This is a genomic window from Sphingobium sp., assembly GCA_023266575.1.
In the GTDB taxonomy this organism is placed as follows: Bacteria; Pseudomonadota; Alphaproteobacteria; order Sphingomonadales; family Sphingomonadaceae; genus Sphingobium.
The window spans coordinates 114183-171022 of sequence record JAHFPV010000004.1 but is presented as its reverse complement, the minus strand read 5'-3'; the positions used below and the strand labels follow the sequence as shown (position 1 = coordinate 171022).

Annotated in this window: 52 protein-coding genes (1 of these 52 only partly in view); 19 read left to right on the top strand and 33 right to left on the bottom strand. The window is 63.5% G+C overall.

The features are described 5' to 3' along the window. A protein-coding gene (locus Q0D44_RS06810; RefSeq protein ID WP_294134406.1) for an acyl-CoA dehydrogenase family protein crosses the window boundary here: on the bottom strand, window positions 1-448 show its 5' end (the start). Its footprint begins 719 nt before the window's first position; the window shows 448 of its 1167 coding nt (coding positions 1-448); it begins with the start codon at window positions 446-448; its stop codon lies off the left edge, out of view. 183 nt (window positions 449-631) lie between these two features. Between Q0D44_RS06810 and Q0D44_RS06805 the strand changes: the two genes are divergently transcribed. Further along, window positions 632-1792, top strand: coding sequence for a CoA transferase (locus Q0D44_RS06805; RefSeq protein ID WP_294134403.1), 1161 nt, complete (start codon window positions 632-634; stop codon window positions 1790-1792). Between the two features lie 114 nt (window positions 1793-1906). Beyond that, a complete protein-coding gene (locus Q0D44_RS06800) occupies window positions 1907-3304 on the top strand; it encodes an aromatic ring-hydroxylating dioxygenase subunit alpha (RefSeq protein WP_294134401.1) in 1398 nt (465 codons plus the stop codon). 149 nt (window positions 3305-3453) lie between these two features. Here Q0D44_RS06800 and Q0D44_RS06795 read toward each other — a convergent pair whose 3' ends face one another. Next, window positions 3454-4368, bottom strand: a complete 915-nt coding sequence (locus tag Q0D44_RS06795) for an acyl-CoA dehydrogenase family protein (RefSeq protein ID WP_294134399.1) — start codon at window positions 4366-4368, stop codon at window positions 3454-3456. Further along, a complete protein-coding gene (locus Q0D44_RS06790) occupies window positions 4368-5513 on the bottom strand; it encodes an acyl-CoA dehydrogenase family protein (protein WP_294134396.1) in 1146 nt (381 codons plus the stop codon). The genes Q0D44_RS06795 and Q0D44_RS06790 overlap by 1 nt, the downstream gene beginning before the upstream one ends. Window positions 5514-5629: 116 nt before the next feature. Here Q0D44_RS06790 and Q0D44_RS06785 point away from each other — a divergent pair, with 116 nt between their 5' ends. The 3 genes from Q0D44_RS06785 to Q0D44_RS06775 all read left to right on the top strand — a co-directional run bounded on the left by Q0D44_RS06785 (window position 5630) and on the right by Q0D44_RS06775 (window position 8180). After that, entirely contained in the window at window positions 5630-5950 is a 321-nt protein-coding gene (locus Q0D44_RS06785) for a non-heme iron oxygenase ferredoxin subunit (protein WP_294134476.1), read from the top strand. 92 nt (window positions 5951-6042) lie between these two features. Beyond that, on the top strand, window positions 6043-7236 hold the full coding sequence (locus Q0D44_RS06780) for an acyl-CoA dehydrogenase family protein (RefSeq protein WP_294134394.1): 1194 nt from the start codon (window positions 6043-6045) through the stop codon (window positions 7234-7236). After that, window positions 7233-8180, top strand: a complete 948-nt coding sequence (locus tag Q0D44_RS06775; RefSeq protein ID WP_294134392.1) for an acyl-CoA dehydrogenase family protein — start codon at window positions 7233-7235, stop codon at window positions 8178-8180. Before Q0D44_RS06780 ends, Q0D44_RS06775 begins: the two co-directional genes overlap by 4 nt. Before the next feature lie 4 nt (window positions 8181-8184). On the opposite strand, the gene Q0D44_RS06770 is transcribed toward Q0D44_RS06775, so the two are convergent. Continuing rightward, window positions 8185-9198, bottom strand: coding sequence for an aldo/keto reductase (locus Q0D44_RS06770; RefSeq protein ID WP_294134390.1), 1014 nt, complete (start codon window positions 9196-9198; stop codon window positions 8185-8187). 138 nt (window positions 9199-9336) lie between these two features. On the opposite strand from Q0D44_RS06770, the gene Q0D44_RS06765 reads away from it, so the two are divergent. After that, the gene (locus Q0D44_RS06765; RefSeq protein WP_294134388.1) at window positions 9337-10239 is read left to right on the top strand and encodes a dienelactone hydrolase family protein; all 903 of its coding nucleotides are present in this window, start codon (window positions 9337-9339) and stop codon (window positions 10237-10239) included. Window positions 10240-10283: 44 nt separating this feature from the next. Here the strand turns inward: Q0D44_RS06765 and Q0D44_RS06760 are convergent, their stop codons facing one another. Both Q0D44_RS06760 and Q0D44_RS06755 read right to left on the bottom strand, forming a co-directional pair. Next, window positions 10284-11270 (bottom strand): transketolase C-terminal domain-containing protein, encoded by a 987-nt coding sequence (locus Q0D44_RS06760; RefSeq protein WP_294134385.1) that lies wholly within the window; start codon window positions 11268-11270, stop codon window positions 10284-10286. Beyond that, complete coding sequence (locus Q0D44_RS06755) at window positions 11267-12262, bottom strand: thiamine pyrophosphate-dependent dehydrogenase E1 component subunit alpha (RefSeq protein ID WP_294134382.1); 996 nt, start codon at window positions 12260-12262, stop codon at window positions 11267-11269. The genes Q0D44_RS06760 and Q0D44_RS06755 overlap by 4 nt, the downstream gene beginning before the upstream one ends. A gap of 140 nt (window positions 12263-12402) precedes the next feature. On the opposite strand from Q0D44_RS06755, the gene Q0D44_RS06750 reads away from it, so the two are divergent. Next, window positions 12403-12675: a hypothetical protein gene (locus tag Q0D44_RS06750; RefSeq protein ID WP_294134378.1), complete on the top strand. Its 273-nt coding sequence runs from the start codon at window positions 12403-12405 to the stop codon at window positions 12673-12675. On the opposite strand, the gene Q0D44_RS06745 is transcribed toward Q0D44_RS06750, so the two are convergent. The 4 genes from Q0D44_RS06745 to Q0D44_RS06730 are packed head-to-tail and all read right to left on the bottom strand — an operon-like array spanning window position 12672 to window position 16239. After that, window positions 12672-13409: a DUF2889 domain-containing protein gene (locus tag Q0D44_RS06745; RefSeq protein ID WP_294134375.1), complete on the bottom strand. Its 738-nt coding sequence runs from the start codon at window positions 13407-13409 to the stop codon at window positions 12672-12674. The two genes, Q0D44_RS06750 and Q0D44_RS06745, sit on opposite strands and share 4 nt — an antisense overlap. A gap of 2 nt (window positions 13410-13411) precedes the next feature. After that, window positions 13412-14581, bottom strand: coding sequence for a thiolase family protein (locus tag Q0D44_RS06740; RefSeq protein WP_366009134.1), 1170 nt, complete (start codon window positions 14579-14581; stop codon window positions 13412-13414). Further along, complete coding sequence (locus tag Q0D44_RS06735; protein ID WP_294134371.1) at window positions 14578-14982, bottom strand: OB-fold domain-containing protein; 405 nt, start codon at window positions 14980-14982, stop codon at window positions 14578-14580. The genes Q0D44_RS06740 and Q0D44_RS06735 overlap by 4 nt, the downstream gene beginning before the upstream one ends. A gap of 3 nt (window positions 14983-14985) precedes the next feature. Continuing rightward, complete coding sequence (locus Q0D44_RS06730) at window positions 14986-16239, bottom strand: cytochrome P450 (protein ID WP_294134368.1); 1254 nt, start codon at window positions 16237-16239, stop codon at window positions 14986-14988. A 216-nt stretch (window positions 16240-16455) separates the two neighbouring features. On the opposite strand from Q0D44_RS06730, the gene Q0D44_RS06725 reads away from it, so the two are divergent. From Q0D44_RS06725 to Q0D44_RS06710, 4 genes are read left to right on the top strand one after another with little or no spacing between them, the layout of a single operon-like run. Further along, window positions 16456-16686, top strand: coding sequence for a ferredoxin (locus Q0D44_RS06725; RefSeq protein ID WP_294134366.1), 231 nt, complete (start codon window positions 16456-16458; stop codon window positions 16684-16686). Window positions 16687-16709: 23 nt separating this feature from the next. Next, window positions 16710-17537, top strand: a complete 828-nt coding sequence (locus Q0D44_RS06720; protein ID WP_294134363.1) for a coniferyl-alcohol dehydrogenase — start codon at window positions 16710-16712, stop codon at window positions 17535-17537. 18 nt (window positions 17538-17555) lie between these two features. Continuing rightward, window positions 17556-19766, top strand: coding sequence for an acyl-CoA dehydrogenase (locus tag Q0D44_RS06715; RefSeq protein WP_294134361.1), 2211 nt, complete (start codon window positions 17556-17558; stop codon window positions 19764-19766). Window positions 19767-19776: 10 nt separating this feature from the next. After that, complete coding sequence (locus tag Q0D44_RS06710) at window positions 19777-20577, top strand: enoyl-CoA hydratase/isomerase family protein (protein ID WP_294134359.1); 801 nt, start codon at window positions 19777-19779, stop codon at window positions 20575-20577. On the opposite strand, the gene Q0D44_RS06705 is transcribed toward Q0D44_RS06710, so the two are convergent. From Q0D44_RS06705 to Q0D44_RS06645, 13 genes are all read right to left on the bottom strand, one after another. Continuing rightward, entirely contained in the window at window positions 20574-21311 is a 738-nt protein-coding gene (locus Q0D44_RS06705; protein WP_294134357.1) for a TetR/AcrR family transcriptional regulator, read from the bottom strand. The genes Q0D44_RS06710 and Q0D44_RS06705 overlap by 4 nt on opposite strands. 22 nt (window positions 21312-21333) lie before the next feature. Next, window positions 21334-22800 (bottom strand): aldehyde dehydrogenase family protein, encoded by a 1467-nt coding sequence (locus tag Q0D44_RS06700; RefSeq protein ID WP_294134355.1) that lies wholly within the window; start codon window positions 22798-22800, stop codon window positions 21334-21336. A 37-nt stretch (window positions 22801-22837) separates the two neighbouring features. After that, window positions 22838-23575, bottom strand: a complete 738-nt coding sequence (locus Q0D44_RS06695; protein WP_294134351.1) for an SDR family oxidoreductase — start codon at window positions 23573-23575, stop codon at window positions 22838-22840. A gap of 99 nt (window positions 23576-23674) precedes the next feature. Continuing rightward, window positions 23675-24457: a hypothetical protein gene (locus tag Q0D44_RS06690; RefSeq protein ID WP_294134349.1), complete on the bottom strand. Its 783-nt coding sequence runs from the start codon at window positions 24455-24457 to the stop codon at window positions 23675-23677. Window positions 24458-24576: 119 nt separating this feature from the next. Beyond that, window positions 24577-25338, bottom strand: coding sequence for an SDR family oxidoreductase (locus Q0D44_RS06685; protein ID WP_294134346.1), 762 nt, complete (start codon window positions 25336-25338; stop codon window positions 24577-24579). Between the two features lie 22 nt (window positions 25339-25360). Then, complete coding sequence (locus tag Q0D44_RS06680) at window positions 25361-25774, bottom strand: nuclear transport factor 2 family protein (protein WP_294134343.1); 414 nt, start codon at window positions 25772-25774, stop codon at window positions 25361-25363. Then, window positions 25774-27456, bottom strand: a complete 1683-nt coding sequence (locus tag Q0D44_RS06675) for a class I adenylate-forming enzyme family protein (protein ID WP_294134340.1) — start codon at window positions 27454-27456, stop codon at window positions 25774-25776. Before Q0D44_RS06675 ends, Q0D44_RS06680 begins: the two co-directional genes overlap by 1 nt. A 22-nt stretch (window positions 27457-27478) precedes the next feature. Beyond that, window positions 27479-28462: an MDR family oxidoreductase gene (locus Q0D44_RS06670; protein ID WP_294134338.1), complete on the bottom strand. Its 984-nt coding sequence runs from the start codon at window positions 28460-28462 to the stop codon at window positions 27479-27481. Window positions 28463-28465: 3 nt separating this feature from the next. After that, window positions 28466-29158 (bottom strand): TetR/AcrR family transcriptional regulator, encoded by a 693-nt coding sequence (locus Q0D44_RS06665; protein WP_294134335.1) that lies wholly within the window; start codon window positions 29156-29158, stop codon window positions 28466-28468. A gap of 322 nt (window positions 29159-29480) precedes the next feature. Next, window positions 29481-31904 carry a TonB-dependent receptor gene (locus tag Q0D44_RS06660; RefSeq protein ID WP_294134333.1) on the bottom strand — a complete coding sequence of 808 codons (2424 nt, stop codon included), beginning with the start codon at window positions 31902-31904 and terminating at the stop codon, window positions 29481-29483. 183 nt (window positions 31905-32087) lie between these two features. After that, window positions 32088-32468 carry a VOC family protein gene (locus Q0D44_RS06655; RefSeq protein ID WP_294134330.1) on the bottom strand — a complete coding sequence of 127 codons (381 nt, stop codon included), beginning with the start codon at window positions 32466-32468 and terminating at the stop codon, window positions 32088-32090. Continuing rightward, window positions 32465-32938 (bottom strand): VOC family protein, encoded by a 474-nt coding sequence (locus tag Q0D44_RS06650; RefSeq protein WP_294134328.1) that lies wholly within the window; start codon window positions 32936-32938, stop codon window positions 32465-32467. The genes Q0D44_RS06655 and Q0D44_RS06650 overlap by 4 nt, the downstream gene beginning before the upstream one ends. Before the next feature lie 110 nt (window positions 32939-33048). Next, window positions 33049-33924, bottom strand: a complete 876-nt coding sequence (locus Q0D44_RS06645; RefSeq protein ID WP_294134325.1) for a helix-turn-helix transcriptional regulator — start codon at window positions 33922-33924, stop codon at window positions 33049-33051. A 153-nt stretch (window positions 33925-34077) separates the two neighbouring features. On the opposite strand from Q0D44_RS06645, the gene Q0D44_RS06640 reads away from it, so the two are divergent. From Q0D44_RS06640 to Q0D44_RS06625, 4 genes are read left to right on the top strand one after another with little or no spacing between them, the layout of a single operon-like run. Continuing rightward, window positions 34078-34896 carry an SDR family oxidoreductase gene (locus Q0D44_RS06640; RefSeq protein ID WP_294134323.1) on the top strand — a complete coding sequence of 273 codons (819 nt, stop codon included), beginning with the start codon at window positions 34078-34080 and terminating at the stop codon, window positions 34894-34896. Between the two features lie 14 nt (window positions 34897-34910). After that, entirely contained in the window at window positions 34911-35921 is a 1011-nt protein-coding gene (locus tag Q0D44_RS06635; protein WP_294134321.1) for an alcohol dehydrogenase catalytic domain-containing protein, read from the top strand. Beyond that, window positions 35918-37180, top strand: a complete 1263-nt coding sequence (locus tag Q0D44_RS06630; protein WP_294134319.1) for an MBL fold metallo-hydrolase — start codon at window positions 35918-35920, stop codon at window positions 37178-37180. Before Q0D44_RS06635 ends, Q0D44_RS06630 begins: the two co-directional genes overlap by 4 nt. After that, the gene (locus Q0D44_RS06625) at window positions 37180-38343 is read left to right on the top strand and encodes a sulfotransferase (protein WP_366009132.1); all 1164 of its coding nucleotides are present in this window, start codon (window positions 37180-37182) and stop codon (window positions 38341-38343) included. Before Q0D44_RS06630 ends, Q0D44_RS06625 begins: the two co-directional genes overlap by 1 nt. Window positions 38344-38374: 31 nt before the next feature. On the opposite strand, the gene Q0D44_RS06620 is transcribed toward Q0D44_RS06625, so the two are convergent. The 3 genes from Q0D44_RS06620 to Q0D44_RS06610 form a co-directional block, all read right to left on the bottom strand. Then, complete coding sequence (locus tag Q0D44_RS06620; RefSeq protein WP_294134313.1) at window positions 38375-39286, bottom strand: SDR family NAD(P)-dependent oxidoreductase; 912 nt, start codon at window positions 39284-39286, stop codon at window positions 38375-38377. A gap of 115 nt (window positions 39287-39401) precedes the next feature. Then, entirely contained in the window at window positions 39402-40550 is a 1149-nt protein-coding gene (locus Q0D44_RS06615; protein ID WP_294134311.1) for a MaoC family dehydratase N-terminal domain-containing protein, read from the bottom strand. 17 nt (window positions 40551-40567) lie between these two features. Beyond that, window positions 40568-42133 carry an AMP-binding protein gene (locus Q0D44_RS06610; RefSeq protein WP_294134308.1) on the bottom strand — a complete coding sequence of 522 codons (1566 nt, stop codon included), beginning with the start codon at window positions 42131-42133 and terminating at the stop codon, window positions 40568-40570. A gap of 147 nt (window positions 42134-42280) precedes the next feature. On the opposite strand from Q0D44_RS06610, the gene Q0D44_RS06605 reads away from it, so the two are divergent. After that, on the top strand, window positions 42281-43102 hold the full coding sequence (locus Q0D44_RS06605; RefSeq protein ID WP_294134306.1) for an IclR family transcriptional regulator: 822 nt from the start codon (window positions 42281-42283) through the stop codon (window positions 43100-43102). Window positions 43103-43218: 116 nt separating this feature from the next. Here the strand turns inward: Q0D44_RS06605 and Q0D44_RS06600 are convergent, their stop codons facing one another. The 5 genes from Q0D44_RS06600 to Q0D44_RS06580 all read right to left on the bottom strand — a co-directional run bounded on the left by Q0D44_RS06600 (window position 43219) and on the right by Q0D44_RS06580 (window position 51421). After that, window positions 43219-44808 carry an SMP-30/gluconolactonase/LRE family protein gene (locus tag Q0D44_RS06600; protein WP_294134304.1) on the bottom strand — a complete coding sequence of 530 codons (1590 nt, stop codon included), beginning with the start codon at window positions 44806-44808 and terminating at the stop codon, window positions 43219-43221. A gap of 1 nt (window position 44809) precedes the next feature. Continuing rightward, a complete protein-coding gene (locus tag Q0D44_RS06595) occupies window positions 44810-46225 on the bottom strand; it encodes an aldehyde dehydrogenase family protein (protein WP_294134301.1) in 1416 nt (471 codons plus the stop codon). A 105-nt stretch (window positions 46226-46330) separates the two neighbouring features. Next, the gene (locus Q0D44_RS06590) at window positions 46331-48118 is read right to left on the bottom strand and encodes a thiamine pyrophosphate-binding protein (RefSeq protein WP_294134298.1); all 1788 of its coding nucleotides are present in this window, start codon (window positions 48116-48118) and stop codon (window positions 46331-46333) included. Further along, the gene (locus tag Q0D44_RS06585; RefSeq protein WP_294134295.1) at window positions 48115-49491 is read right to left on the bottom strand and encodes an aromatic ring-hydroxylating dioxygenase subunit alpha; all 1377 of its coding nucleotides are present in this window, start codon (window positions 49489-49491) and stop codon (window positions 48115-48117) included. Before Q0D44_RS06585 ends, Q0D44_RS06590 begins: the two co-directional genes overlap by 4 nt. Window positions 49492-49591: 100 nt before the next feature. Continuing rightward, entirely contained in the window at window positions 49592-51421 is a 1830-nt protein-coding gene (locus Q0D44_RS06580) for an NAD(P)/FAD-dependent oxidoreductase (protein WP_294134292.1), read from the bottom strand. 166 nt (window positions 51422-51587) lie between these two features. On the opposite strand from Q0D44_RS06580, the gene Q0D44_RS06575 reads away from it, so the two are divergent. Next, window positions 51588-52433 (top strand): SDR family oxidoreductase, encoded by an 846-nt coding sequence (locus Q0D44_RS06575; RefSeq protein WP_294134288.1) that lies wholly within the window; start codon window positions 51588-51590, stop codon window positions 52431-52433. A gap of 10 nt (window positions 52434-52443) precedes the next feature. Next, a complete protein-coding gene (locus tag Q0D44_RS06570; RefSeq protein WP_294134286.1) occupies window positions 52444-53289 on the top strand; it encodes an alpha/beta hydrolase in 846 nt (281 codons plus the stop codon). A gap of 3 nt (window positions 53290-53292) precedes the next feature. On the opposite strand, the gene Q0D44_RS06565 is transcribed toward Q0D44_RS06570, so the two are convergent. Both Q0D44_RS06565 and Q0D44_RS06560 read right to left on the bottom strand, forming a co-directional pair. After that, on the bottom strand, window positions 53293-53964 hold the full coding sequence (locus tag Q0D44_RS06565; protein ID WP_294134278.1) for an SDR family NAD(P)-dependent oxidoreductase: 672 nt from the start codon (window positions 53962-53964) through the stop codon (window positions 53293-53295). A 24-nt stretch (window positions 53965-53988) separates the two neighbouring features. Next, window positions 53989-55437, bottom strand: coding sequence for an NAD-dependent succinate-semialdehyde dehydrogenase (locus Q0D44_RS06560; protein WP_294134275.1), 1449 nt, complete (start codon window positions 55435-55437; stop codon window positions 53989-53991). Window positions 55438-55659: 222 nt separating this feature from the next. Between Q0D44_RS06560 and Q0D44_RS06555 the strand changes: the two genes are divergently transcribed. Then, the gene (locus Q0D44_RS06555; RefSeq protein WP_294134272.1) at window positions 55660-56682 is read left to right on the top strand and encodes a hypothetical protein; all 1023 of its coding nucleotides are present in this window, start codon (window positions 55660-55662) and stop codon (window positions 56680-56682) included. Window positions 56683-56840 lie beyond the last annotated feature (158 nt).

The window sequence follows — 56840 nt, the reverse complement described above, 5'->3', positions numbered from 1 at the left end:
GGTAACCGCCCGCCTCCCGCACGGCGCGGGTCTTGAGCTTGGTCGTGTCGAGACCGGTATTGGGTTCGGTGACGGCAAAGCACATCTTTTCTTCGCCCGACAGGATCGGCGGGATCATCCGCTGCTTCTGTTCCTCTGTGCCGAACAGGTCGATCGGCTCCAGGCTGAATACCGGGCCGTGGATGGTGGACGCGGCGGTCATGCCGCCACCCGCTTCGGCCACCGCCTGCATCATGATCGCCGCTTCGGTGATGCCAAGGCCAGCGCCGCCAACCGATTCCGGCATGGCGACGCCCAGCCAGCCAGCCTGCGCCATCGCGCGGTAGAAATCGACGGGGAATTGGGCGTCATGATCGCGTGCCAGCCAATAATCATCGCTGAACGCGCTGCATTGGGCCAGCACGGCGTCGCGAATATTCTGCTGATCGTCGGTAAAGGCAAAATCCACGTTTCTGGCCCTGCTTGCCGCGCCGTTGCGGCGCCTGTTTTCCTATGTTCGGGCTATCAGTGGCGGGTCGGACGCACAATCGAACAGCTGTTCAACATTTTACATATCGGTGGGGCGAAGTGGTTGCCCATGGCGTCGGCCCGCACCTTGTTTTAGCGCGAGGGCATGAAACAGGAGAGTGACATGGGCGATCCGAAGGCACATGGCGGGCCGCTGACGGGGGTGCGGGTGGTCGATCTGACCGCGATGGTCTTTGGCCCCTACGCGACGCAGATCATGGCCGACATGGGCGCGGACGTCATCAAGGTGGAGCAGCCGGGGGGTGACCAGACCCGGTTCATCAACAGCGGCAACGCGCCAGACCTGGGCGGGGTGTTCACCAACGTCAATCGCGGCAAGCGCAGCATCGTGCTGGACCTGTCCCAGGAGGCGGACAAGGATGTGCTGCGGGCGCTGATTGCCACCGCCGACATCTTCATCCATTCGATGCGCGGCAAGGCGATCGCCCGGCTGGGGTTCGATTATGCCGCGGTCAAGGCGATCAGGCCCGACATCGTCTATACCAATTGCTATGGTTACAGCCGCCGCGGGCCGGACTGCGACAAGCCCGCCTATGACGATACGATCCAGGCGGAATGTGGCATCCCGCATTTGCAGGGATTGATGACCGGCAAGCCCGATTTCATGGCGACGATCATCGCCGACAAGGTGGCGGGGTTGACCGGACTTTATGCCACGATGATGGCGCTGTTCCACCGCGAGCGCACTGGCGAGGGGCAGGAGGTGGAAGTCGGCATGTTCGAGACGATGGCGTCCTTCATGCTGACCGAACATGCCAGCGGGATGCTGTTCGATCCGCCGATGGGACCGGCCCATTATCACCGCGTGGTGGCGCGCAACCGCAAACCCTATGCGACCAAGGACGGGCATATCGCCGCGCTCGTCTACAATGACAAGCATTGGAATGCCTTTATGGGCGCGGTGCAGCCGGAATGGGCAAGCGAGGATTTTGACAGCCTGCCCAAGCGCGCCAAGCAGATCGACCGGGTCTATGCGTTGCTGGGCGGCACTTTTGCGCAGCGGACGACGCAGGAATGGCTGGATTTGCTGGAATCCCTGCATATTCCCGCGGCGCCCTTGCGCACCACGGACGAACTGTTCGAGAATGAACATTTGAACGCGATCGGTTTTTTCGAGACAATCGAGACGGAGCATGGCGCAGTGCGCTTTCCGGGGGTGCCGACATGGTTTTCCGCGACGCCGGGGAAGGTCGCGGGCGGTGCGCCGGGAATAGGCGCGCATGGGGATGCGATCAGGGCGGCGATCGGCAGGCCTCCCTTATAGGACGAGACATTTCCACCGCCACGGCGATGAAGCGGGGGGGGTGCCCGATCCGTCTTGAACGGCCCTCTCCAGTCTTTACCCTTCGCCCTTAAAGCTAATAGCGGACAGGGTGATATGGCAGAGGTTATGGCAGCGACGACATCGGTTCCGTTCGAGATTACCGATCCCGAACGCATCCCCACGCCGCGCTATTATGATGAGGGCTTTTACAAGCGCGAGTGCGAGGAACTGTGGCCGCATGTCTGGCAGATGGCCTGCCGCGTCGAGCAGGTGCCGGAAGTCGGCGACTGGATCGAATATAGTAACCTCGGCCAATCAGTCATCATCGTGCGGACCAAGGATGGTATCAAGGCGTTCCATAATGCCTGCCGCCATCGCGGCGTGCCGCTGACTGAAGGGTCGCACGGCAATTGCAAGGGCAAGGGCTTCATCTGCCCCTTCCATGGTTGGCGCTGGAACATCGAGGGGAAAAATACCTTCGTCTATGGCCGCCATATGTTCAGCGAGGGGCAGCTAGACGAGGGCGATCTGGCGCTGCGGCCGTGCCGGTCGGAAATCGAGATGGGCTGCGTGTTCATCAATTTCGATGATGACGCGCCGGGCTTCCGGCAGCAGCTGGGGCCGCTGGCAGCGGGGCTGGACGCCTATCATGCCGACAGAATGCGCGCGGAATGGCAATTCGCCACGGTGCTGCCCGCCAACTGGAAGATCGCGATGGAAGCCTTCATGGAGGGCTATCATGTCATGCGGACGCACCCCCAGCTCCAGCAAAAGGTGCCGATCCTCTACAATATGATGTATGGCATGGACACGGGCGGGATCGGCGTGCCGATCAATCCCAACCGGTCGATGAAAGAGAATATCGTCGATCAGGTCGAGCATATGCAGTTGCTGAGCGATGGCATGGCGGGGATGTGCCATGCCAAGGATGTCGCGGTGGCGCGCACGCTGATCGACGTGGAATTGCCCGACGATCCAGGCCAGGCGATCATGCAGTGGTTCGGCATGGTCAATCATTGCGTGACGCAAGCCGCGCAGGCGCGGGGGGAACCAGCGGCGGACCTTAATCACATTGCGGTCAACACGCCGGTCAAGGCTGTGGAATATATCTTCCCCAACTATTTCCTGCTGCCGTTCCTCTCCAGCATGGCGGCATACCGCATCCGCCCGCTTGGCCCCGAAAGCTGCCTGTTCGAGCTATGGTCGCTGACGAATTTTCCGGTGGGGCAGGAACCCCCGCCAGTCATGGAGGCGGTGATGCTGCCCTATGACAGCGATCAGTTCCCGATGATCCCGCGTCAGGACTATGGCAATATCCCGCTCCAGCAGAAGGGGCTGCACGCCAAGGGTTTCGATTTCATGCGGCTGTCGAAGGATATTGAAGGGCTGATTTCCAACTATCAGCGGATCATCGACGGCTATCTGAAGGGCGTGGAGCCGGAGAAGCTGAGCGCGGCGACGCAGAAGCTGGCCGGGAATTTCGACGGGCCGATACTGGATTTGGGGTTTTAGGCTGCACTATACTCCGTTCGTGCTGAGTAGGGACTGAGCGAAGCCGAAGGCCCGTATCGAAGTATCATGTGCTGCGCCTGATCCTTCGATACGCCATTTCGACTTCGCTCAATGGCTACTCAGGACGAACGGGGTGAGTGGGTTACAGTTCAGCCCCACAGCGCCTCTGCCGCCGCGAGCGCCTGCCCGCCGCGGCCGCGCAGATCGCCGATCAGCGCCTTGAGGCGGTAGGTCCACAGGTGGAGCGGATGTTCCAGCGTCACGCCCATCGCGCCGAAGAATTGGTGGAAATCATAGACGGTGGCGCGGGCGGATTCCTGGGCGTGCAGCGCGGCGAGCGCGGCATCTCCGGGGCCTAGCGTGGCTGCGGCTTTGAGCGCCAGCCAGCGCACGCCATTGGCGCGCACCTGCGCTTCGGCAAGGCGGTGGCGTAGCGCCTGGAAGGTGGCGAGGGGGCGGCCAAATTGCTGGCGGTCAGTCACATGAGCGACCGTGCTGTCTAGGGCTGCGGCGAGCAGGCCGGCAGCTTCGGCAGCAAGGGCGATGCGCCAGCGGGTCAGGACTTCATCGGCGGGGATAGCGTGCGGGGTGCGATCGGTTGGCACATCGAGCAACGTGGCCATAGGATAGCCGTAGAGCGCTTCTGGTTCGGCACGGACCTGCGCGGCGGTGGCGGTAAAGGCCGAGACGCTGGACGGGCCGACGATCAGTACGGTCGCGCCTTCGCGCAGGAAGCGGACGGGGCGCGTGGTGCGGCCTTCCTCCACCAGGCAGAGCGGGCGGGGCAGATCGTCGCCAAGCAGCGGGCGGATCAGCGCGCTGGCGGCGGCTTCGACCGTTTGCGGCAGGCGAGCGAGGCGTTCGACCACCAGCGCAGCGGAGACTGCGCCAAGATCGGGATCGAACCCGATGTCGAGGAAGCCGCCTTCGGCAAGATCACGGTCAAGCTGCGCGTCAGGAAGAGAGAAGCCTGCTTCGTGCAGCGATGCGCCCGCATAGGGGCGGGTCAGCGTGTCGATCGCGTCGAGGATTGCGACCTGATCGTCGGTTAGGGCCAAGTCCATCAGCGCGGCTCCCGTGGCAATTTGAGGACATCGGTGGCGATGATGTTGAGCTGAATTTCGGCCGCCCCCGCCGCGATGCCCGCAACGATGCCGCGCTGGTGGTGCATCTTGAGATAGGGATGCGCGTCGGCCAGCGCTTCGGGCAGATATTCGACGATGAATTCACACACGCGCCGTTCGGCCATGACGGTGGCGAAGCGGGCGGAGCTGGATTCCGCGCCGATCGCTTCACCCTTGGCGCGGCGGTCGACGATGGCGTAGCTGGCCATGCGGGCGGCTTCTGTGAGGGCGGCGGCATGGGCGGCTTCGATTTTCACCGCTTCGCCGTCAAATTCGCCCTGTTCTTTCAGCACCGCAACGGCGCGGTCGAGCGCGGCGCGGGCTAGCGCATAACGTGGGATGCCGAGCCGTTCGTTGGTCAGCGAATAGCCGATAATCTCCCACGCCTGTCCTTCGTCGCCAAGGCGGGCGGTGACGGGGACGGTGACGTCGTCGAAAAACACTTCGTGAATATCGCCTTCGCCGATCAGCGAGGGGATTTGCCGGACGGTGATGCCGGGCGTGTCCATCGGCACGAGCAGGATGGAGATGCCGCGCTTGCGATCGTCACTGGTGCGGCAGACGAGGAAGCAGGTGTCGGCAAGGCCAGCATAGCTGGTCCAGATTTTCTGGCCATTGACGCGATATGTGTCACCGTCTCGTTCTGCGCGGGTGCGCAGCGAGGCGAGGTCGGAGCCGGAGCCGGGTTCGGAAAAGCCCTGGCACCAGAGCGCCTTGCCTTCCGCAATCGGGGGCAGGTAGCGCGCCTGCTGGTCGGGGGAGCCGTAGCGGATCAGCGTCGGGCCGATCCAGTTGACGTTCATATACTGGCCGCCCCGCGGTTCGCCCGCGATCCACATTTCTTCGGCCAGGATCGTCTGGTGCCATGGGTCCAGCCCCTGCCCGCCCAGTTCGACCGGCCAGTGGGGAATCAACAGCCCCTGCTCGGCCAGCGTGCCGCAGAAGCTTTCGGCATATTTGGTGAGCGCGGGCGAAGCCGGGCCGTGCTGCGAGAAACGCTCCCAGTCGTCCGGCAGCGTATCGGCCAGCAGCGCGCGCAGCCGATCGCGGAAGGCGGTTTCCTGTTCTGTCCATGCAAAGTCCATGCATGGTGATTAAGGGATGCCGCGGGGCGAGAATAGACGCGCGCGCAAGAGAACGCCCCGGTGATATGGCGCATGAAGGCTTGGACAAGCGCGGCGCGGCGGTAAAAATGGACGACATGGATATAGAAGATGCCCGCTTCACCCCCCTGCTGCCGCTGGACGATGTGCCGGACGGCAAAGCCATAGCCGTGGAGGCAGGCGGGCGCGCGATCATGCTCTGCCATTTTGAGGGGCGCATCCATGCGCTCGATAATCTCTGTTCGCACGCTCAGGAGCCGTTGGCGTGCGGGCGGATGCGACTGGGCTGGATTGCCTGCCCCGCGCATGGCGCGCGGTTCGATCTGGAGACCGGCGAAGCGCTGACCGGGCCAGCACGCGACCCGATCGCTACCTATGCCGTGCGGGTGGTGGACGGGATGATCGAGGTGGCATTGTAGGCCATCGCCTTGGGGATATTGCGGCTGCGCCCCTTGCGCGAGAGGGCCGAACTGCTGCCTAGCTGATCCATAATGACTGGAGGCACGGGACTTTGAGCGACGCACTGGACAGTTTGCGGCAGGAGGTGCGCGACTGGCTTGCCGTTCATGCGCCAAAGGACTGGCGCGCGCGCAGCACGAGCGAGGCGGCCTTTCTGGAATTGCAGCGCAGTTGGTTCGCGACGCTGGCGAAGGGCGGTTATGCCGTGCCGCACTGGCCGGAAGACTGGCCGGGCGGCGGGCGATCACTGGCCGAGCAGAAGGTGATTTACGAGGAGTTTGCGCGGGCCGATACGCCGCGCCTGCTCCTGTCCTTCATGTCCACCTATCATGCCGCCTCCACCCTGTTCGAATGGGGCAGCGCGGAACAGCAGCAACGCTATATTCCGCGCATATTGGAAGGCGAAATCTGGTGTCAGGGCTTTTCGGAGCCAGGCGCGGGGTCTGACCTGGCAGCGCTGCGCACGCGGGCGGAGCGGAAAGGCGACGTCTATCTCGTCAATGGCCAAAAGCTCTGGTCGACCATGGGGCAATTTGCCGACCAGTGCCTGTTGCTGGTGCGGACCAGCAGCGAAGGCGTAAAGCAGGCGGGGCTGACATATTTGCTGCTGGACCTGAAGGCACCGGGCGTCACCGCGCGGCCGATCCACCAGATTCATGGTGACGAGGAATTTGCCGAAATCTTCCTCGACAATGTCGAGATACCGGTCGCCAACCGGCTGGGCGAGGAAGGCCAAGGCTGGGCCGTGGCGCAATCGACCCTGTCGTCCGAGCGCGGACTGACCCTGCTGGAGCTGAGCGCGCGGATGCGCGGAGCGCTGTGGCGGATCGGCGACCTCATTCGCGCGAACGGGCGCGGCGAGGATGCGGGCGTGCTGCGCGATTTCGGGCGGCTGGCGAGCAAGGTCGATGCGACCTGCGCGGTGGCCGACCAGTTTCTGGCCAGTCGGATCGCTGGTGAAGAACGGGTCGGTGACGCTTCGATCGTGAAGCTCGCCTATTCGCGCACGCTGCGCGATTTCACGTCGCTGGGGCTGCGGATCGGCGGACTGGAGGCGCAATATCATGCGCCGATCACCTTTGGCGGGGGGATGGAGACGGGCAACTGGATGGCCGATTTCATGAACAGCTATGCCTGGACGATCGCGGGCGGCAGTGACGAGGTGCAGCGCAATATTATCGCCGAACGGCTGCTGGGGATGCCCCGCGAACCCAAAAACTGGGTCGTGAAGGAGGGCGCGGCATGAGCATGACGAGAGCCGAATTGCAGGATGCCGCCGCCAAGGCGTTTGGCGGCGACCTGACCCCCGATGCGGCGCATAGCTGGAACCTGATCGCGGAGATGGGATGGCTGATGATGGCCGTGCCGGAGGATCAGGGCGGACTGGGCCTGGGACGAGAAGCAGTGGGCGTGATCCATCAGGCGCTGGGGCGGACTTTGGTGGCGGGTCCCGCGATTGCGCAGATGCTGGTGATCGAGGCGCTGAGCGCGGCTGGCGGGCAGGATGAACTGCTGGGCCGGGCGATGGCGGGCGAGATGATGTCGGCATCGCTGACCGAGGGGCTGAGCGCGGTGCCGGACGCGGACCGGGCGAGCCATGTGTTGCGGATCGAGGCGGGGCGCATATCGCTTCTGCCGGTCGAAGGGCTTGTGCTGACGGCGCGGGCGACCTGGGACAAGACGCGGCGGTTGTTCGATGTCGATGTGGGCGATGCTGTTGGTGTCGTGCTGGCGCAGGGGGATGCCGCAACGGCGCTGGCCGATCGGCTGTCGGCGCTGCGCAGCGTGGCGCTGGCAGGCGATTGTCTGGGCGGGGCCGATGCGGCGCTAGCGATGACTATAGACTATCTGGAGACGCGGCGGCAGTTCGACCGGCCTTTGGCGCTGTTTCAGGCATTGAAGCATCGCGTCGCCGACATGAAAACCGCGCTGGTCGCAGCCGAGGCGCTGTTCTGGGCGCGGGCGGGTGATGAGGCAACGGACGCGGTAGCAATGGGAACTATGAAGGCCCATGCCGCCAGCGTCTATCGGCTGATCGCCGAGGAAGCGATCCAGCTGCATGGCGGCATTGGCCTGACGATGGAGCATCCCTGCCACCTGTTCCTGAAACGCGCGACGCTGAATGCGGTGCTGGGCGGCGACGCGGACCAGTGGGAAGAGGCAGCAGGGCGACGGGCGCTTAACGCCTGATCATTTACTCCAGCGGTTCGCCGTCCCAGGTTTCTGTGTCGATTTGCGCCTGCGCCGCGCGGTGATAGCGCGGGCCGGACACAGCACCGAAGCTGAACAGCGCATCGACCGCCACCAGCGTATCGGCGGGCAGGTCGATCGTCAGCGTTGCCATATCCTCGTCCAGATGGGCGATGCTGGTGGTGCCGGGGATGGCGACGACATAGGGGCGACGCGACAAGACCCAGCCAAGCGAGAGTTGCGCCATGGTGCAGCCTGCGTCCGCCGCGATTTGGCCGAACGCGGCAGCAAGTTGAAGGTTATGCGCCAGATGGGGGGCGTGGAAGCGCGGCATGGAGGCGCGAACGTCGTCCGGCTGGACGCCTTCCGGCCCCACTCCGCCCGCCAGCACGCCGCGCGCCACCGGCGAGAAGGCGACAAAGCCGACACCCAGTTCGCCGCAGGCGTCCAGCACCGCGACTTCGGCATTGCGGCTCCAGGGCGAATATTCGGTCTGCATCGCGGCGATCGGGTGAACCGCATGGGCGCGGCGCAGCGTGGCGGCGGACATTTCCGACAGGCCGATCGCGCCGATCTTGCCCGCCTCCACCGCACGAGCGAGCGCGCCGACGGACTCCTCGATCGGAACATGGGGGTCGAGCCGGTGGAGATAATAAAGGTCGATATGATCGACGTTCAGGCGCTGGAGCGAATCCTCCAGCGTGGCGGTGATGGCTTGGGGCGAGCCGTCAATGCCGCGCTTGCCGTCTTTGCCGCCCAGCACGCACTTGCTGGCGAGGGTGAAGTCGCCGCGCCGATGCATCAGCGTGCGGCCCAATAGTTCCTCATTGGCGCCAAAGCCGTAGAGGGCGGCGGTATCGAAAAAGTCGACCCCGATGTCCAGCGCGTGGCGCAGCAGCCGTTCGGCCTGGTCCGGTTCAGGGCGGGGCAGATAAGCATGGCTCAAATTCATGCAGCCAAGGCCGATGGCCTTGACCGTGAAGGGACCGATGGTGCGGGGCGACAGCGGGGCGCTCATGTCGGGGGCAATATCCTGTGTCTATGGGGTCGGCTCCCCATAGCGAGGCTTTGCGGTCTGCTGCTATGAGTTTTTCTTGGCTTGGGTGCGAAAGGCGGCAATAAACTGCGGCAGCGGGCAGGATGGAAGGACAGCGACATGACGCAAGATACGGACGGGAAGGGAGCCGCCGCCTATCCGCGCGCAGTGCTGGATTTGTTCGATGCCTATGTGCATGGCGCGATCGACCGGCGCGGCTTTGTGACCCAATGCGCTGTCCATGTCGGGAGCGCGGCGGCGGCAACCACAATGCTGGCGGCGCTCAGCCCGGATTTCGCGCGGGGGCAGGTGATCAAGCCCGACGACAAGCGGATCGCGATCAGCCATGTCGATATAGCCTCACCCGCGGGCAATGGCACGGTGCGCGCCTATGTCGCGCGGCCAGCGGCCAAGAAGGCCGCAAAGCTGCCGGTCGTCATCGTCGCACATGAAAATCGCGGGCTTAACCCGCATATCGAGGACATAACAAGGCGACTGGCGGTCGATGGCTATATGGCGGTCGCGCCAGACGCGCTGACGACGATCGGCGGTTATCCGGGCGATGAGGACAAGGCGCGGACCGCCTTTGCCACGCTGGACCGGGCCAAGATTGGCGAGGATTTCGTCGCGGCGGCGACCTATGCGCGGACGATGGTCGGGAGCAATGGCAAGATCGGCGCGGTCGGCTTTTGCTTTGGCGGGTGGATTGCCAATCTGCTGGCGACCCGGCTACCCGACCTGCGCGCCGCGGTGCCCTTTTATGGCAGCCCGCCGACGCTGGCCGACGTGCCCAAGATCAAGGCGCAGTTGCTGATCCACTATGGCGGCAACGACGCGCGGACCAATGCGGCCTGGCCCGATTATGAGGCGGCGCTGAAGCAGGCCGGGATACGCTACAAAGCCTATATCTATGATGGCGCAGAGCATGGCTTCAACAACGACACCACGCCGCGCTTCGACAAGGCGGCGGCGGACCTGGCCTGGGCGCGGACTTTGGCGTTGTTCCGGCAGACGATTGGCTGACCCAGGGCTGTCCCGCCCGATAAGGCGGGACAGCCGTTTACGTGTCAGGCCATCAGTGCCTTGACCGTTTCGACCACCTGATCGGGCGAGACGATATAGGCGTCCTCCAGCACCTTGGCGAAAGGCACAGGCGAGTAAGGCGCGCCGAGGCGACGGACCGGTGCCTTCAACTGGCCGAACAATTCTTCGCTGATAGTCGATGCGATTTCGCCGCCGGGGCCGAAATGGCGCACCGCTTCATGGGCGATGACGGCGCGGCCCGTCTTGGTGACCGAGGCCAGCACGGCTTCCTTGTCCCAGGGCGACACCGTGCGCAGGTCGATCAGTTCGACCGAGATGCCCGCTTCCGCCAGCGGAGCCAGCGCCTGCTGGCAGCGAATGACCTGCGAGGACCAGGAGATGATGGTGACGTCACTGCCTTCCTGCACCACCCGCGCCTTGCCCAAGGGGATGGGGGCGAGATCGTCTGGGACGTCGGCCGGGATGAACAGTGAGCCTGCGGATTCGATGAAGATACAGGGGTCCGGGTCCTGAATGCAGGACAGCAGAAGCCCCTTATAATCCACCGGATTGGAGGGCGCGACCACCTTGATCCCCGCCGTGTGCGCGAACCAGCCTTCCAGATGGTCGGCATGTTGGCCCGCCGTCTGCCAGCCTGCGCCGGTAAGGGTGCGGATGGTGATCGGCACGGTGCTTTGCCCGCCCGACATGAAGCGCAGCTTGGCGGCATGGTTGAAGATCATGTCCATGGCCACAGCCGTGAAGTTCATCAGCATGATTTCGGCGACCGGCTTGTAACCCGCCAGCGCCGCGCCGATGGCCGCACCGATGATCGCCTGTTCCGAAATCGGGGTCGATTTGACCCGGTCATCGCCGAATTTGGTCGACAGGCCAGCCGTCGCGCCGGTGACGCCGCCGCCTTCGCGATCGGCGATATCCTCACCCAGCACGATCACCTTGTCATCTTCAGCCATCGCCTGATGCAGCGCCGCATTGACGGCCTGAAGGCTGTTCATCTTCTTCGCGCTCATGCCGGGATCTCCTGCGCAAAAACATCGCGGCGGAGTTCGTCCACCGATGGCAAGGGGCTGGCGAGACCGAATTCTTGTGCGTCCTCAATCTCGGCTTCGATGGTGGCCTGCATCGCGGCGAGCGACTCCTCGGTTGCGTGGCCCTGTTCGACCAGCCAGGTCTTGAAGGCGGGCAGCGGATCCTTGGCGATCGCCGCCGCTTTCTCTTCCTTGGTCATATATTTGTCGTCGTCGCCCAGCACATGGCCATGGAAGCGGAAGGTCTTGCACTCCAGCAGCGTCGGCCCCTCGCCTTCACGGGCGCGGGTGATCGCTTCATGTGCGGCGGCGAACATCGCCAGCGGGTCATTGCCGTCCACGGTGTGGCCCGGCATCCCGTAGCCGATCGCGCGCTTGGCGATGAAGTCGACCGATGTGCCATTTTCGTAGCGCGTATGTTCGGCAAAACCATTATTCTGGCACACGAAAATCACCGGCAGCTTCCACACCGACGCCAGATTGAGCGATTCATGGAAGGCACCGATATTGGATGCGCCATCGCCGAAATAGGCGATGGTGACGCGCTTGGAGCCATCCAGCTTGGCCGCCCAGGCCAGACCGTTGGCGATCGGCATGGAGGAGCCGACAATGCCGGTCGTGACCATCACGCCGCTTTCGGGGTGGGTAAGGTGCATCGGTCCGCCCTTCCCCTTGCATGTGCCATCGACCCGGCCCGCAATTTCCGCCCAGAGCGGGCGCAGCGGCATGTCTTTCGCCACCATGTCGTGGATGCCGCGATAGATGGTGCAGATCTTGTCATCGTCGGTCATCAGCGATGACAGGGTGGCGGGGATCACTTCCTGCCCACGCGCCGAATAATAAGGCATGACCAGCCGCCCAAGGCGAATGGTCTTGCGGATGGCGTCGTCGTTGCGCTCGATACGGATCATGCGCCGGTAGATATCTACCAGCTGGTCCGGGGTAGGCGCCGGGGCGTTGCTCAGCTCTGCCATGATGTCCTCAAGATGGCCAATGGGATGCCTCCTTGAATTGGCGCTCAGGGGCAATTGGTCAACTCGCCGGGGCGATATGTGGGCGGTGCCTTGCAATGGCCGGGTGGCTGCCCAAACTGGGATGATGGAGAAGGACGCGCATGACCGACAAAAGTGATAGCATCAGGCAGGCAACCGAGCGGGTGTTGCAACTGGAAGGCGAGCTGGAGGCCGAGGGCGCGGCATCAACGCAGGGCGACGAACTGGCCCATGCCCGCGCCATGCTGCACCAGTGGGTCGACAGCGTGGTCGCGGTCGTCTCCTCGCCCGGCGTTGGCCGCGTGTCGTTGATCCACGACGATGGAACCGAATCGCGGATATCTTCACCCGGCCTGCCGTTTCGCCTGTCCCGTCCGGCGCGATTCGACAGCTAGCGGGAGGAGAAACTGGCCCCGTCAAAATGATCGAGCGGGGTCAGTGGCGCGGCGGTGAAGTCGATCACCTTGCCGACGCACACGGCCTTGGCCGCATTGTCGGGCTGGAAGGTAAAGCAGTTGGGTGGCACCCGGCTGGCGGTGGATTGCCGCTCCATCGGAATCAGCCGACCATTGGCCAGGATCGCGCCCCATTGCAGCAATTTGGCGGCTTCGCGTTGCCGGCCATCCAGCCCCTCGATCCAGTCGCGCAGCTTCATGATCGACAGGCCAGGAATGGCGGCAGGGGCTTCCATCACATGGTTGCGATGGGCGACCTGTAGCGAGGCCACGCCGTTGCGGCGGATTTCGGCAATCGCCATCCCATCGACGGGATCGCAGGTGACGATGTCATAGAGGGTGGGGTGGGTATCGGTTATATGGGCCGCCGCCAGCACGGTCAGGTCGTGGAGATGGGTGCAGTTGGCTTTCTTTTCGCCGCGTGCGGCGACATCGGCCAATGCGACGCCGTTGAAGGTTGCCGCCAGCACTGCGGGCGCGCCGGGACAGGTGGTCCATGGCACGCGCTCCATGACGGATTCGACGCCGGTAATGACCGCGCCGTCATGGCGCAGGGTAACCGCCATGCAGTGATAATCATCCTCCAGCGCCGCAATCACCTGTCCCGGCGAGGGCGTGACGCGCAGGCGCCGCCGGAAGCCGGGCAGCGCGTCGAGCGTCGCGCTGTCCATCATGCTCAGTCCTTGGCCAGCAGCAAAGCCGCCGCCATGGGACCGCCGCCTGATGTCGCGATGGCGACGCGGGGATCACCGCCAATCTGGCGTGCGCCGCCCTGCCCGCGCAACTGGACGACGGCTTCATAGGCGAAGCCAAAACCATGGAGACGACCCCAGCCAAGCTGACCGCCGCCGGTGTTCATCGGCAATGCGCCGTCGCGGGCGATGCGGGTGCCGCCTTCCAGAAACTGGCCGCCCTCGCCCACGTCGCAAAAGCCCAGCCCTTCGAGCCAGGTGATCGGCTGGAAGGCGAAACCATCATAGAGCTGGACGGTATCGACGTCCTTGACCGTATAATCGGTGTGGCGCCACAGGTCTCGGCCGGTGGGATAGGCACCCGCCCATTCGGCCTGGTCCCAGCTATAGCGTTCGACCGATCCGGCGCTGGCGGCGATGCGGATGGGCGTGGCTTTCACATCCCCCAACGCCTCGCCCGCCGACACGATCACGACAGTCGAGGCATCGGTAAAGCGGTCGCAATCATAGAGGCAGAAGGGCGTGCTGATCATCCGCGCGAACATGTAATCGTCCATCGTCAGGGGCTTCTTGACCAGCGCGCGCGGGTTGATGGCCGCATTGGCATGGTCGTTGAGCGCCACTTGCGCCAGTTGTTCGCGGGTCAGGCCGTAGCGCTTCATGTGGCGCATCGCGAATTGCGCGGTCCAGTTCGCGGCCGAGAAAGCGCCGAAAGGCGACACCCATTGGGAGTTGCCCGACACATCCTTGCGCCGTTCCATCGGCGGGAATTCTTCCGGGCGGGCCAGGGCTGCCGCTTCATAGACGGTACGGAAGCAGATAACATGGCGGACCAGCCCCGCTTTCACCGCATTGGCGGCTTCGATAATCGCGCCCAATTGCGCAGTCGATTCCGCTGCGCCGATATGCCAGCGGGTTTTCAGGCCGAGCACCTCGATCAGATCGTCCGAACTGACGGGGGAAAAGCCCAGAAAACTCGGCATCTTGCCGGGATAAGTGGCGACGCCGTCAATCTGGTCGAGGGTCAGGCCAGCGTCGGCAATGGCTTCGCGCACCGCATCGACCGTCAGCAACAGGGGCGAACGGGTCAGGCGGACGCCGACGTCGGACATGCCGATGCCGGTGATATAGGCTTCGGGTTGCGCCATGATCAGGCGACCTTTTCAAACAAGGGGAACCAGATTCCGTCCTGTTCCTCGAACAGCACCTCCACCCGATCGCCTATGTCCACCGCATCGACCGGACTGCCAATGATATTGGTGGTCAGATAGACGCCCGGCGCATCGTCCAGCTTCACCCGCGCGATGACGAAGGGGACGTCCATATCCTTGGCCCAGGCTTGATGATTGACGGTGTAGGTGTCGATCGTGCCGGTCCCCGTCACGGCATGGGGGGCGACATTTTCAGACTGGCAATGGCGGCATATCTCGCGCGGCGGATGGGTATATTGGCCGCAATCGCCGCAGCGGGTGATATGCAATTTCCCGTCCGCGCCACCCGTCCAGAAAGCGCGGTTTTCCCGGTCGAGGCGCGGACGGGAGCGTTGCCAGGCCATGGGTCAGACGTCCCAGACCAGATGCAGGCTTTCAATGCCGATGACATGACCGCCATGGAACACCGTCGGCTGATCGGGATCGAGCCGGAATTCGGGCATCCGCGCCAGCATCTCCTCATAGAGTACCTGCAATTCCACGCGGGCAAGGTGCGACCCAAGGCAGCGATGCGGGCCGACGCCAAAGGCGATATGGACGTTATTTTCGCGATCGAGGTCATAGACGTCGGGCTGCGGAAATTCCTTCGCATCCAGATCGGCAGCGGGCAGGAAGAGTTTGAGCCAGTCGCCCGGCATCAATGTCGCACCGGCAAGCTGCGCTTCCTTCTTCACGATCCGCATCGGCACGGTGAAGGTGTAGCGCCGCAGCATCTCTTCGGCGGCTTCGGCGATCAGCTTTGGATTTTCGCGCAGCTTGTGTTGCAGCGGCAGGTCGGTGGCCAGGCCGCGCATGGCCAGCCCCATGCCGTTCATCACCGTGTCCAGCCCAGCGATGAACAGCAGCACCCCGTAATTTTCCATGTCGGCCAGCGTGGTCGATTGACCGTCAATTTCCAGCTTCCACAGCATCGAGAGGATGTCATCGCGCGGATTGTCGCGCCGGTCCAGCACAGTGTCGCGCATGGCCGCCGCGATCTTTTGCAAGCGGCGCATCGAGCCTTCGCGATCACTGTCGATCGCCTCCATATGCTCCTTCACGATGGCGCGATATTCGGGCAGCCGGTCGAGCGGCAGGCCGAGCATTTTGAGGAACACCTGCACCGGCAGCGGTTCGGCGACGGCGGTCATATATTCGCAGCGGCCAACGGGCTTCATCTCTTCGATCAGGGCAGCGGCCAGCTCACGGATGCTGTCGCGCAACGCGGCGATCGTCTTGGGCGAAAACACCTTTTGCAGCGGCTGGCGATATTTAGTGTGTTCGGGCGGATCGAGCGTGATCGGAATCGGCTGCGGGATGTGCGGCGCGCCGGGCGGCAGCGAGGCGAGCAGTGCCTTCATCCTGTCCTGCGGCACAAATTCGCTGGAATAGGTTTCGGTGTCGCGCGAGGCTTCATGATTGGCCGCATGGGTCAGCGCAACCCAGCCGCCGCCATTACGCGGGGTCCAGAATACCGGCGGCGCGCTGTGCAGCAGGTCGAGAATGCGGGCGTGCGGATCGGCCAGCAGGCCGGGATCAGCATGGATATCGAAATCAAAGACCAGCGCGTCCGGCACATGGACGGGCTTGGGGGCGGCGGGGCTTAGGGCGGCGTGGACCATGTGAATCTCCGGCAATCCTGCATCTTGTTACAACCGGTGTCGCGCGCAGCGCCGCCAAAGGCAAATGTCGGTCTCGCATCGACCCATGATACCGCACCGACGATAGACGCGCTCGCAGTGCCGCCGCCGTATCGTGGCGGCGATTGAGCGGATGGCCATGTTGATCGACACATCTTTCTCCTTTCTAAGGACAGCAAGCTTTGCGGGAGAGACCCCATGAAAATTCGTATCGAAAGGGCCGGTTGCGTGGGCAATGCCCGCTGCGCCGCTGTGTCGGAAACCCTCTATCCGCTCGATGACGATGGCTACATCGACACCGAAGGTTTCGACGTGCCGGAGGGCGAGGAGCGCGCCGCAAAAAATGGCGCGCGGGCCTGCCCGGAGCGGATCATCTTTGTCGAGGAAGATGATGGCAGCATCAGCTGGCCCCCAGCGGCCAAAGCCTGACAACAGAGACTGGAGAGCCGAAAATGAGCGACCTATTGGGCTATAAGGGCAAGCGCGTCATCGTGAGCGGCTGCTTTTCCGGTATGGGGGAGGCAACGGCAAAGCTGTTGCTGGAGCTGGGCGCAGAGGTGCATGGGCTGGATTATAAGGACAGCGCATTGCCGCTTGCCTCCTTCCACAATGTCGACCTGCGCGATCCCGCCTCCATCGACGCGGCGGTCGCGGGCATCGGCGGCAAGGTGGACGCGCTGTTCAACTGCGCGGGCCTGCCGCAATCCTTCCCCGCGATGGACGTGATGAAGGTCAATTTCATCGGCCTGCGACATCTGACGCAGCAGGTGCTGCCGCTGATGGGGCCGGGCGGGGCGATCGCCAGCATTGCATCCACGGGCGGATTGGGCTGGAGCCGCCGGATTCCCACCAATATGGAATTTGTGACGACCAAGGGCTTTGACGAAGCGGTAGCCTGGTGCGACGCCAACATGGACACAGTCAAGGAAGGCTACAGCTTCTCCAAGGAGAATGTGATCGTGTGGACCCAGTATATGGGCGCGCACCTGATCAAGCAGGGCATCCGCATCAACTGCACCCTGCCCTCCCCGACCCAGACGCCGATGATGGCCGCATTCGAGGCGACGTCGGGCAAGGAGGTCGTCGCAGCGGCGGCTGAACCGATGGGTCGCTATTCGACGCCGGAGGAACAGGCCGCCGGGCTGGTGCTGATCAACAGTGATCTGGCCAGCATCGTCAATGGCGTGGTGTTCCCGGTCGATGGCGGCTTCATGGGCGGGGTCGCCACCGGACAGGTCGACCTGAGCGTCATGATGCGCCGTTCCGCGCCAGCGCAATAACCCCCGGAGCCTAGCCCCATGAATTTCGACCTGACCGACGACCAGGAAATGATGCGCGACATGTTCGCGCGTTTTCTGGATGAACATAGCAGCATGGCCCGCGTGCGTGAGGCCGCGCCGTCGGGGTTCGACCCTGCGCTGTGGTCGGGGCTGGCCGAACTGGGGGCGCTGTCGATCCGCGTGCCGGAGGAAGCGGGCGGGCTGGGCCTTGGCCTGTTCGATGCTGCGATCCTGATGGAGGAAGCTGGCCGGACGCTGGCGTCGGGGCCGATGGCCGAGACTTTGGTGACCGCGCGCCTGCTGGCACAACTGGGCGGTGACGTCGGTGCAACGCTGTTGGCACAGGTCGTTAGCGGCGAGGCGGTTGCCAGTCTGGCGTTCCACGATGTGGCGGTCGAACCGGTCCAATGGATCGGCGGCGGACAAGTGGTGCAGGCCGTGATCGCGCGCATGGGCGAGGAGATCGTCCTGATCAGTGTGCCTGATACGGGGCGGATCGCGGAGGATAATCTGGCCTCCACGCCGATAGCGGAGATCGACCTGCTGGCGCACCCGCGCGTGACGCTGGCGTCGGGTGCAGAAGCGCTGGCAACCTTTGCCGCCGGGGTCGAGGAATGGAAGCTGCTGATCGCCGCGGGCCTCGCCGGGATCGGGCGCGAAGCGTTGAAACTCGCGGCAGCCTATGCCTGCGAGCGCAAGCAGTTCGACCAGTATATCGGCCAGTTTCAGGCCATTTCTCATCCGCTCGCCGATCTGCTCTGCGATGTCGATGGCGGCAAGTTTCTGGTGTGGAAGGCGATCCGCGATCTGGCCGATGGTGCGCCGCAAGCGGGCGCTGCAATCAGCATCGCGGCATGGTGGAACAGCGATGCGGCAAGCCGCGCGGTGGGCCAAGCGCTGCACACGTTCGGCGGCTATGGCCTGACCACCGAATATGATATTTTCCTGTTCAACCTGCGGGCCAAGGCTTGGCCGCTGGTGCTGGGCGATCCGCAAGCTTTGATCGCCGAGGCCGGTAGACGCCTTTACGGCGGAGAAGCCGCCGCCCTGCCCGACGCGGGCGCGATGCCGGTCGATTTCGATCTGGGCGAGGATGCACGGGCGATCACGCAGGAGATCGAGGCCTTTTTCGCAGCGAACGTCACGCCGGACATGCGCGAGACATTCCACTATAGCTGGGAGGGCTATAGCCCCGAACTCAACCGCAAGCTGGCAGAGCAGAATCTCCTCTATCTGGGCCTGCTCAAGGATGTCGGCGGGCGTGGCCTGTCCGCCTATGAAAAGACCGCCGCGATGGATGCGTTCGAGGTGCAGGGCTATAACAACCCTGCCGCGGGTGTGACTCAGATGGTGGCGCTGATCATCCACCGGTTCGGCAGCGAGGAACTGAAAGCGGCGGTCCTGCCGGAAATCATGCGCGGCGAGGTGATCTGTTCGCTGGGCTATTCCGAGCCGGGTTCCGGGTCCGACGTGTTCGCAGCGCAATGCCGCGCCACCCAGGAGCCCGACGGCAGCTGGCGGATCGACGGCACCAAGATGTTCACCAGCGGGGCGAACCTGTCCACCTATGTGCTGATGCTGTGCCGGACGAATACGGAAGTCGCCAAGCATAAAGGGCTGACCATGTTCATCGTGCCGTTGAAGGCCGATGGCGTGACGATCCAGCCGGTCTACACATTTCAGGACGAGCGCACCAACATCACCTTCTATGACGGGGTGCGCATCCCCGACAGTTGGCGGCTGGGCGAGATTGATGGCGGCGTGCGCACGATGAGCGCGAGCCTTGAACTGGAGCATGGCGGCGGCTTTGCCAAATATCAGCGCGCCATGCTGCACGCGGCCGAAACGCTGTGCCGGGAGATACGCCACAAGGGCAGGCCACTGATCGAGGATGAGGGCGCGCAGGCGCGGCTGGCGCGCACCGCCGCCAATCTGTGGGTGTCGGAACTGATCGCCTTCCGCGCCAATTGGGCGAGCATGGAGAAGAAGCCAAACCTGGCCTATGGTCCGATGGCCAAGATGTTCAGCTCCGAAAAATTCCAGAGCGATGCCCGCGACCTGCTGGACCTGACGGCGCCGCTGTCGCTGTCCAAGCGCAAGGGCGCGGCGGCGGAGATCAACATGTTCTACCGCCATGCCCAGGGCACGACCATTTATGGCGGGACAAGCGAGGTCCATCGTTCCATGATCGCCGAGCGTGCGCTAGGCCTGCCGCGCACCCGCGCCTGAGGATGATGATATGAGCGACGCCCCGCATCTGTTGAGCGAGGATCAGGACGGCATCCTGATCGTGACGCTGAACCGGCCCGACAAGCTGAATGCGCTGTCGGCGCAGACGATGGCGCTGTTCGAGCAGGCGCTGTTGCGGTTCCGCGATACGCCGGAACTGCGGGTCATGCTGATCCGGGCGACCGGGCGCTATTTCTGTTCGGGCGCAGACCTCAAAAGCGGGGACGCGCCCGCCTATCCGCGCACGCCATCGGGCATTCGCGAGAACCACCGGCTCAACCTCAACGGGATGCAGCGCATCTATGACGAGATGGAGCATATCGAAAAGCCGATCGTCAGCGCCATTCATGCGACCTGTGTGGGCGGCGGGCTGGAAATGGCGCTGTCATGCGATTTCCGGCTGGCGGCGAAGAGCGCGGCGTTCTCCTTCCCCGAAGGCCTGTTCGGCGTGCTGCCCGCGTCCAATGGCGTCAGTCGCCTGACGCGCATCTGCGGGCCGCATTGGGCGCGCTGGCTGATCATGGGCAACCAGCGCGCTGACGCCGACCGTGCGCTCATCATGGGGCTGGTGCATGACGTGCTGCCCGACGAGGGGTTTGACGAGGCAGCACTGAATTTCTGTCGTCACCTGACCAAGCAGAATGCCGAACAGATGGGCGCGGCCAAGATCGCGATCGAGCTGGCGGCGGAAGTCGGACCGTCCATGGGCCGCCATGTCGAGCGGATGGCCAATAGCGCGCTGATGCTGAACCCGGCCTATCTGGAAGGGATGGAGCGCTATCTGAAGGGTGTTGGCGGCAGGAAGGATTAGGACGACGCGGCGAGCGTCCGGTAGTCGCGAATACCCAGTTCCAGCAGCCGCGCTTCGGCGCGCAGCAAATGGGTGCGGCCGAGCGGGTTGGGCGCGTGCAACGTGTTTTGCAGGGCAACGTCGGTCGTCACCGTGACGATACGTTCCAGCCCCGTCATCAGCGCGGTCGCCATGCTGAATACCGGCGATTGCGGCTGCGCCAGTTCGCCGTCCATCTGTTCGACCATCAGCCGCATGACCGGCTGGGCCGCGCGGACACGATGCATCATCATCCGCTCATTCTGCGCGTCGGCCATGCGGTTACGCAAATGGAGCAGGCGCGAATGTTTGACCCAGAAGCCATGATAGGCGGTGACGAACGCCAATGTCCGCTCACCCAGATCTGCGTCGTCCCAGCGGGTGCGCAGCAGGCCGACATATTCATCCTCAGCCGTCGCCATCACCGGTTCCAGCACCGCGAGCAGCAATTCGGTCAGATCGTTGAAATAATTATAGAGCGACGTCATGCCGAGCGAGGTCTGGCGCGCGACCGCGCTCAGTGAAATCTCGACGTCGGGGGGACCGGCCAGCAGTTCGTTGGTCGCGGCCAGGATACGGTCGCGCGTGTCGCGCCCCTTGCGTCCCAGCCGCTGGCCATTCAGATTATGGCTGAGCGCCTTGGTCGCAGCGGGCGCGCGCGTGCGGGACGGTCTGGTTGCCCCCTGCTCCACCGCCGCTTCCGCCTTTGCGCTCACATTGCCGTCCTTTACTTGTCTGTCAGGCGCGCCATGCGATCAGCTTGGTTTCGAGAAATTCCTCGATTCCCTCCAGACCCCATTCGCGACCGATGCCACTGGCCTTGTATCCGCCAAAAGGCAAGTCTCCCGCGATGCACATGCCGCCGTTAACGCTGACCGATCCGGTGCGTATCCGCTTGGCCACCGCCATGGCGCGGTCCAAATCGGCGGAAAAGACGCCGCCGCACAGGCCATAGGCGCTTTCATTGGCGATACGGACGGCGTCGTCATCATCCTCGAACGGGATGACCACCAGGACGGGGCCGAAAATCTCTTCCTGGGCGATGCGCATATCATTGGTCACATCCGCAAAGCAGGTCGGTTCGATGAAATAGCCTGTCCCCTTGTCGGGCCGCGCCTTGCCGCCTGCCAGCAAGGTTGCACCTTCGGCGACACCGATGTCGACATAGGACAGCACCCGCTCCATCTGCCGCTTCGACACGACCGGACCCATGATGTGCGCGGGATTGTCATAGTCGCCCCAATTGTCGCCGAAGCTGGCATAGGCGTGCTTGAGGACCGCCTTGGCTTCCTCATAGCGGCTGCGCGGCACCAGCAGGCGCGAATGGACGGCGCAGCCCTGCCCCGCGTGGAACACCAGCATCGACTGGGCAACATCCATGGCGAAATTGGCGCTGTCCTCCAGCACGATCTTGGCCGACTTGCCGCCAAGCTCCAGAAATACGCGCTTGAGGGTCGCGGCCCCCTGTTCCATGATCCGCTTGCCAACGCCGGTGGAGCCGGTGAAGGAGATGAGATCGACGCGGGGATCAGTGACCAGCATTTCGCCGGCCAGTGCCGGATCGCTGCCGAAGATGACGTTGAGGACGCCGGCGGGGAAGCCTGCTTCGCGCGCCAGTTCGCCGAAGATCGCGCCCATGCCAGGCGTGTTGGGCGCGGGCTTGAGAATTACGGTGCAGCCCGCCAGCAAGGCTGCAACGACCTTGCCCACATTCACATAGAGCGGCACGTTCCATGGCGTGATCGCGCCAACGACGCCGACGGGTTCATAGACCGCCTTTCGCTGGGTTTCGAAGCCATAGCCGGTGCGGCCGCCATAATCCTTGTCCCACTTCAATTGCGGGAAGAGGCGCAGATAATCGTCCCAGCCATCGAGCGCCATATCGACATGAGCGCGCCCGACCGCGCCGATCGCCGCGCCAGCTTCATTCCGGGCCAGGTCCGAGAGCCGTTCGCGATTTTCCTCGAACAGGGCGCGGAGCTTCGTCACCAGTTCGACGCGCTTTTCGACATTGGTGGACCAGTCGGTCGTGTCGAAGGCGCGGCGGGCAGCGGCTATCGCCTCTTCGACATCGGCGGCCGACGCATCGGCGGCCTTGCCGACCGGCTCACCGGTCCAGGGGCTGATGACGTCGAAGGTCGCGCCGCCCTGTGCGTCGCGCAACGCGCCGTCGATGAAAAGTTTGGCGTCGGGAAGAATGGCCATGGCGTGTTCCTGTCGAAAGGCTTGGGGATAAGGGGGGTCAGCGCTTGCGCGCGTTGAGGGCGACGATGCCCATGTGCAGGTCGGCGGGCATGTCGAGGATGGCGCGAAAAGCGTCCGTCACGCTGTTATAATGGCTGATGCCACGTTCGCGCAGGTTGATGCCGACCTTGGCATTTTCCTGGCCAAAGCGCATCGACACGTCGATCGGCCAGCTGCTGCCGGTCTTGGTTTCATCCATCATCATGCCTGCCTGGACGGTGGTGACGCGGATGCCGTCGGCCTCCAGTTCGCGCGACCACATGTCCGATACCAACTCCAGCGCCGCCTTGCCGCCGGCATACATCCACAGCATCGGCATTTTGAGCGCGACGGATTCGCTGCTGACATTGATGATATGCCCGCCGCCGCGCAGCAGCGGCAGCGCCTCGCGGGCGCAATGGATCGGCCCGGCGACGTTGGTCATCAGCGACGTGACAATCTGGTCGTCGCACACTTCGGCAAGGGTGAAGGGTTCATAGACGGCGGCGTTGTTGATGAGGACGTCGATGCGCCCATGCTGCGCGGCGATTGCCGCGAATGCGGTGCGCACCGAGTTAGGATCACCGACATCGCATTGCAGGGCGAGATGCGGCGCGCCCAGTTCCGCCGCGACCGCTTCGACCTTCGACAAGGTGCGGCCAAGCAGGATGACGGTTTCGCCATCGCGCGCAAATCGGCGGGCGAGCGCGCGGCCAAGGCCATCGCCGGCGCCTGTGATCACGATCGTCTTGGCCATATCCTGCTCCGCTTGTCCTGATTGTCGCTTCATTCCTTCCCGCACCGGCGCGCGCGCGGCAAGGGGGCTGGCCATCGCGCGCGCGATAGCTGCTTGGCGCTAGCCCGCAGGGCGCGCAAAGTCGGCGGGATAGACGGACAGGTCGCCATCATAGGCGATGCCGCCGGGCCAGAAATGCGTGCCGCTGACCTTGGCGAAATAATGGACGGTGCGCGCGACCGAACCGGAGGCGGAGCGCGGCGCGAAGGCGACGCCGCTGGGGCTGACGCCGCGGGCGCGGGCGCTGAAATCCTTGACGGTGAAGAGCAGGTCGTCGGTTTGCTGCGCGCACAATATCAGGTCGCTGCCGGGGCAATAGCGTTTGGGTTCCAGCTGCACCGGCGACAGGCGACCGCGCTTCATGCCGACCTTGCCGGGCACGCGGGTGACTTCGGGGGAATGGACCGTGTCATACCAGTGATGATATTCCGCTTCCCGCCCGGCGACGAAATTGGCCAGAATGATGCTGACCCCGGAGAAGGGCTGGTCGGGGCGATGATTGGGACTGAACGCCCAGTCGGCATACATGGCGTAGCTGTGAATGCGCTCGCTTTCGTCGCTGTCGTCGATCAGGCCTGCGTCGCGCGCCTGCGCCAGCAAGGGGGCAAGCGCAGGCAGGTCTATTTCCGGGGTCGCCGTGTCATGTTCATAGACGCTCATATAGCGCCAGGGCTGGGGAATGTCGGGCATGATCTGCTGCGGCGTGACCTCGTAGCGGTCAGCCGAGCGGAAACCGCGCAAACGGGCAAGGTCGTCGCGATGCGGGCCGTCGAACCAGGCGGCATAGTCAGCCTCTCGCCCGGCGGGGACGTTGTGCAGGTGGATAGTGGTATGCTGGTTCATGGCCTCTGCCCTCTGACGACGCGCGCTATGGCGCTTGTTTGGCGCCAATCCAGCATGGACCGGGACGGCGCGCCAGAGGCTTGGAGGCACACGGCCGATTGATCGCCGGGGCAATGCGATCAGAAACGAAAGCCGCGCATCTGGTTGCCGCCGTCGCACAGGATGACCTGATTATTGACGAAACTGCCTTCGTCGGAGGCGAGGAACAGGGCGAGGTTGGAGATGTCCTGTGCCGTCCCCTGCCGCTTGACCGACTGCATGGCTTTCAGCCGCTCCCAATTGGCAGGGGCGACCCCTTGCAAGGCAGCTTCGGTTTCCATCAGGCCCGGCGCGATGCCGACGCAGCGTATCTCATCCGCACCGAATTGCTGCGCCATGGCGTGGGTGAAAACATTGAGCGACGCTTTGGTGATGCCATAGGCGGTCGCGGGATTATAGCTGGCCATCGAGCATTTGTTGATGATGACGCCCTTGGCGCGGGCCAGCGCGGGGCGCAGCGCTTCGGCCAGCAGCATTGGGCCGAACGTGTTGACCGCGAAAAAATGCTGCCATTTCGCCATGCCAAGGCCGAAGAAGCCGCGCGCAATCTCGCCCGCATGAAGGCCTGCATTGTTGATGAGCACGTCGAGCCGGTCATGCGCGGCCAGCACGGTGGTGGCAAAGGCCGTGATGTCAGCTTCCTGCCCCATGTCGACACGGTGGACCGACGCGGTGCTGCCCAGCGCCTCGACCAGCGCCTTGCTCTCCGCCAGTCCTGCTTCGTTGATGTCGGCAAGGATGAGATGTGCGCCCTCCCCCGCGAACGCCAGCGCATGGGCGCGGCCCAGCCCGCCTGCGGAGCCGGTGATCAGCACGGTCTTGCCGCTGAAACGATCGGCCATGATCCTCTTGTCCTTTTTTTGATTATTGCAGACGGGTGAAGGTCACCCGCTCGATCCGCCAGCCCGTTGGGGTCAGGCGGAAAATGTCGCTATAGCGGCCCACGACGCTGTCGATCGCGCCGGTCGCGCGCCGCTTCATATGGCCCAGCACGGTCCAGTCGCCGGTCGCGCGGTCGCCGTCGATTGCGATGCGGGGCGAATGGAGCATATGGATCATCCACAGACTGTTCGCGCTGATCGCGGTGCAGAGGAAATCGGTGATCGCCTGTCCGCCATGGAGCAGGCCAGCACCGTAGTCACCGACGAAATTGTCCGCGAATATATCGGCAAGCAAGCGGCGCGCCTGATCCGGGTTGCTGGCCGACAGGTCGGCCGCGGCGCAATAACGGGCCTTCAGATTGGCGATCGCCAGCGCCTGATCCGCCTGATCGCCCATCAGGCGGCTTCGTCGGCCAGTTGTTTTATGACCAGCGCTTTCAGGTCCGCCGTCTTGATCTTGGCGCTGCCGGTCAACGACAGATCATCCTCGCTGAAGAAGAGGACGCGGCGCGGCACTTTGTAGCTGGCGAGTTGCGCCTTGGCGAAGCTGCGGATCGCTTCCTCATCCAGTGGCGCGTCGAGATGGGGGACGATGCAGGTGACCACCAGTTCGCCCAGCGTTTCGTGCGGCACGCCCACGGTCTGGGTCACCTTCACGCCGGGACAGCTTTTGATGACGGTGTCGATCTCGATCGGGGAGACGTTCGCGCCGCCGGTCTTGATGATGTCGTTGAGGCGGCCTTCCCAGTGGAGACGCCCCTCAGCGTCGAACCAGCCGCCATCGCCAGTGTGGAAGAAGCCGTCGGCATCGACGCTCTCATCCAGCGGCACGCCGATATAGCCCAGCATCAAGGTCGGTCCCTTAACCGCTATCTCGCCGCGCTCACCAAGCGGCACGACCTGGCCGGTCAGCGGATCAAATATCTTGAAAATATTGCCGGGCAGCGGAATGCCGTGGGTGTCGGCGATCCGTTCTACCGGTGTGCCGGAATCGAAGATGGTGCTGATCGTGAAGGTTTCGGTATTGCCATAGGCGCTCATCGGTTCCTGCCAATCAGTGCTGACCGTCGGATGGCGACCGAGCGGGTTGGCGGGATTGACATAGTATAAGGACGACAGATCGACATCGTTCCAGTTGGCCGCCGCCTCCAATTGCGTCCATTGATGCGGCCAGGCGAAGGCCATGGTCGCCCGCTCCCGCTCCATCAGGGTCAGCGCCTCCTCCGGCTGGAAGGTCGCTTGCAGGATCAGGATGCCGCCCGATGACAGGGCGCCGCCAATGGCCATGGCGAAATTGCCCGACCAGAAGAAGCCATTGGCCGACCAGGCGCGCGCATCCTCCTTCGCGGCGAGAAAGCGTTTCCAACGCCACAGTTGCAGCGTGACGCCGCGATGCATCGACAGGATGCCCTTGGGCTTGGCGGTGGAGCCGGACGAGAAGAAGAGGACGCCAGGATCGGCGGGGGTCACAGTCGCGGCGGTCGCATCGACCAGCGCCTGATCGACCACATCGCCGCGCGAGAGGAAATCGTCCCAAGGCTCGATCATGCCATCGCCGCCGCCAACGCAGGCGATGTGGCGCAGGAAGGGGAAATGCGGTGCGGTGAGTGCGCCGGGGGCAGCCATCGCTATGGCCGGTTCCAGATCGATAAGGATCGCGGTAAAATCCTTCTTGAGGACTTTACGCTCCATCAGCAGGACGTGGCAGGCCGACGAGGTGAGCAGGTGGTCCAATTCGGCGGGCGTCGAAAAGGTGCTGAACGTCGCGGCAACCCCGCCCGCCAGCGCGATCCCGAACACCGCCGAGAGAAATTCCGGGCGATTGGTCATCAACACACCGACGCGGGTCCCCTTCCCCACGCCACAGGCGATGAGCGCGCGGGCGACCTGGTTCGCCCGCGCCCACAGATCGTCATAGGTCCAGCGGGTGACGCTGTCCCCTTCATGCATCACCAGCGCTTCGGCTGGGCCGGAGCGGGCCGTGACTTCGCGCAACCAGCCGCTCAATGTCAGCGTCCCCAGCCCCGGTTCCTCACTGAGCGGGGGACCGGCGACGATCGAAAGCGGCTGGTCGGTCATGATGCGGTCTCGCTTTTGTCGCTTAGCGGTTCACATTGACGATGATGCGCCCGCGCACCTTGCCGTCGATCAGGTCGGCGGCAGCGGCAGGCGCTTCCGACAGGGGGATTTCATGGGCGATGACGCCCAGCAGCGCGGGGTCGAGATCGCGGGCCAGTCGTTCCCAGGCGGCCAGACGCGGTGGCTTGGGCGCCATCACACTGTCGATGCCGAGCAGGCGTACGCCGCGCAGGATGAAGGGCATGACGGTGACGGGGAAGTCCGCGCCCTGGGCCAGACCGCAGGCCGCGACCGCGCCGCCATAGCGGGTCTGGGCGCAGGCATTGGCGAGCGTGAAGCTGCCGACCGAGTCGACGACACCGGCCCAGCGTTCCTTCTGGAGCGGCTTGCCCTTTTCGGAGAGTTCTGCGCGGTCGATGACGCCCGCTGCGCCCAACTGGGTCAGATAGTCAGCCTCCGACGCCTTGCCGGTCGAACCGATGACTGTGTAGCCCGCCTTGCTCAGCAGGGCGACCGCGACGCTGCCTACGCCACCGGTTGCGCCGGTGACCAGGATTTCGCCCTGGTCGGGGGTCACGCCCGCCTTGACCAGCGCCTCGACACAGAGAGCCGCTGTATAGCCGGCCGTGCCGATCGCCATCGCCTGCGCGCCAGTGAAGGCGGCGGGCAGCGGCACCAGCCAGTCGCCCTTGAGCCGCGCGACCTGGGCCAGACCGCCCCAATGGCCTTCACCCACGCCCCAGCCGTTCAGGACCACCTTGTCACCCGGTTTCCAGTCGGCATGATCGGATGTGCGCACGGTGCCGACCAGGTCGATGCCAGGCACCATCGGGAATTTGCGGACGACGGGCGACTTGCCGGTGATGGCCAGGCCATCCTTGTAATTGAGGGTCGAATAATCGACGTCGATGGTCACATCGCCTTCGGGCAGCTGCGCTTCGTCAATTTGGCTGAGCGATACGCTCTGCTTGTCGTCACTCTTGTCGATCACGATGGCTGAAAACATGGGTTAGTCCTTTTCCGAAAGGGAAGGTGATGAATCGGCAGCCGCCACGCCCTGACGGAGGCGTTCGGCAACTTCGGGGAAAGATTCGGCGCGCAGCGATCCGTACATGCACAGGCGCAGCGCCTCCTGTGCCATGCGACGCGCCAGATGGCGGCGCTCGCCATCATCGCGCGCGTGAGAGCGCGCCCATACCGGCCATAGGAAAGAGCCAGCCAACATCATTACCGACAGCACTTCGACATCGATCCCAGGCTGCGCCAGGTCAGTGTCGGCGAAGCGTTGCAGCGACCCTTCATATTCGCGCCAGAAGGGATCGGCCATCGGATCGGGCGAGGCCAGCAATTGCAGCAGCCAGATGCGGCAGAGTTCAGGGTTGTCCATCGCGAAAATGGCGAGGCGATCGGTGGTATCGGCAATATCGACCTGCTCGACGCGCCGTTCGCCGATAGTTTCAGGATCGCCGAACACCGCACGAAACATGCTGTCGGATACGCCGTCGGCGGTGGCGGCGATCAGCTTGTCGCGCGTTTCGAAATGCTGATAGGCGGTGCCGCGGTTGACCCCGGCCAGTGTCGCCACTTCCGCCAGGCTGATCCCTTCAGGGCCATGTTTGGCCAGCAGTGCCTGCGCCGCCTCCAATATCGCTTCTCGCGTTGCCGCGGGGTCGCGAGGGCGTCTTTTGCGAATGTCCGTCATAGGTTGTGCCTCAATTGTCCTTCAGGCTCCCCAGGTCCGACACGAAATGTATCGGGCGGGGACGCCACCGATGTAACAGCATAAATCAACGTCCATGTTGTCCATCAGGTGAGGGCACGTCGTCACCATCTTTTTGTCGCCCCCTCATCCCTGCCTGCGTCCGGGTGAGAGTCAAGCAACCGGGCGTGTGTGTGGCGGATACCAGGCCGATCATCGCTCCAGCGAAGAACGACACCAATTCTTCAAGGCCATGAAAGCAATCGGCCGGACAACCCAAGGGCTGCCCGGCCGATCCCAAAGCCCTAAATCGACCGTTCCGCGATCAACGCGAGCCGAACGCGAAGCGCACGTTGACGCCGAATTCGCGCGGCGGCGTGACCGTACCACCGGTATAGGGGCTGTTGACGGTGGTTGCCGCCGTCGTCGCACCGGTGGCGGTGAAGCCGGTAATCTGCTGGTAGCTGGTAAAGAGCTGCGCGGTCCGCGACAGAACTTTGGTTGTATCAAACAGGTTCTTGGCGAACAGAGCGATTTCCCAGCCGCCATCGGGCGAGCGGATACCGGCATAGAGGTTGGCGAGCGCATAGGCGCCGACCTGATCGAAACTGTTGCCCGGATCACCCTGCGACTTGCCATTATAGTTGACCAGGCCGCGAACAAAGCCGTCCACCTTGCCCGAAAGCGCGGTTTGATATTCGCTCTGCAACGTCACCGTGACCGGCGGCATGAACGACGCACGCTGCGACACGTTGCACGACGCCAGATTGTTCGCACCGACCGCGGCCTGCAGTTGCGCCAGTGTCGGTGCGGAATTCGACGCGTCGGGTATGCCATCGCCGTTCAGGTCGTTGCAAGGGATGTTGCCGCCCTTGATCTTGCCCAGCGAGTAGCTGGCGCTCAGGCCGACATTGAAGCCGCGGGCGACATCGAAGCTCAACTCGCTTTCGATACCGTTCACTTCCACCGGCACTGCGCCGACGAAGTTGAAGGCAGCAACCTGCTGCGCCGTCCCCGTAACCGCGCCTGTGGCGTTACGGACGGCGACGGTGTTGACGTAATAGACGCCATTATTGGGGACGCGGAACGGGAAATTCTTGTAGGTCTGGTGATAGGCCGACACGTTAAAGCGCGCGCGTCCGCCCATCAGCGTGCTCTTGAAGCCCAGATCATAGGATTTGGACGTTTCGGGCGGCAGGTTGAGGAAGCTGTTTTCCAGCGCCGACTTCACGATGTTGAAGTCACCTACCACGTTCAGGCCCGGCCGCATCGAGCTGCCCGTTGCGGCATAAACCAGGAAGTCGGGCGAGAAATTATGCTTCACCGACGCGCTGTAAATCAGCCTCTTAATATCCTGCGTGTCGTTGGCGATGGTGTTGCCGTTGACCGCCAACTGGCTGAGCGAGTCATATTTGATCTGGCGCAGACCACCCGACAATTCGGTCTTTTCACCAAGATGGGCGGTCAGGTTGCCGAAGACGGACTGTTCGTGCGTCCGATTGCCACGGGCAACATTGGTGGTCACAATCGACGCAATCCCGCCGCCAAAGGCTACGGGCAGCCGCACGACCGTCAGCTGGCTCAGCGCTGTCGGTGATTTGAGCTTGCTGTCGAAGAAGCCGACCACATAATCGAACATACCAAACACGCGCTCTTCATTCTGGAGCCGGATTTCGTGCGAGGTGCCCTTGGCGACGGTCTGGGTGATCTGGTTGATATCGCGTCCGACAAACACATTGGCATCGTCCGAATTGTCGGTCGAATAAAATTGCTGCTTACTGTGCTGACCCTGATAGATCAGCCGCTGGCCCCACTGCGCCAGTTCAGCGCGCCAGTTGTAGATGTCGAACGTCTGGTTGACGATGCGCGGCGTTTCCTGGATCGACAGGCGATCCTTGGCGGTCAGCAGCACCGGGCTGACAGGCGCCGCCGGATTGACTTCACTGAAGGAAATTGCCTGATCATAGGTCCGTGCTTCACGGTCCATATATTGATAGGTGCCTTCCAGCTTGATCCAGTCAGCAGGCTCGATGGCGCCGACGACGCGGTAGCTCTTGGTGCGCGAATGGGGATCGGGCGCGCCCGCAGTGCGGACCAGCGGACGAACACGATCGGCTTCATTTTCGTCCCACACGCCAGAGACGCGGATGCCTGCAATGCCTTCGATGATGGGCACGTTGAGCGCGCCCTTGAAATTGAGCGTGCCGATGTCATTGCCGGTCCAGTCGGCATAGCCGCCAAACTGGTTGAGGTCAGGCTTGCGCGTGCTGATGGTGATCGAGCCGGATGGCGAAGCGCGCCCGCGCAGCGTGCCCTGGGGCCCGCGCTGCACTTCGATCTGGCCGATGTCGTACATCTGCTGGAGTACAGCACCCGCCGAAATCGGCGCATCGTTGAAATAGAATTCGACCGTGCCGTTATTGCCGCTGGCATTGGCGTCAAAATTGACACCGCGCAGGCGCGCATTGCCGCCGATGCCGTTGGCGTTGGTGGTCAGTTCCAGACCCGGCGCGAGCGATTTGACTTCGGTAAATTCACGGAAGTTGAGGTTGGCGATCGACTGGGCGGTCACCGCATTGATGACGGCCGGCACGTCCTGCACATCTTCTTCGCGGCGGCGGGCCTGGACGATGATCGTGGGCGCGTCGAACGAGGAGTCCTGCGGTGCCTCCTGCGCCATGGCCTGCATCGGCAGCGTAAGGGCCGCCATGCCGGCACCCATCAGATAATAGGCTGTCATGCGCTTCATAGAAATGTCCTCCCCAAATAAGCGCCGCGCCGAATCATGCTGTCCGGCTGGGCGCGATCATCATTGTGCTTTTGTGGGGGTTGTTATGCCCGATAATCTCGGCTTGCGGAGTCGCTAATGAACAGGGGTGTTTATATATCGCCGTCGCGATTCTGACGCGATTTATGGCCTGTTTTCTAGTGGCTAGTCGGGAGGGCCGAAGCGGAAGATGACCAGCTTGTTGCCATCCAGGTCGCGGAAGTAAGCGCCGTAGAAGCCGTTGGGATCATCGCCCCGGATGCCGGGCTTGCCTTCGCACTGGCCGCCAAGGTCAATCGCCTTGGCGTGGACGGCATCGACCAGCGCGCGGCTGTCGGCCTGGATGCCGATCTGGTTGCCGTTGCCGGGCGAGGCGTCGCCAGCGAAGGGCTTGCCGATCAGCAACATGCCGCCGTCGGCCGCCTTGTAGGCCACGACGTCGGGCCGGTCGAACGCGCGGACCGCGCCCAATAGCGCGGCCAGTTCGTCATAGAAGCTTTTGGCGCGATCAAGGTCGTTTGTGCCGAAGCGGGCCAAAGTGATCATGCGGGTCGTCCTCCCATTGCGGCCCAGCGATCAGGGACCATCCATACATATTCGGTATAATGGCCAAGCCATGGCCGGGTATCGAGATAGAGAAATTCCAGCATCCCCGGCGTGCCGCCTTTCAGGACGACGGGAAAGGGTTGCCGATCGACCCGCGCGAGGAAAGCGTCCCAATCATCCACCAATTGGCAGACATGATGGAATGTCAGGCTGTCATCGGCGTGCAGCGCGTCGCGATAGAGCGACAGGACATCGCCTTCGATCGGCTGGATCAGTTCACACTGCAGGTCGCCGACCCAGACGAAGGCGAGTTTCTGCACGCCGACGCCTTCGCCCTGCGGGGTCCACAGATTGACCGAGACTTGCGTTTCCAAAAGGGTGCGGATGTCGGCGCGTTGCTTGAATTCCGCAACAGCCTTGTCGACGTTTCGGGTCACATAGGCGTTTTGATAATGGCGTCCGACGATCATCGTCCTGCCCTCCCCTGATCTGTCATTTTGTTATCCTGACAGTGAGTTGGACAATGTTAGGCGGTTTTTCCAAGACCGGTTTATGTCGGTATCCAGACATACTATCTTGGTCAGGCCACAGGTCGGAGCTGGCGCTGGCGGAATTGGCGCGGGGTGGAGCCGGTGGCGCGGCGGAAGGCGAAGGCGAAGCTGGAGGGGGAGGCAAATCCCAGTGCAAAGGCGATTTCCTTGACGCTTTCGCTGGTCGCCAGATGCCGCTTGGCCATGTCGATGCGAGTCTGGGCGATATGGTCGCCGATCGAATGGCCGCGCGAGGCGCGAAACCCGCGGGTCAGCTGGCGCGGGGACATGTTGCACAGGGTCGCCAGCTCCTCCAGTGCGGGGGGCGGGCCGGGCTGGTGCAGCCGTTCGTCGATGCGGCGCAGACGCCATGAGGCTAGGCCGCCGCTGATCGGTCCCTCGGCAATCGCCTGACAATAGCGGGCCACTTCGATCGCCAGCTGCTGGGCGATGAGTTCGGCCAGGGTCGCGCTACCCGAACCGGGATGACGCACCTCTTGCGCCAGTCGGAGCAGGCAGGCGCGCATATGCGGGTGGGCGATGTCGAGGCCCGCCGCCAGCCGCCGGTCGGTCCATTCGATGCCGCCATCGTCCAGCCAGCGGTCGATAGCGGCGGCAGGAATCTCGCACACCACCGACGCCTGCCGCCCGCCCGATTCACTGCGGATATGGATCGCTTCGCCCGGCGGCACGAGGAAGATTTCGCCCAGCGGCTCGTAACGATGCGGTCCCCAGCGCTCGCGATAACAGCCGCGCGCCTTTTCTGGCCGGGGGGTCAGGCACAGGTCGAGCCAATAATGGTCGGTGCGGCGAAACAGCCGGTCGGTCGGCTGTTCCAGACGCAGCCGCATGATCCGCACCTGCGCCGAAGGGACGATCAGTTCCGCCTCGAACATGGATTGGGCGTAGGTTTCGATTGGCGACACTCCCCTCTCCTCCCCTGTTTGGTCTTGGCCCTATCGGTGGATTATGGCCTGATATCTACAGTCAGGTCAATTGCGGGGCTGCCCGTGCTGGCCGACAATCGCCCCGGCAGAATGACCGTCAGCGGGCGGCGATAGTTCATAGGAGAGCGACAGGTGGCGGGTCTTTTCGACTGTTCGGACAAAGTGACGCTGGTGACTGGCGGCAATGGCGGCATTGGTCTGGGCTTTGCACGCGGCGTCGCCAAGATGGGTGGCAAGATCGCCATCTGGGCGCGTAACGCGGAGAAGAATGAGGCGGCCAAAGCGGACCTGCTGGCAGCGGGCGCAAGCCGGGTAGAGACCTATCAAGTCGATGTGGCGTCGGAAGAGGCGATCATTGCGGGCTATGCGCAACTGCTCGCCGATTTCGGGCGGGTCGATTGCGTATTCGCCAATTCGGGCCGCGCATCGCGCAGCCGGTCAGTGCTGACGCTGGATTCCGCGGAATGGCATGACCTGATGGCGGTGAACCTGCACGGCGCTTTCTTCACCCTGCGCGAAGGGGCCAAGGCCATGGTCGCGCGGGCGGAAGCGGGCGATCCAGGCGGGAGCCTGGTCTATTGCGGCAGCCTGTCGATGTTCCACGGGATGCCGGGGATCAACAATTATGCCGCGTCCAAGGGCGGCATGGGCGCAGCGGTGCGCGGCATGGCGGCGGAACTGGGCAAATATGAGATCCGCGCCAACAGCATCGCGCCCGGCTATGTCAAGACGGGCATCGGCGGCGATCAGGGCATGACCGAGGAGATGAAGGCGCGCATGGCGGCTGTGGACGCGCATTTTTCCGCCAAGACGCCGATCCACCGGCCCGGCGCAATCGAGGATTTCGAGGGGATCGGCGCCTATCTCTGCTCCGACGCTTCGCGCTTCCATAGCGGCGACACGATTGTGATCGACGGCGGCAGCCTGATCTATCCCCCCTACGCTTTCTGATCGGAACTGCCCTCATGCGCCTGCTCACCATCCATGACGTCAACGATGTGCGACTGGACCCCTATGAACGGCCGGAAGCCGGGCCGAAGGATGTGGTCGTCAAGATGAAGGCCTGCGGCATTTGCGGCAGTGACCTCAGCTACATCAAAAATGGCGGCATCCCGACGCCCGGCAAGCGCACCGCGCTGGGCCATGAGGGCGCTGGCGAACTAATGTTCGTGGGTGACGAGGTGACTGGCGTGTCGGTGGGGCAAAGCGTCATCATCAACCCGATGATGACGCCCAGCTATATCGGTAGCGGCGGGCCGGAGGGGGCGTTTACCGAGGAATTGCTGGTGCGCGACGCCCGGCTGGGCGACAGTCTGCTGCCCATTCCCGACGGCATCCCCTATGATGTCGCGGCGATGTGCGAGCCGCTGTCGGTCGCGATGCATGGGGTCAACCGGGCGCAGGCCGAGGCGGGCGACAAGGTCGTGATCTTTGGCTGCGGGCCGATTGGGCTGGGCATGATCCTGTGGGCCATCGATCGGGGTTGTGACGTGATTGCGCTGGATCTGGCGGAGGAAAGGCTGGAGCGGGCGCGGGCGCTGGGGGCGACGACGATCAATCCGGCCAGCGAGGATGCGATCGCGCGGATCAAGGCGATCCACGGCACGGTCATGGTGTTCGGGCGGGAGAAGTCGCTGACCGACGCCTATATCGACGCGGCGGGTGCGCCATCGATCCTGCATGATGTGGTGACGCTGGCCAAGACCCATGCGCGCCATGTCATAACCGCCGCCTATCTCAAGCCCATCGAACTGCCCGCCGGGCCGATGCTGACCACCGAAATGACGATCACCACGGCGGTCGGTTACCCGACCGAAATGCCCGATGTGATCGCCGCGATGCCTCGCCTGAAGGACAGGATCGCGGCACTGATCAGCCACACATTGCCGTTCGACCGGGTGATTGAGGGGCTGGACATCGCCGCGCGGCCACAATCGGCCAAGGTGATGATCGAATTTGAAAGCGCGCGCGCATGAGCGAGAAGCAACAGACGCCTCTGGGGGCGCTGGTGATGGCGGGTCAGGGCCAGACCGAGGCTGAACGCATTGCCGACGGCATCTTCATGGTGAAGGATATTTCCAACGCCTATCTGGTGACGACGGGCGATGGCGACCTGCTGGTCAATACCGGCTTTCTGGGCAATGGCGCGCGCAACAAGGGGCTGTTTGCCGCGCATCGCACCGGGCCATTGCGGCGGATCATAGTGACGCAGGCCCATGCCGACCATTATGGCGCGCTGCCCGACCAGAAGGAGGACGGCACGCAGGTCATAGTCGGGGCGGGCTTTACCGAGACGGTCGATTATTTCGACCGGCTTGCGCCGTTCCTCGGTCGCCGGTCGGGTAAATTATGGGCTTCCATGACCCGGCGCGACGGGCCGCCGCCCAAGCCGCCGGTGATCGTGCCGGATGTGGAGGTCGCCACTACGCTGGCGTTCGAACAGGGCGGCCGCCGGTTCGAGGTGGTCAAGACGCCGGGCGGCGAAAGCCTGGATTCGGTATTCGTGTGGATGCCGGGCGAAAAGACCCTCTTTACCGGCAATCTGTTCGGCCCGGTGTGGCGGGCGATGCCCAATCTGGTGACGATGCGCGGCGACAAGCCCCGGCTGGTGCGCGCCTATCTGCGATCGGTCGAACAGGTGCGGGCGCTGGGCGCGGAACTGGTGATTACCGGCCATGGCGATCCGATCCGGGGGGCGGAGACGATCCGCGCCGATCTCGACATGATGCACGCGGCGGGCAGCTATCTGGAGCGCGAGACGATCGCGGGGATGAATGCGGGCCGGACGGTGCAGGATCTGATGCGCGAGATCGCCCTGCCCGCAGACCTCAAGATCGGCGAATTTCATGGCAAGACCAGCTGGGTCGTGCGCGCCATCTGGGAGGAAAATGGCGGCTGGTTCCATTATGCCGATGGCACCACGGCGCTCTATGGCGTGCCGCGGTCGGCGGTGAGTGCCGATCTGGTCGAACTGGCAGGTGGCGCAGGCGCGATTGTGGGCCGCGCCCATGTTCATGCGGCGGCGGGACGGCCCTTGGAAGCGCTGCACCTGCTCGACATCGCATTGGGCGTGACGCCTGACCATGAGGCGGGCCTTACGGTGCGCAAGGCTGCGCTGGAACAATTGCTGGCCGCGAGCGGCAGCACCAACCTGTCGGAAACCATGTGGCTGAAGGCGGAAATCGCCGAGACGGACAAGCGCCTCGCCAGCCATGCACAGAAGGGAGAAGGATGATGACCACCACCACCGCAGGGCTGGACGCCGATGCACTGATCGCCGCCGCGCGGCAACAGACGGGCCTGACCGATCTGGGCGATGACGCGATATTGGAGGGGCTGCATGTCCTGATCGACGCGATCAACCGGGAAGCCAAGCTGACCGAGGCGGCGCAGGGTCGCTGGGCGCAGCAGATTATAGCGACGCTGGCGAACCGCTTGCAGGTCGAGGATTATCTGGCCAAGCATCCTGCGCTGCTGGACGCGCCGGTCGAAAAGCCGCTGTTCGTATTCGGCCTGCCACGCACGGGGACCACGCTGACGATCAATTTGTTGAACGCCGATCCGGCGCGGCGCTGCTTCCTGCGCTGGGAAGCGTTCAACAGCGTGCCGCCCGCGGCCAAGGGCGCGCTGAGCAGCGATCCGCGCTATGTTGCGGAACAGGCACGGCTCGACATGATGCTTAAATATGCGCCGCATATTTCAGCGATGCATCATGAGGATGCGGACAGCCCGACCGAGTGCCAATTCTCGATGGCACCGTCCTTTTGCGCGCAATATTATGACTCGGTCCTCAATATTCCGAGCTATCAGAAGTGGTTGTTCTCCACGAGCTATCTGCCTGCCTTCCGCTATCAGAAGCGGCTGTTCCAGCTGTTGCAGGCGAATAATGGCGGCCAGTGGACGCTCAAAAATCCTTGGCATCCGCTGTTCCTCAACGACCTGACCACTATTTATCCCGACGCGCAGCTGGTGATGACCCATCGCGATCCCGCCGATGTCGTCGCGTCGGCGTGCAGCCTAGTGTATCAGGTGCGCAAGATGTTCAGCGACGATGTCGACCCGGTCGAGGTGGGCAAGTCGCAACTGCGCACCTTCGACCTGATGATCGAACGGATGCTGGCCTATCGCGAGAAGCATGGCGCGGAGTCGATCCACGACATCCAATATGACGCGCAGCTGCGCGATCCGATCGGCGAGATGAAGCGGCTCTATGCGCGGTTCGACAGCGAGCTGACGGCGGAGGCGGAAGCCGCGATGCAGGCGATGCTGGACGCCAATCCGCAGGGCAAGCATGGCAAGCACAGCTATGACCTGGCCGATTACGGGCTGGACCGCGCGGGCATCCATGCGCATTTCAAGGATTATACCGAGCGGTTCGGGATCAAGTGTAAGGTTTGAACATTCCTCCCCTGTAAGGGGAGGATGAGAGTTACCCCGCCCGCGCCATCGCGAAACAATAGCGCAGATGGTCCATATGGCCGTCAGGCACGGGCGGGAAATGGAGCGCGTCGTCGGTGGCGCGAATGGTATCGAGATTGTCGGCGACCTGTTCGATGGTCCAGTCTGGGCGGAACATGCCTTTCGTTTCCATCGTATAGGCGCGGGCGACGCGACCGGCCATGGCGATCAGCATTTCGCCCGACACCGCGCAATCCTCATGCGCGAGATAGCCGACCGTGGGGGCGACCAGGTCCGGGTCCATCGGCGGATAGGCGCTGGTGTCGAGGCCATCGGCCATGCGGGTGACTGCGCCGGGCAGGATGATGTTGCTTTTGATGTTATGCGCCGCACCCTCGATCGCGGCGACGTTGGACAGGCCGGTCATCGCGGCCTTGGCCATGGAATAATTGACCACGCCCGCATTGCCATAGAGGCCGTTGATCGATCCGGTCAGGACGATGCGGCCATAATTGGCGGCGGTCATGTGCGGGAAGGCGGCCCGCACGACGTGAAAAGCGCCGCGCATATGGACGTCCAGCACCGTCTCGAAATCGGCATAGCTCAAATCATTGAGTGATCCGCGCCGGACGATGCCCGCATTGTGGATGAGAATGTCGATGCGGCCATAATGAGTCATGGCGGCGTCGATGATCGCCTGCCCGCCCTCCGGCGTCGCGACGCTGTCGGTCGAGGCGATGGCATCGCCCCCGGCGGCGCGAATTTCGTCGACCAATGCCTGGGCGGGCGCGGCATCGCGCCCCTCCCCCTGCATCGACACGCCCGGATCGTTGACGATCACCTTCGCGCCGCGCGCCGCCAGCAGCAGCGCATAGGCGCGGCCCAGCCCCCGGCCTGCCCCGGTGATCGCGGCCACCCGGCCGTCAAAGCGCATTTCGTCCATCCTGCGATCCTCTCAACTCACTTTGGCCCGATCTTAGCGGTACGGACGCAACGAAAAAGGGCCGCCGCCGCATATCGCTGCGGCGACGACCCTTTCCTCCCCTACCCCTAGAGGATCAGGCTGGCTTGCTGGGCAGTTCGGCGATCGATGTGCCGAAGGCCGAGACTTCACCGCGATGGGTGGTCGCCTGCTGCTGGATTTCGACGAGCTTCTTGCCGTTTTCCTCAAACTTGCGGATCACGCTGCCGTCGATGTAGATCGCGTCGCCATCGGGATTGTGGCGGCGGATCTGGCACTTGCTGCGCGTCAGGAAGCCATCGTCACCGATCCAGTTGGTGATGTGGTGGGTCAGCCAGCTGCAACGTTCTGGACCATAGTCATAGGCGCCGGGCGCGCCGACTTCGAGCGCGAAGGCTTCATCCCAGTGAACGCGCTCCGGGCAATCCGGCACGTTGAAGCGGTTGCGGATACCCAGGCCCGGATGTGCCTGCTGCATCTGGTTGGCGAGCTTGTTGGCGCGGATGTAGAGGCCGCCCCAGCCTTGAGCATAGCAGATGAAGCCGGTGACCGTCATCGGTCCCTTCATCATGCGCGGCAGTTCGTCGCCGACATTCACATCTTCCCAATAGCGGGGAACGGAACCGCGAATTTCCTCTTCCTGATACAGGCGGGTGAATTCAGCCAGTTCTTCCTCGGTATATTGCTCCACGCGGCCACGCGCTTCGGTATATTTGGTGCCGCGTTCGCGCGCTTCGTCGCGGTCGGTGCGGAACACCCAGCTGTCGCCTTCGGCCACCTTGTCGCCCGACTGGTTGAAGAAGTCGACATGATAGATCTGCTGGAACGAACGGCCGGCAAATTTGGTCTGATGCTCGACCAGATCCTTGAGATAGGCCTCCGTGCGGATCGTGTCGTTGCGCAACACAGGCTTGTGCCAGGTCCAGTCGGCACCCGCCCACATGGCATGGACGCCCGACAGGCCACCGCAATAGCCCGAAATGATGCGGCTGGTGGTGAAGAGGAAGCTGGGCAGCGCGACGACCGAGCCGTACTTGGTCTTTTCGGCATAGGCCGGGTCGCACCACAATGGGTTATCGTCGCCAATGCCATGGGCATAGTGACGGATTGCATCGCGGGTCGCTTCATAATTCCACGGTTCGACGGTATTCTCGATCTTGACGCCAATGCGCTTGCGCAGATCGTCGAGGCCTTCCTCGGTGATCTTGGGGAATTTATTGGTGGGGGCTTCCGCCAAAGTTGCCATATTTCTTCTCCTAGGGTTCAGTTGACGAGTTCGGCTGCTTTTGCAGCCTCACGATCTCGAAGGATTTTGCGGTGGACCTTGCCCGCCGGGGTCTTGGGCAGCTCGGTCACGAATTCGACCACGCGGGGAAATTCATGCTGGGCGAGTTTTTCGCGGGTGAAGGTCTGGAGTTCCTTCACCAGCGCGTCGCCGCCATCGACATTGGCGATGACGAACGCCTTGACCACCTGCCCCCGCTGCGGATCGGGCACGCCGATGACGGCACATTCCAGCACGGTTGGATGCTTGAGCAGGGTGTTTTCGATCTCCACCGCGCTCATCGTCCAGCCGGCCGAAATGATGACATCGTCGGCGCGGCCACGATGGTAGAAATAGCCGTCGGCGTCGATCTTCGCGCGATCCTTGGTGGTTTCCCACTTGTCGCGCCGCCACAGCATCAGTTCGCCAATTTCGCCGGGGTCGGATGGGGTGCCGTCGGGGCGCTGAACCTGCAGTTTTTGGCCCGGCACCGCCTTGCCCAGTGAACCGGGCTTGACGGTGAAATCGTCGGCACCGGGATAATTGACCAGCACCACGCCGATTTCGGTGGTGCCATACATGGAGCAGGCGGGAACCTTGAAATAGGTGTCGATAAAGTCGAGCGTTGCCGGGTCGATCGGCTCGCCGGTGTAGGACAGCTTCTTGAAATGGAAGCTGTAATCGCCTGCCTTGCCGCTATTCTTCATCATGCGATAATGGGTCGCGGCAGCCGACATGTTGGTGATGCCATAATCATCCAGCGCCTTCATCAGCCGCACCGGATCGAACCGGCCGGCAAAGGTGCCGGTCGTCACGCCCATGCCCAGCGGGGCCAGCGTGCCGTGCCACAATCCATGACCCCAGGCGGGCGAGGAGGGGCAGAAAAATTCGTCGCCCGGACGGATGCCAGTGCCGTAGAGCGCGGCAAACATCAATGTCACCAGTGCGCGGTGGCTGTGCTTGACGGCTTCGGGCAGTTCGCGGGTGGTGCCGGACGTATATTGGAACACGGCCAGGTCGTTCGCTTTGGTTTTCGGCGTGTAGGTCGCGGGGTATTTCTCAATCTCGTCGAGCAGGCCATCGTCGGCGACGACGACGCGTGGGCCGTTCATGCTGCGGGCAAGGTCCGCCTTTTCACTGTTGGTGATTAGGATCGTCGGCTTGCAGTCGTCGACCCGCAGGCGCAGCGCGTCAGGACCGAACAAAGTGAAGAGCGGCACCGAAATCGCACCGGTCTGCATCGCCCCGAACAGGCAGACATAGAAGGGCAAGGAGGGTTCCAGCATGAAGGCTATGCGTTCGCCGGGTTGAACGCCCTCTGCATCGAGCCAATGGGCAAAGCGCGCAGCGCCGGCCGAAATCGTGTCGAAGCTCAATATTTCGTCGCGGCCATCAGCGTGCGCGATCCGCACCGCTGCGCGGCCCGATCCATCGGCATGGCGGGTAATGCACTCATGCGCGATGTTCATCTCTTCGCGGTTGCCGTCGAACAGCTCCCACGGCGCATTGGACGTCGCATGGGCCTGCGCATCGGCATAGCTGCTATAGTCGGTGAGCTTCACCATCGCATATATCCATTCACTATATCGAACGAGCTTTTGGCCCGTCTCCACGGTGACTGGTGGATGTCACATCGACTCATCTGTTGTAAATGGTGAATGATGTTCGATATTTTGAATGACAGTCGATCGGCGGTGCGATAGGGATGGGGCATGAGCGATCCCCAGCCCCCTGCCCGCCCCCGGCCGCCCTCCACCGTGCGCAAGGTCGCCAACGCGGTGAAGGACAGCAAGGCGCCCGCCATCACCCGCGCCGCCGCGATCCTGCGGCTGCTGGGCAAGAGCGATCGACCGCTGGGTGTCCAGGCGATCGCCAAGGAATTGGGGCTGGTCCCCAGCACCTGCCTCTATGTGCTGCGCGCGCTGACGGAAGAGGAACTAGTATCCTTCGATCCCGACACCAAACGCTATGCGCTGGAGGCGGGCGTGCTGACGCTGGCGCGGCACTGGTTGCGGCGCGACCTGTTCAACGATCTGGCACAGCCCCATCTCGATCGACTGGCGGGGCGTTTCGGCCTGACCATGTTGGGTGTGCAGGCGGTGGGACTGGATCATATGATCGTCGTCGCCATGGCGCAGTCAGGCAGCGGGTTCCAGCTCAGCACGCAGGTCGGGAGTCGTTTTCCGGCGCTGATCAGTGCGACGGGGCGCTGCATCGCGGCGTTCGGTGATTATCCGGTGGCGGAGTTGAAGGCGCGGTTCGACCAGTTGCGCTGGGACGATCCGCCTGCGTTCGATGATTGGATGGAGCAGTTGCGCCGGACCCGCGAACAGGGATTTGCGGTCGATGAGGGGCAATATATTGCGGGCGCGACCGTGGTGTCCGCGCCGGTGTGGAAAGGCGCGGGAAGGCCGGTTCATGCGCTGGTCGCGATTGGCATCGGCGCGGCGCTGGGGCGGGAGATTGGCGCGTTGCAGGCGGCGCTCGTGGAGGCGGCGGATGCTCTGTCGGGGCAGCTAGGCGGCGGCGCTTAGCAGAAAATCCGTTCGCTTCGAGCGTATTCGAGAAGCACCGCGCGCAGGTTTCTCGACGTAGTTTATCCTGAGCGCCTGCCGCAGGCGGGCAGTCGAAGGGCTCGAAGCGAAGAGGTTTATGTGGCGGGGCGTAGCGCCAGCACGCTGCCTTCGGCGTCGCCCGACAGATAGAGGGTGCCGTCCGGCCCGGCGGTGAGGCCGCAGAAATTGATCATCGGTCCGGCCATGTCGCCGATCGGTCCGAGATATTTGGGGGTGATGCCGACAGGGGCACCGACCGGCAGATGGGTTGCGATGGTGCGTTGCGCGCCGCTGGCGGGATCAAGTGCGATCAGCGATTTCGTCTGAGTGTCGACGACATAGAGGCTGCCGTTGCTGATCGTGATGCCTTCGGGGCGGCCAAGCCCTTCGGCGACCGTTTCAGGCTGGCTGCCCTGTTGCAGCCTGACGATGCGGCCCTTGCCCGCTTCGGCGACATAGGCGGTGTCGCCATTCACCGCGACGCCCATTGGCTGGTCAAGGCCGCTGGCGATTTCGCGCACCGCGCCATTGTCGGCGACATGCACCCGCCCGCTGCCCTGTTCGGCAAAGACGATCGCGCCGGCGGCGTTGACTGCGACGCCCATCAGCCGGTCATGGCCGTGGCTGATGAACTCGCTGGCCCCCTCCCCCGGTCGATAGCGCGCGAGGCTGCCGGTGCCGGTGGTGACGATCCATTCGCCCAGGCGCGCCCCCGGTGCCACGCCGCGCATATAGCCGGGGCAGCCGGGATAGAAGATCATGCCCGCCAGTTGGGGGGCGTCGCCGGGGCGCAGCGTGTAGCCGAAGGTGCCATCGGCGACGAAGATCGTCCCATCCCCGTCCACCGCCAAGCCAAGCGGCCATTGCAGTGCGCGCGGGACGACGGAGCGGACCTTGCCGTCGCCCAGCAACTCTGTGATCTCGCCGGGGATGCTGGACACGAAGATGCGGTCGCCGATGAAGCTGACATTGTCGAGACCGGGACCTAGGTCTGCCAGCACTTCGCGGGTGCCGCTGACCGGGTCGATGCGCAGTACCTGACCGCTGGCGACCTGGGTGGTGACGATCCGCCCCTTGCTGTCGAACTTGACCGAATCCGGCACGCCCAGATCGCCAGCGACGACTTCGGGCGCACCGCCGTTGAGGTCCACGCGCCAGATTTCATTCGCGCCCATGACGGGAAAATAGAGCTTGCCGTCCGGGCCGACCTGAAAGGCGTTGGCCATGGGGATATTGTCGAGGATGAGGCGTGGTGCGCCGCCGTCGAACGGCAATTCCATGATCCGCGCACCCATGCGACATTCGCCCGCGATCAACCGGCCCTGATGCCAGGTGATCGGGTTGGCGACGGGCATGTCGCCATGGATGATACGCGCCTGCCCACCAGGCGTCAGCATCGACACGCGGCCTTCGGTGATTTCGGTGAGGTAGAGATTGCCTGCCTCATCGAACACCAGATCGTCTGGCGCGACGATATCGCCGCCCATCGGGCTGATGGTCGAGATGGTGCCACTGTCGACGTCGATTGCGCTGACCTGGCTGCCGCCGACCTGCGCGACATAGAGGCGGCCATCCGCGCCGGTGGCGAGACCGTTCGCGCCATAGAGGCGGCTGGGCGGGGTGAGCCGTTCGAGGCTCCACCCCTCCCCTGCCGTCATACCGCTACGCGCGATCCGGCCGTTCATGTCAGGCGTAACCCAGCATGGATTTGACTTCGAGATATTCGTGGAAGCCAAATTCGCCCCATTCGCGCCCGTTGCCGCTGCGCTTGTAGCCGCCAAAGGGCGCGTGGAAATCAAAGCCGCCATTCATGCTGACCCAGCCGGTGCGCAGGCGACGGGCGACCGCGTGGACCTGCGCGGTATCGAGGCCGTTGACATAGCCGGCGAGGCCAAATGGGCTGTCATTGGCGATGGCGACCGCATCGTCGATGTCATCATAGGGAATGATGACCAGCACCGGGCCGAAAATCTCTTCGCGCGCGATGACCATGTCGTTGGTGCCAAGGAACACGGTCGGGCGGACGAACCAGCCCCGCTCGATGCCGTCGGGGCGACCGGGACCGCCCGCAATCAGGGTCGCGCCTTCGGCCACACCCTTGGCGATATAGTCCTGAATGATGTTGTACTGCGCCTTGGACACGACCGGACCCATGGCGACATCGCCTGCCGGATCGCCGACGGTGACGGCGTCGGCCGCAGCCTTCGCCGCTGCGAGGGCTTCGTCGAGACGCCCGGCGGGAACGAGCAGGCGCGATCCGGCGCTGCAGGTCTGGCCGCTATTGCCCATCATGCCCGCGGTTGCGCCAGTAACGTTGTCCGCCAGCGCCGCGTCGTCGAGTACGATGAACGCGCTTTTGCCGCCCAGTTCCAGGCCGACGCGCTTGACCGTGGTGGCAGCATCCTTCTGGATTTGCACGCCGACCGGTTCGGAGCCGGTGAAGCTCACCATATCGACATCTGCATGGGTCGAGAGCGCCGTGCCGATGACGCTGCCCTGGCCCTGGATCATGTTGAACACGCCGGCGGGAACGCCCGCCGCGTCGATGATTTCGGCGAGAATCTGGGCGGAGAAGGGGGCGAGCTGTGGCGGTTTGAGGATCATGGTGCAGCCGGTGGCGAGCGCGGGAAAGACCTTTACGCAGGTCTGGTTCATCGGCCAGTTCCATGGCGTAATGAGGGCGCAGACGCCGATCGGTTCGCGACGGATCATGGTCGCGCCGCGCAGTTCCTCAAACGCGAAATGTTCCAGCAGTTCGATGGCGGTCTGGAGATGGCCTGCGCCAAGCCCGACATGGAAACCGTTGGCCAGGCCCGATGGCGCGCCCATTTCCTCCCGGATGGCTGCGCCCAGATCAGGCAGGCGGCGCTGATATTCGGCCTGGATCGCGCGGAGCAGGTCAAGCCGCTGTTCCCGCGTCGTTTCCGACCAGGCGGGGAAGGCGCGGCGGGCGGCGGCGACGGCCTTGTCCACGTCCGCTGTCGAACCCAGCGCGATGTGGCCTGCAACCTGCTCGGTCGCCGGGTTGATGACCTCGGCGGTTTTGGGTTCGACCGGATCGACCCACTGGCCGTCAATGTAGAATTGCAGATGGTCGCGCATGGATTGGCCTCCTCTGGAGTAGTCGAGGGGTGTCTCGACAATGATAGCGAGACACCCCTCCGTCTGCGCTACGCGCAGCCACCTCCCCTTGCAGGGGAGGATGTTTTACTGCGTGCCTTCGGCGTACCAGGTACGGAATTCGGCATATTTGGGCATTTCTTCCGAATTCGCCTTGGGGTCGATCACGACATGGACCACCCCCACCTTGCCGCTGGCATAAGCGCGTTCGATGGCGGGTTTGATGTCCTCCGCGCGGGTCACATATTCGCCGTGGCAGCCAAAGCCTTCGCCAATCTTGTCGAACCGGACATCCTTGCTCCAGTGGGTGCCGGTTTCTTCGGTGCCAGGGCCAAAGGTGCGCTTGTACACGCCGACTTCCAGACCCCATTGATTGTCGACACCAATGACGCAGACCAAAGGCAGCTTGGTGCGTGCGGCGACTTCCAGTTCGGCGATGTGGAACATGAAGCTGCTGTCCGACGTCAGCAACATGCCGGGACGGCTGACCCCGGTCGCTGCCCGATCCGCCAGCATCGCGCCGGTGGCATAGGGGATGCCGGTGCCGATATGCCCGAAATTCTGGTTCCAGATGACGTCGTTGGGCTTGCACTGCGAATAGGTCCACTGGAACACCACGCCCGCGCCGCCATCGCGGATCAGGATGCCGTCCTTGGGGAAGGCTTGGGTCGCTTCCACCGCCAGCCGCGCCGGGTGGATGGCGACGTCGCCGCTGCCGTCGCTCTTGGTCAGCGATTCCGCCGCCAGTTCGTCCAGCTCGGCCTGACCGTCCCGCATGAAAGCTTCCAGCATCGGGGCGGGTGCGCGCGGCGTGTCCTTCAATGCTGCGACCAGTTGCGGCACGACGCCGCGCAGATCGCCGACCAGCGGCACGTCGATCGGGCGGTTGACGCCGATCGCCGACGGATCCTGCTCGACATAGATCCACTTACGGATCGCTTCATTCTTCATCCAGTAGCGCCATTTGCCGAAATGGACCGGCTCGCCCAGTTCGGTGCCGAGCGCCAAGACGAGATCGGATTCCGTTACCGCCTCGATCGACGCCTTGGAGAATACATATTGGAAGGTGCGATCTTCCAGCCCCTTGATGTAGCTGGTGCCGCCAGACGTCTGGATGACGGGGCAGTTCATGAGGTCCGCCAGTTCCTTGACCGCCGCGCCGGAGCGCGAGGTGTGGACGCCATGGCCGACCAGCAGGATCGGGTTCTTCGCCGCACGGATCAGGTCAGCAGCTTCCTTCACCCGGTCGATGTCCGCCCCCTGATTGACCAGGCGATAGCGTGCCGGCACCAGCGGCGCGGGCAGGTCCAGTTCTTCCAGGATGATGTGGCTGGGATATTCGATATAGACCGGGCCGGGCGTGCCGCCCATCGCCTTGCGGATGCCTTCGCGGATCACCTCGTCGGTCTGGTCAGCATATTCGATCGATGCGGCATATTTCACCGAATTTTCAAACAGCGGCATTTGCTTCACGAACTGGATGCGGCCACGGCGGACGCGCTGTTCGGTGACGCGGGCGCGCTGGCCCGACAGGAAGATGACCGGCGAATGTTCGACCAGCGCGCACTGGATGGCGGGCGCCATATTGGCGATGCCCGGCCCCAGCGTACCGATGGCAACGGCGGGCTTGCCGGTGATGCGCGAGGCGGCTTCGGCCATGAAGCCGGCGGCAGCTTCATGGTGCGGGGCCACCACGGTCCAGCCGCGCCGTTCCGCTTCCAGGAACATATGGACGAAATTCGGGTCGGGAATACCGAACAGCGTATTGATGCCTTCGGCTTCGAACAGGTCGAGGACGCGCTTGTAAACCGGGGTGCCCGGCTTGCCCGATGCGGTCACAGCGGCAGCGGCGGGCTTGGGATCGTCATAGCTCATTTCAGGTGCCTCGGTGCGCCCGTACCCATGTACGCGGCTAGGTTGCGGTGAAAATTGGTGATCTTGCGTTCCTGATGCGGATTGGGCAGCGGCCCGCGGAAACCGCGCGACTTCATCCCCTTCTGCACCCATTCCATGTTGGAAAAATCCTGCGCCAAGACAGCGCCCCAGCCTTCGGCGGTCGCGGGCGCATTGTCCCATTGCGTCTGCGGTTCTTCCCCTTCAGGGAAACGCTCGATCGCGTAGGATTCAAAAATGCACATATTGGGATCGTCGCCATAGGGGCGCGTGCGATAGCAAAGCGCGAAGGTGATCCCGTGCAGCACCGACATGTTGGGAAAGATGTTCCAGGCAAGGCCCGCTTCCGACATGATTTCGGGCGGAATTTCCGGCCAGATGACGCCGCGCGCCGCATCGTCAGCCTTGGCCGACTTCATCCAGTGGGCGATGACATCGGCAGGCGGCGTGCCTTCGGGCAGTTCGTCGACCAGGCGGCTGGCGGCATTGACCAGCGTCTCGGTAGAGGCCGCATAGTTGAGCGTTTCGTAATTTTCGCGGATCAGTTCGTAAGTCGAGCGGCGCGGATCGTCGCCCTTGCCCGCGCGAGTCACGCTGCTGCTCTGGCTCATGCTGAAGGCCGGGTCGCGCTGGTCGAAGCCGCTGACGCCGTGCAGGCCATAGGCGGCGCTATAGGCGTAATAGTCACCATAAGCGAGCAGCTGGCTATGGGTGCCAGCGACATGATAGGGTTCCATGAACGCTTCGAGCGCGGTCTTCCAGTTGGCCGGATAGACGACCCATTTGCGCCATTTGTAGCGCATCTTGTCCAGTTCGAAATGCGACAATATGCGCCCGGCATCGCCCAGAAATGCGTCCAGCGGCTCTGCATCCATATCCATATGGACCCAGACCCAGCCGCCCCATGTGTCGACCTTGACCTCCGACAAATGGGTGCAGTCGGGCGTCAATGCGCCCTGCCAGTCCTGCGGATCGAGAATATAGGTGTTGTCGCCTTCGATATCGAAGGTCCAGCCGTGGAAGCCGCAGATGAAATTCCTGCGTCCGTTGCCGCGCACCGAATGGACGGTGTCAGGCGTATTGACCAGCTGACGGCCGCGATGCGGGCAGACGTTGAAATAGGCCTTCAGCCGGTCTGGCGCGGTGCGCACGATGATGATCGAATCGTCGCAGATATTATAGGTAAGCCAGTCGCCGACGTTCGGTAATTCTTCGACCCGGCACGCCATCTGCCAGACCTTTGGCCACAGATATTCCTTCTCCGCCGCCGCATAGTCCTTCGACAGGAACCCCTCGGTCGGATAGGTCAGTGGCTTGGTCAGATCGTCCACATCGATGTTGGTCGGGCTATTCATGCCATCCTCTCGCATCCTGATCCCGCGCGTCCGAATATCGCGACAGACAGGCTTGACCCAAGTGAAAGCGGGACGCGCGGTGACATCATCCCCCCGGCGATCATGACCGCAACTCCATGCCCGCCAGATCGCCCTTTGCGCGCCACTCCTCCAGCAAGGTCTGGAACGCAGCCCAGCCCGGCCCGTAGCTGCGGAACAGCGCCCAGGGGGCTTTTACCTGTCCTTCATTGGTGAAGTAGCTGGGGGTGCATTCGATCTGGAAAGCGGAGGTGTCATATTCCACCTCGTGAAAATGCTGGACATAGGCGTCCTGCGCTTCCCTGCTGGTTTCGACCGAGCTTGCGCCCTTTTCCATCGTCGCATGGATGATGTGGGCGATATGCTGCGCCTGCCGCCCGAACTGTTCGGTGACGCTGGCATTGAGGCCGCCCTGAATATAGCCGATGAAGAACTGGTTGGGGAAACCATGGGTCATGGTGCCGTGCAGGGTCAGCGGACCATCAGCCCAATGATCGTAGATGGACAGGCCGCCCCGCCCCTCCACCACGTCGATGCCCCAGCGCCGCTTGAGGTCGCTGGTGACTTCAAAACCGCTGGCGAAGATCATCGCATCGACTTCATATTCGACGCCGTTCGACACGAAGCCCTTTTCCGTCATCCGTTCCAGCCCGCGCGAATCCGCGACGTCGATCAGCTTCACATTGGGCTGGTTGAAGGCCGCGTAAAAATCGTTGCTGGACAGCGGGCGCTTGCACAGGAAACGATACCAAGGCTTGAGCGAGGCGGCGGTCGCCTCGTCCTTCACCATCTCATCGACGCGCGCGCGCAGCCGTTCCATGACGCGATAATCCACCACTTCGCGCCGGGCCATAAATTCTTCAGGCGAGAGTTGCGGCCAGCCTTCGGCTTCCAGCTCGGCGTGGAGGTTGCGCGCGATTTCGGTCCAGATGTCGCAGATCAGATCCTGTTCGCCGGGCATGAAAAATTCCATCGCGGCGCGGTGGAAATTGGCCTGCCGCTCCGCCTGCCAGCCCGGTTGCAGCGATTCCGCCCAGTCGGGATCGGTCGGCGGATTGGGCCGTTCGTCCACGGTCGAAGGCGTGCGCTGGATGACGTAGAGTTGCTCGGCGTAGCGGGCGAGATGCGGCACCGCCTGGATCGCGGTGGCACCCGTGCCAAGGATGGCGACGCGCTTGTCGCCCAGCCTGTCCAGCACAGGATTTTCGTAACTGCCGCCAGTATAGCCATAGTCCCAGCGGGCGGTGTGGAAAATCTTGCCCTTATACTGGTTGATCCCTTCGATCCCCGGCAGCTTGGGCATGTTGAGGACGCCGCAGCCCATGATGACGAAGCGGGCGCGGAATTCGTCGCCCCGGCTGGTGGCGACGCGCCAGCGCTGAATGCCCTCATCCCATTTCAGCGCGGTGATGAGGGTGTGGAACAGGGCGCGGTCGTGAAAGCCGAATGTCTGCGCGATCTGCTTGATATAACCCTGAATTTCCGCGCCATCGGCGAATTTCTTGGACGGCATGAAGCCGGTTTCTTCGAGCAGCGGCAGATAGCAATAGGCGTCATTATCGCACTGGATGCCGGGATAGCGGTTCCAGTACCAGACCCCGCCAAAGTCGCCGGCATGGTCGATATTGCGGAAATTGGTGACGCCCTGTTTGGTCAGATGATAGCTCGCCAGCACGCCGGCAAAGCCCGCGCCCAGCACCAGCACGTCCAGTTCCTCGACGATCCGATCGCGCGGAACGACGGGCTGATGGGGATCCTCGTCATAGCTGTGGGTCGTGTCGTCGGTCGTGGGCTGATATTGCCCCTGCCCGTCGCCGCGCAGCCGCTTGTCGCGCTCCTCGCGATATTTTTCGCGCAGCGCAGGGATATCGAATGTATCGGGCGCTGGCGTCCGCGTGGGCTTGCAACTCATATCCGCTCCATGGATTCGATCGTTGCCGGGAGTTAATCAACACTACTGTTCATTTGCAACGCAGAGCGCCCGGTTAGCGCTGTGGCGATCTTTTCGCGCCGCCCCTGTTTTGCCCGCCTCGCCTCGCGCTAGAACCGCGACCGACAAGAGAATGAGAGGACAGAGCATGGCGCAACCGCTAATGAGTTTTGAGGGGCGCACGATCATCGTCACCGGCGCCGCCGGCGGCGGCATCGGCACCGCGACGACCAGGATGCTGGCGCAGGCGGGTGCCACCGTGATCGCCGCCGGACGGACGCAGGCCAAGTTCGACGCGCATATCGCGCCGCTGATTGCGGAAGGGTTGGCGATTGTGCCGGTGATTGCCGACGTTGGCACGGACGAGGGTGTGTCGAAGGTGATGGAGGCGGCGCTGGCCGCGCCCGGCACCCTCTATGGCTTGGCCAATGTCGCAGGCGGGGCCGCGCCGCAGACCTGGATGCGGGCGGAACGGGTGACGCGGGCGGACTGGCGCGCGCTGTTCGAGCAAAATCTGGAAACGATGTTCTTCATGAGCCAGGCGGTGGCGCGGGAGCTGCGCGCGCGGGGCAATCCGGGCGCGATCGTTGGCGTGTCCTCGATCAGCGGGCTGAACACGGCCCCCTATCATATCGCCTATGGCACGGCGAAGGCGGCGATCGTTGCAGCGACGCGCACGCTGGCGACCGAGTTGGCGCTCGACAATATTCGCGTCAACACGGTGGCCCCCGGCACCACGATCACGCCGGGATCGGGTGCCTATATTGACGAGGATGTCGCCCGCGATCAGGCCGCCATCGCCATGGGCCGCCGCGCCCAGCCGGAGGAGCAGGCCGGGGCCATCGCTTTCCTGCTGTCCGACCTGTCGAGCTATATCACCGGGCAGACCATCCTTGTCGATGGCGGGCTGAACCTGAAATGGACCCATTTGGGGGCGGACAATACGTCGCTGTTCCTGAAGAATGAGGATTTCCGCGCGGCGATAAAGGCGTAAAGCCAGTGCCATGAGCGCGATCGAACGACTGACCCTGCGCGGCGCAGGCCTGGACCTGGCTGCCGATGCGACCGGCCCTGTGGACGGGCAACCTTTATTGTTTCTGCATGGCAGCGGGCAGACGCGGCAAAGTTGGGGCAAGGCGCTGGTGGAGGCCGCGCGGCATGGTTTTCGCGCGATCAGCCTGGATTTGCGCGGCCATGGCGACAGCGATTGGTCGCCGGACGGGCGCTATGATCTCGACCTGTTTGCCGACGATCTGCGCGCCGTGCTGACGCAGTTGGAGCGACCGCCGGTGGTGGTGGGCGCGTCGCTGGGCGGCATCGTCGGGATGATGGTGGCGGCGGCGGACCCGACTGCACTGCGCGCGCTGGTGCTGGTGGACATTACCGCCCATGTCGACATGGAAGGCGCGAACGAGGTGATAGCTTTCATGAGCGCGGGTGCGGACGGCTTCGCCTCGATTGAGGAGGCAGCGGACGCCGTGTCCGCCTATCTCCCCCATCGCGACAAGCCGCGCAGCAGCAAGGGGCTGGCCAAGAATCTGCGCCAGCGGGGTGATCGCTGGTACTGGCATTGGGACCCGGCCTTCATGTCGATGGGCGCGGACGTGAAGCAACATGCCGAGGGACCAACCGTGATGGAAAGCGCGGCGCGTGGCCTGACCATCCCCACACTGCTGATCCGGGGCGGGCGCAGCCGTATCGTCACCGAAGAAGGCGCGCGGGCCTTCATGGAAATGGTGCCGCACGCCGACTATGTCCATATCGACGGCGCCCACCATATGGTGGCGGGCGACGCCAATGATGCATTCAACGACGCGGTGTTCGCCTTTGCAGACCGGCAGGCGGGGTAAGCATTACACCCGCCCCGTTACCGGGATCAGCGCGCCTGTGATCGGCGTGGCGTCTGCCGACAGCAGAAAAGCCACCACGCCCGCAAGCTGCGCGGGCGACACCCATTTCGCATAATCCGCGTCCGGCATGTCGGCGCGGTTGGCGGGCGTGTCGAGGATGCTCGGCAAGATGGCGTTCACGCGCACGCCTTCGTCCTTCAGTTCCTCGGCCAGGGCCTCGGTCAGGCGCGCGACGCCGGACTTGGATGCGGCATAGGCACCCATCCCCGCCCCAGCCTTGACCGATGCCGCCGCGCCGATGTTGACGATCGCCCCCTGATTGGCGCGCAATAGCGGCAACAGCGCGCGGCTGGCGATCAGGGCGGTGCGGACGTTCATGGCATAGAGCCTGTCCCATGTCGCGACGCTGCCATCCGCCACGGTTTCCCAAGCGAAACCGCCCGCGATATTGACCAGCCCGTCGAGCCGTCCAAGCTCGCCTTCGATCCGCGCGGCCGCTGTGGTCATAGCCGCCTCATCGGTCAGGTCCACGCCGCCGAGCGCCAATGCAACGCCATCGGGCGCTACATCGCCGAGGTCGATACCGACCACGCTCCACCCCGCAGCGCTCAATATCTCGACCGCCTTGCGTCCCAATGCACCCGCCGCGCCCGTAACCGCTACTATGCCTGCCATCGCCCTACCCTTCTCTGATCCCGCCTAGATGCCCGCCATGCACATATATTTGATCTCGACATAATCCTCGATACCATGGCGCGATCCTTCGCGGCCCATGCCCGATTGCTTGATGCCGCCAAACGGCGCGACCTCGGTCGAGATCAGCCCGGTGTTGATGCCGACCATGCCAACCTCCAGTGCCTCCCCTACCCGCCAGGCGCGCGCCAGATCGCGCGTGTAGAAATAGCCGGCCAGCCCAACCTCAGTATCATTGGCCATCGCGATCACCTCTTCCTCCGTATCGAAGGTGAAGAGCGCGGCGAGCGGGCCGAATGTTTCTTCGCTGGCCAGCGCCATCGCGGGGGTGCAGCCTGCAATGATGGTCGGTTCGTAGAAGCTGTGGCCCAGCGCATGGCGACGCCCGCCGCTGACCAGCCGCGCGCCTTTGTTCAGGGCGTCGGCGACATGCTCCTCGACCTTCTCGACGGCCTTGTCATCGATCAGCGGTCCCTGGGTGACACCCGCATCGGTGCCAGGTCCCACTTTAAGCTTTGCGACGGCTTCGGTCAGTTTCTGTTCGAAAGCCGGGGCTATTTCGCGCTGGACGAAGATGCGGTTGACGCACACACAGGTCTGGCCGCTGTTGCGATATTTGGACGCTATTGCCCCTTCGACTGCGGCATCGAGATCGGCGTCGGCAAAGACGATGAAGGGCGCATTGCCGCCCAGTTCCATCGACAATTTCTTCATGGTCGGCGCGCACTGCGCCATCAATGTGCGGCCGACCTCGGTCGATCCCGTGAAGCTCAGTTTGCGCACCAGCGGATTGGCGGTGAGTTCGCCGCCGATAATGCGTGACGATCCCGTAACGACATTGAACACCCCCGCCGGCACCCCTGCCCGCTCCGCCAGCACGGCCAGCGCAAGCGCGGTCAGCGGGGTTTGGGTCGCAGGTTTCAGCACCATGGTGCAGCCCGCCGCCAGCGCCGGGGCGGCCTTGCGCGTGATCATCGCGGCGGGGAAGTTCCAGGGGGTGATCGCGGCGACGACGCCGACCGGCTGTTTGATGACGACGATGCGGCTGTCGGCGCGGTGGGACGGGATGATCTCGCCATAGACGCGCTTGGTTTCTTCCGCGAACCATTCGACGAAGCTGGCGGCATAGGCGATCTCGCCTTTGGCCTCGGCCAGCGCCTTGCCCTGTTCGCGGGTCAGGATCATGGCCAGGTCATCCTGATGCGCGATCAGCAGGTCGAACCAGCGGCGCAGGATACGTGCGCGCTCCGCCGCTGTTTTCGCCCGCCATGCCGGAAGCGCCGCATCGGCAGCGGCGATGGCAGCGTGGGTATCGCTCACGCCCAGATCGGGGATCGAGGCGATGGTCGCGCCGGTCGCCGGGTCGGTCACGGGAATGGTCGGCACCCCGGTCCAGGCGCCGTCGATCAGGCACTGGTCGCGGAGCAGCGATGGATCGGCAAGGGCGATGGTCATGATGTCAGCTTTCGGGCGGGTGGCAACATGGACGGTGGTTTGGCCACCGCGTGGCTATGCGTCAACGCGGGCGATGAAGGATCGACCCAGCGATGGGCGGTCGGCCCACGAGAGGTGGCATAGGAGTGGACTTGCTATATAGAGTATATTGTTTAATCTAACTCATAAGGTCATTGTTTTATATAATTTATTCTATCCAATATATTTGGTGAAATTGCCGCTATGCAACCCGCTGATCCGCGCTTCGACCGCCGAAACAGGCTAATCCTTGCCTATGCCGAAGCGCAAGGGGCGCTGGAACGGCTGGAGGAGCGGCGCAGGCTCAGCCCGGTTCGCTATCCCTGGAGGATTCGCACGCTTATTGCGGAACGGCAAGCTCTGGCGCGGATCGACAATAGCCCTGTCAATGATCAGGATTTTACGATCGACGGCCGTGGTGCTGTCTCGACTTCTGCCTTTGATCTCAGTCATTGGCGGCAGGCCGTCGGCGCACCGATTACACTCGATGCACTACTTAATGACGGCTTGGCGGTGCTGCGCTGGCTTGGCGTGGTCCCGCCGATCGGGACTGATCCGGCTTCTGCCTTGCAGTCAGGGCGCGATATGGCGGACATTCTACTAGCTGTTGCTGCATGGCAGCGCGATGTCGCGGCACTCCCCCCCTCCCCGCCCCTGCTCCATGGCGCGCAACTGTTCCAGCTCTGGCGACGTCATGCGCCAATCGGGCAGGGCGATCTTGTCGCCAGCCTGCTGATCGGCGATCGTTGGGGTCCGGGGCGATGGACCGGCTCTGCTGGAGGATTGATCGCGCTGGGGCTGAACAGCGCTGGAACTGCATGGAAGCGGGCGACGGGCGACCGACTGGATTGGCTCTGGCTCGACGCGATCAGCATAGGCGCACGCACCCATCTCGATCTGGAAACGCGGTTGCGCGCCTATGCCTGGCGGGCGGCGCAGCATGTCGAGCGGCGGCGGCGGCCGGGTCGGTTGAAGGATGTGCTGCGTCTAGCCATGGCCCATCCACGCATATCGAGCGGCTCTGTGGCCAAGGCATTAGGTCTGACATCAGCGGGCGCGATCAAATTATTGACCATCGCAGTGGACGAAGGGTTGCTGATCGAGCAGTCCGGGCAGGCTAGCTACCGCAGTTATGCCTTGCCCGTCAGCATGACGCCATTCGTCCCACAGCGTCCGCATGGGCGGCCAGATTGGCTGATGGACGATTTTTGGTCTGATGAGCCGTAAAATGACGCCGCGCCAGAGCCTCTCTGAGCGCCATTTCGGGCGGACGGTGACCTGAGATATGCCGAGCGGCCAGATGCGCTCCAAGAGGCTCACAGGGCCATTTCTGCCATTTTCGTCTTTTGTTCGCGTTTTTGAAACTACGCACAAGCGATGTCGTT

Bases quoted from the DNA above. Each gene is read 5' to 3' on its own strand.
- Q0D44_RS06605 (WP_294134306.1), top strand. From the start codon at position 42,281: ATGAGCGATCCCCAGCCCCCTGCCCGCCCCCGGCCGCCCTCCACCGTG.
- Q0D44_RS06600 (WP_294134304.1), bottom strand. From the start codon at position 44,808: ATGAACGGCCGGATCGCGCGTAGCGGTATGACGGCAGGGGAGGGGTGG.
- Q0D44_RS06785 (WP_294134476.1), top strand. From the start codon at position 5,630: ATGGATATAGAAGATGCCCGCTTCACCCCCCTGCTGCCGCTGGACGAT.
- Q0D44_RS06775 (WP_294134392.1), top strand. From the start codon at position 7,233: ATGAGCATGACGAGAGCCGAATTGCAGGATGCCGCCGCCAAGGCGTTT.
- Q0D44_RS06610 (WP_294134308.1), bottom strand. From the start codon at position 42,133: ATGGTGAAGCTCACCGACTATAGCAGCTATGCCGATGCGCAGGCCCAT.
- Q0D44_RS06665 (WP_294134335.1), bottom strand. From the start codon at position 29,158: ATGACGGACATTCGCAAAAGACGCCCTCGCGACCCCGCGGCAACGCGA.
- Q0D44_RS06630 (WP_294134319.1), top strand. From the start codon at position 35,918: ATGAGCGAGAAGCAACAGACGCCTCTGGGGGCGCTGGTGATGGCGGGT.
- Q0D44_RS06715 (WP_294134361.1), top strand. From the start codon at position 17,556: ATGAATTTCGACCTGACCGACGACCAGGAAATGATGCGCGACATGTTC.
- Q0D44_RS06680 (WP_294134343.1), bottom strand. From the start codon at position 25,774: ATGGGCGATCAGGCGGATCAGGCGCTGGCGATCGCCAATCTGAAGGCC.
- Q0D44_RS06580 (WP_294134292.1), bottom strand. From the start codon at position 51,421: ATGAGTTGCAAGCCCACGCGGACGCCAGCGCCCGATACATTCGATATC.
- Q0D44_RS06565 (WP_294134278.1), bottom strand. From the start codon at position 53,964: ATGGCAGGCATAGTAGCGGTTACGGGCGCGGCGGGTGCATTGGGACGC.
- Q0D44_RS06655 (WP_294134330.1), bottom strand. From the start codon at position 32,468: ATGATCACTTTGGCCCGCTTCGGCACAAACGACCTTGATCGCGCCAAA.
- Q0D44_RS06555 (WP_294134272.1), top strand. From the start codon at position 55,660: ATGCAACCCGCTGATCCGCGCTTCGACCGCCGAAACAGGCTAATCCTT.
- Q0D44_RS06755 (WP_294134382.1), bottom strand. From the start codon at position 12,262: ATGGCAGAGCTGAGCAACGCCCCGGCGCCTACCCCGGACCAGCTGGTA.
- Q0D44_RS06575 (WP_294134288.1), top strand. From the start codon at position 51,588: ATGGCGCAACCGCTAATGAGTTTTGAGGGGCGCACGATCATCGTCACC.
- Q0D44_RS06800 (WP_294134401.1), top strand. From the start codon at position 1,907: ATGGCAGAGGTTATGGCAGCGACGACATCGGTTCCGTTCGAGATTACC.
- Q0D44_RS06590 (WP_294134298.1), bottom strand. From the start codon at position 48,118: ATGAGCTATGACGATCCCAAGCCCGCCGCTGCCGCTGTGACCGCATCG.
- Q0D44_RS06765 (WP_294134388.1), top strand. From the start codon at position 9,337: ATGACGCAAGATACGGACGGGAAGGGAGCCGCCGCCTATCCGCGCGCA.
- Q0D44_RS06690 (WP_294134349.1), bottom strand. From the start codon at position 24,457: ATGAACCAGCATACCACTATCCACCTGCACAACGTCCCCGCCGGGCGA.
- Q0D44_RS06750 (WP_294134378.1), top strand. From the start codon at position 12,403: ATGACCGACAAAAGTGATAGCATCAGGCAGGCAACCGAGCGGGTGTTG.
- Q0D44_RS06615 (WP_294134311.1), bottom strand. From the start codon at position 40,550: ATGGCAACTTTGGCGGAAGCCCCCACCAATAAATTCCCCAAGATCACC.
- Q0D44_RS06720 (WP_294134363.1), top strand. From the start codon at position 16,710: ATGAGCGACCTATTGGGCTATAAGGGCAAGCGCGTCATCGTGAGCGGC.
- Q0D44_RS06585 (WP_294134295.1), bottom strand. From the start codon at position 49,491: ATGAATAGCCCGACCAACATCGATGTGGACGATCTGACCAAGCCACTG.
- Q0D44_RS06710 (WP_294134359.1), top strand. From the start codon at position 19,777: ATGAGCGACGCCCCGCATCTGTTGAGCGAGGATCAGGACGGCATCCTG.
- Q0D44_RS06675 (WP_294134340.1), bottom strand. From the start codon at position 27,456: ATGACCGACCAGCCGCTTTCGATCGTCGCCGGTCCCCCGCTCAGTGAG.
- Q0D44_RS06795 (WP_294134399.1), bottom strand. From the start codon at position 4,368: ATGGACTTGGCCCTAACCGACGATCAGGTCGCAATCCTCGACGCGATC.
- Q0D44_RS06625 (WP_366009132.1), top strand. From the start codon at position 37,180: ATGACCACCACCACCGCAGGGCTGGACGCCGATGCACTGATCGCCGCC.
- Q0D44_RS06685 (WP_294134346.1), bottom strand. From the start codon at position 25,338: ATGGCCGATCGTTTCAGCGGCAAGACCGTGCTGATCACCGGCTCCGCA.
- Q0D44_RS06650 (WP_294134328.1), bottom strand. From the start codon at position 32,938: ATGATCGTCGGACGCCATTATCAAAACGCCTATGTGACCCGAAACGTC.
- Q0D44_RS06570 (WP_294134286.1), top strand. From the start codon at position 52,444: ATGAGCGCGATCGAACGACTGACCCTGCGCGGCGCAGGCCTGGACCTG.
- Q0D44_RS06620 (WP_294134313.1), bottom strand. From the start codon at position 39,286: ATGGACGAAATGCGCTTTGACGGCCGGGTGGCCGCGATCACCGGGGCA.
- Q0D44_RS06560 (WP_294134275.1), bottom strand. From the start codon at position 55,437: ATGACCATCGCCCTTGCCGATCCATCGCTGCTCCGCGACCAGTGCCTG.
- Q0D44_RS06660 (WP_294134333.1), bottom strand. From the start codon at position 31,904: ATGAAGCGCATGACAGCCTATTATCTGATGGGTGCCGGCATGGCGGCC.
- Q0D44_RS06595 (WP_294134301.1), bottom strand. From the start codon at position 46,225: ATGCGCGACCATCTGCAATTCTACATTGACGGCCAGTGGGTCGATCCG.
- Q0D44_RS06700 (WP_294134355.1), bottom strand. From the start codon at position 22,800: ATGGCCATTCTTCCCGACGCCAAACTTTTCATCGACGGCGCGTTGCGC.
- Q0D44_RS06770 (WP_294134390.1), bottom strand. From the start codon at position 9,198: ATGAGCGCCCCGCTGTCGCCCCGCACCATCGGTCCCTTCACGGTCAAG.
- Q0D44_RS06695 (WP_294134351.1), bottom strand. From the start codon at position 23,575: ATGGCCAAGACGATCGTGATCACAGGCGCCGGCGATGGCCTTGGCCGC.
- Q0D44_RS06635 (WP_294134321.1), top strand. From the start codon at position 34,911: ATGCGCCTGCTCACCATCCATGACGTCAACGATGTGCGACTGGACCCC.
- Q0D44_RS06670 (WP_294134338.1), bottom strand. From the start codon at position 28,462: ATGTTTTCAGCCATCGTGATCGACAAGAGTGACGACAAGCAGAGCGTA.
- Q0D44_RS06730 (WP_294134368.1), bottom strand. From the start codon at position 16,239: ATGGTCCACGCCGCCCTAAGCCCCGCCGCCCCCAAGCCCGTCCATGTG.
- Q0D44_RS06725 (WP_294134366.1), top strand. From the start codon at position 16,456: ATGAAAATTCGTATCGAAAGGGCCGGTTGCGTGGGCAATGCCCGCTGC.
- Q0D44_RS06735 (WP_294134371.1), bottom strand. From the start codon at position 14,982: ATGGCCTGGCAACGCTCCCGTCCGCGCCTCGACCGGGAAAACCGCGCT.
- Q0D44_RS06760 (WP_294134385.1), bottom strand. From the start codon at position 11,270: ATGAGCGCGAAGAAGATGAACAGCCTTCAGGCCGTCAATGCGGCGCTG.
- Q0D44_RS06790 (WP_294134396.1), bottom strand. From the start codon at position 5,513: ATGGACTTTGCATGGACAGAACAGGAAACCGCCTTCCGCGATCGGCTG.
- Q0D44_RS06745 (WP_294134375.1), bottom strand. From the start codon at position 13,409: ATGATGGACAGCGCGACGCTCGACGCGCTGCCCGGCTTCCGGCGGCGC.
- Q0D44_RS06805 (WP_294134403.1), top strand. From the start codon at position 632: ATGGGCGATCCGAAGGCACATGGCGGGCCGCTGACGGGGGTGCGGGTG.